At 62.5% G+C, this 57671-nt stretch carries 48 protein-coding genes and 5 pseudogenes (2 of these 53 cut by a window edge); 28 read left to right on the forward strand and 25 right to left on the reverse strand.

Features of this window, described 5'->3' with window-relative positions; all coding sequences use genetic code 11:
• From yacG to ACHMW6_RS04625, 7 genes are all read right to left on the reverse strand, one after another.
• Positions 1 to 68: the start of a DNA gyrase inhibitor YacG gene (gene yacG, locus ACHMW6_RS04595; protein ID WP_395405942.1), read on the reverse strand. Its footprint begins 115 nt before the window's first position; 68 of the gene's 183 nt are visible here — the first part of the coding sequence; its start codon is at positions 66 to 68; its stop codon lies beyond the left edge, outside the window.
• 3 nt (positions 69 to 71) lie between these two features.
• Positions 72 to 827, reverse strand: coding sequence for a cell division protein ZapD (gene zapD / locus ACHMW6_RS04600; protein WP_395405944.1), 756 nt, complete (start codon positions 825 to 827; stop codon positions 72 to 74).
• A gap of 71 nt (positions 828 to 898) precedes the next feature.
• A complete protein-coding gene (coaE, locus tag ACHMW6_RS04605) occupies positions 899 to 1522 on the reverse strand; it encodes a dephospho-CoA kinase (RefSeq protein WP_395405946.1) in 624 nt (207 codons plus the stop codon).
• A 1-nt stretch (position 1523) separates the two neighbouring features.
• A complete protein-coding gene (locus tag ACHMW6_RS04610; protein ID WP_395408530.1) occupies positions 1524 to 2396 on the reverse strand; it encodes a prepilin peptidase in 873 nt (290 codons plus the stop codon).
• Between the two features lie 81 nt (positions 2397 to 2477).
• Entirely contained in the window at positions 2478 to 3689 is a 1212-nt protein-coding gene (locus ACHMW6_RS04615; protein ID WP_395405948.1) for a type II secretion system F family protein, read from the reverse strand.
• 11 nt (positions 3690 to 3700) lie between these two features.
• Positions 3701 to 5395, reverse strand: a complete 1695-nt coding sequence (pilB, locus tag ACHMW6_RS04620) for a type IV-A pilus assembly ATPase PilB (RefSeq protein WP_395405950.1) — start codon at positions 5393 to 5395, stop codon at positions 3701 to 3703.
• Positions 5396 to 5541: 146 nt separating this feature from the next.
• Positions 5542 to 6819 carry an HlyC/CorC family transporter gene (locus ACHMW6_RS04625; RefSeq protein WP_395405952.1) on the reverse strand — a complete coding sequence of 426 codons (1278 nt, stop codon included), beginning with the start codon at positions 6817 to 6819 and terminating at the stop codon, positions 5542 to 5544.
• Positions 6820 to 7042: 223 nt separating this feature from the next.
• Here ACHMW6_RS04625 and ACHMW6_RS04630 point away from each other — a divergent pair, with 223 nt between their 5' ends.
• Genes ACHMW6_RS04630 through ACHMW6_RS04640 form a run of 3 tightly spaced genes read left to right on the forward strand, consistent with a single transcriptional unit; the run spans position 7043 to position 9590 of the window.
• A complete protein-coding gene (locus ACHMW6_RS04630) occupies positions 7043 to 7789 on the forward strand; it encodes a helix-turn-helix domain-containing protein (RefSeq protein WP_395405954.1) in 747 nt (248 codons plus the stop codon).
• Between the two features lie 51 nt (positions 7790 to 7840).
• On the forward strand, positions 7841 to 8332 hold the full coding sequence (locus ACHMW6_RS04635; RefSeq protein WP_395405956.1) for a NuoB/complex I 20 kDa subunit family protein: 492 nt from the start codon (positions 7841 to 7843) through the stop codon (positions 8330 to 8332).
• Between the two features lie 43 nt (positions 8333 to 8375).
• Complete coding sequence (locus ACHMW6_RS04640; protein ID WP_395405958.1) at positions 8376 to 9590, forward strand: glutamate carboxypeptidase; 1215 nt, start codon at positions 8376 to 8378, stop codon at positions 9588 to 9590.
• A gap of 102 nt (positions 9591 to 9692) precedes the next feature.
• Here ACHMW6_RS04640 and uraH read toward each other — a convergent pair whose 3' ends face one another.
• The gene (gene uraH / locus ACHMW6_RS04645; RefSeq protein ID WP_395405960.1) at positions 9693 to 10049 is read right to left on the reverse strand and encodes a hydroxyisourate hydrolase; all 357 of its coding nucleotides are present in this window, start codon (positions 10047 to 10049) and stop codon (positions 9693 to 9695) included.
• Positions 10050 to 10156: 107 nt separating this feature from the next.
• Between uraH and puuE the strand changes: the two genes are divergently transcribed.
• The 10 genes and pseudogenes from puuE (at position 10157) to ACHMW6_RS04695 (ending at position 26679) form a co-directional block, all read left to right on the forward strand.
• Complete coding sequence (puuE, locus tag ACHMW6_RS04650; RefSeq protein ID WP_395405962.1) at positions 10157 to 11104, forward strand: allantoinase PuuE; 948 nt, start codon at positions 10157 to 10159, stop codon at positions 11102 to 11104.
• A 79-nt stretch (positions 11105 to 11183) separates the two neighbouring features.
• Complete coding sequence (gene xdhA / locus ACHMW6_RS04655) at positions 11184 to 12653, forward strand: xanthine dehydrogenase small subunit (protein ID WP_395405964.1); 1470 nt, start codon at positions 11184 to 11186, stop codon at positions 12651 to 12653.
• 11 nt (positions 12654 to 12664) lie between these two features.
• Positions 12665 to 14989 (forward strand): xanthine dehydrogenase molybdopterin binding subunit, encoded by a 2325-nt coding sequence (xdhB, locus tag ACHMW6_RS04660; protein ID WP_395405966.1) that lies wholly within the window; start codon positions 12665 to 12667, stop codon positions 14987 to 14989.
• Positions 14986 to 15966, forward strand: coding sequence for a xanthine dehydrogenase accessory protein XdhC (gene xdhC / locus ACHMW6_RS04665; RefSeq protein WP_395405968.1), 981 nt, complete (start codon positions 14986 to 14988; stop codon positions 15964 to 15966). Before xdhB ends, xdhC begins: the two co-directional genes overlap by 4 nt.
• A 4-nt stretch (positions 15967 to 15970) precedes the next feature.
• Positions 15971 to 17288 (forward strand): annotated as a pseudogene (guaD, locus tag ACHMW6_RS04670) (guanine deaminase).
• 30 nt (positions 17289 to 17318) lie between these two features.
• Positions 17319 to 18746: an adenosine deaminase gene (locus ACHMW6_RS04675; protein WP_395405970.1), complete on the forward strand. Its 1428-nt coding sequence runs from the start codon at positions 17319 to 17321 to the stop codon at positions 18744 to 18746.
• A gap of 473 nt (positions 18747 to 19219) precedes the next feature.
• Entirely contained in the window at positions 19220 to 22630 is a 3411-nt protein-coding gene (locus ACHMW6_RS04680) for a TonB-dependent receptor domain-containing protein (protein ID WP_395405972.1), read from the forward strand.
• Positions 22631 to 22735: 105 nt separating this feature from the next.
• On the forward strand, positions 22736 to 24379 hold the full coding sequence (locus ACHMW6_RS04685) for a bifunctional metallophosphatase/5'-nucleotidase (RefSeq protein ID WP_395405974.1): 1644 nt from the start codon (positions 22736 to 22738) through the stop codon (positions 24377 to 24379).
• Between the two features lie 9 nt (positions 24380 to 24388).
• On the forward strand, positions 24389 to 25636 hold the full coding sequence (locus tag ACHMW6_RS04690) for a phospholipase D-like domain-containing protein (RefSeq protein ID WP_395405976.1): 1248 nt from the start codon (positions 24389 to 24391) through the stop codon (positions 25634 to 25636).
• Positions 25633 to 26679, forward strand: coding sequence for a S1/P1 nuclease (locus tag ACHMW6_RS04695; protein ID WP_395405978.1), 1047 nt, complete (start codon positions 25633 to 25635; stop codon positions 26677 to 26679). Before ACHMW6_RS04690 ends, ACHMW6_RS04695 begins: the two co-directional genes overlap by 4 nt.
• 203 nt (positions 26680 to 26882) lie before the next feature.
• Here the strand turns inward: ACHMW6_RS04695 and ACHMW6_RS04700 are convergent, their stop codons facing one another.
• The 5 genes and pseudogenes from ACHMW6_RS04700 to ACHMW6_RS04720 all read right to left on the reverse strand — a co-directional run.
• Positions 26883 to 27854: an ABC transporter permease gene (locus tag ACHMW6_RS04700; RefSeq protein WP_395405979.1), complete on the reverse strand. Its 972-nt coding sequence runs from the start codon at positions 27852 to 27854 to the stop codon at positions 26883 to 26885.
• A gap of 4 nt (positions 27855 to 27858) precedes the next feature.
• Positions 27859 to 28935: an ABC transporter permease gene (locus tag ACHMW6_RS04705; protein ID WP_395405981.1), complete on the reverse strand. Its 1077-nt coding sequence runs from the start codon at positions 28933 to 28935 to the stop codon at positions 27859 to 27861.
• Positions 28936 to 28937: 2 nt separating this feature from the next.
• A complete protein-coding gene (locus ACHMW6_RS04710) occupies positions 28938 to 30467 on the reverse strand; it encodes an ABC transporter ATP-binding protein (protein ID WP_395405983.1) in 1530 nt (509 codons plus the stop codon).
• An 81-nt stretch (positions 30468 to 30548) separates the two neighbouring features.
• Complete coding sequence (locus ACHMW6_RS04715; RefSeq protein WP_395405985.1) at positions 30549 to 30890, reverse strand: BMP family protein; 342 nt, start codon at positions 30888 to 30890, stop codon at positions 30549 to 30551.
• Between the two features lie 43 nt (positions 30891 to 30933).
• Positions 30934 to 31512 (reverse strand): annotated as a pseudogene (locus ACHMW6_RS04720) (BMP family protein); the annotation flags it as partial.
• 458 nt (positions 31513 to 31970) lie between these two features.
• Here ACHMW6_RS04720 and ACHMW6_RS04725 point away from each other — a divergent pair.
• The 4 genes and pseudogenes from ACHMW6_RS04725 (at position 31971) to pcp (ending at position 36604) form a co-directional block, all read left to right on the forward strand.
• A complete protein-coding gene (locus ACHMW6_RS04725) occupies positions 31971 to 34202 on the forward strand; it encodes a TonB-dependent receptor (protein ID WP_395405987.1) in 2232 nt (743 codons plus the stop codon).
• 137 nt (positions 34203 to 34339) lie between these two features.
• Positions 34340 to 35016, forward strand: a pseudogene (locus ACHMW6_RS04730) (DUF969 domain-containing protein).
• Positions 35013 to 35963, forward strand: coding sequence for a DUF979 domain-containing protein (locus ACHMW6_RS04735; RefSeq protein WP_395405989.1), 951 nt, complete (start codon positions 35013 to 35015; stop codon positions 35961 to 35963). The pseudogene ACHMW6_RS04730 and the gene ACHMW6_RS04735 overlap by 4 nt, the downstream one beginning before the upstream one ends.
• Positions 35960 to 36604: a pyroglutamyl-peptidase I gene (pcp, locus tag ACHMW6_RS04740; protein ID WP_395405991.1), complete on the forward strand. Its 645-nt coding sequence runs from the start codon at positions 35960 to 35962 to the stop codon at positions 36602 to 36604. Before ACHMW6_RS04735 ends, pcp begins: the two co-directional genes overlap by 4 nt.
• On the opposite strand, the gene ACHMW6_RS04745 is transcribed toward pcp, so the two are convergent.
• The 3 genes and pseudogenes from ACHMW6_RS04745 to ACHMW6_RS04755 form a co-directional block, all read right to left on the reverse strand.
• On the reverse strand, positions 36601 to 37497 hold the full coding sequence (locus ACHMW6_RS04745) for a LysR family transcriptional regulator (RefSeq protein WP_395408531.1): 897 nt from the start codon (positions 37495 to 37497) through the stop codon (positions 36601 to 36603). The genes pcp and ACHMW6_RS04745 overlap by 4 nt on opposite strands.
• A 63-nt stretch (positions 37498 to 37560) precedes the next feature.
• A pseudogene (locus ACHMW6_RS04750) lies at positions 37561 to 38471 on the reverse strand (pseudouridine-5'-phosphate glycosidase).
• Between the two features lie 3 nt (positions 38472 to 38474).
• Positions 38475 to 39581 (reverse strand): carbohydrate kinase, encoded by a 1107-nt coding sequence (locus ACHMW6_RS04755; protein WP_395405993.1) that lies wholly within the window; start codon positions 39579 to 39581, stop codon positions 38475 to 38477.
• Positions 39582 to 39838: 257 nt separating this feature from the next.
• Here ACHMW6_RS04755 and xapA point away from each other — a divergent pair, with 257 nt between their 5' ends.
• The 7 genes and pseudogenes from xapA (at position 39839) to ACHMW6_RS04790 (ending at position 48408) form a co-directional block, all read left to right on the forward strand.
• Complete coding sequence (gene xapA, locus ACHMW6_RS04760) at positions 39839 to 40630, forward strand: xanthosine phosphorylase (protein WP_395405995.1); 792 nt, start codon at positions 39839 to 39841, stop codon at positions 40628 to 40630.
• Between the two features lie 97 nt (positions 40631 to 40727).
• Positions 40728 to 41921 (forward strand): phosphopentomutase, encoded by a 1194-nt coding sequence (locus ACHMW6_RS04765; RefSeq protein ID WP_395405997.1) that lies wholly within the window; start codon positions 40728 to 40730, stop codon positions 41919 to 41921.
• A complete protein-coding gene (gene deoC, locus ACHMW6_RS04770) occupies positions 41918 to 42880 on the forward strand; it encodes a deoxyribose-phosphate aldolase (RefSeq protein WP_395405999.1) in 963 nt (320 codons plus the stop codon). The genes ACHMW6_RS04765 and deoC overlap by 4 nt, the downstream gene beginning before the upstream one ends.
• A 12-nt stretch (positions 42881 to 42892) precedes the next feature.
• Positions 42893 to 45281 (forward strand): annotated as a pseudogene (locus ACHMW6_RS04775) (aldehyde dehydrogenase family protein).
• 102 nt (positions 45282 to 45383) lie between these two features.
• Positions 45384 to 46706, forward strand: a complete 1323-nt coding sequence (gene deoA, locus ACHMW6_RS04780) for a thymidine phosphorylase (protein WP_395406001.1) — start codon at positions 45384 to 45386, stop codon at positions 46704 to 46706.
• A 79-nt stretch (positions 46707 to 46785) separates the two neighbouring features.
• Positions 46786 to 47190: a cytidine deaminase gene (locus tag ACHMW6_RS04785; RefSeq protein WP_395406003.1), complete on the forward strand. Its 405-nt coding sequence runs from the start codon at positions 46786 to 46788 to the stop codon at positions 47188 to 47190.
• Entirely contained in the window at positions 47191 to 48408 is a 1218-nt protein-coding gene (locus ACHMW6_RS04790; protein WP_395406005.1) for a nucleoside deaminase, read from the forward strand.
• 113 nt (positions 48409 to 48521) lie between these two features.
• On the opposite strand, the gene ACHMW6_RS04795 is transcribed toward ACHMW6_RS04790, so the two are convergent.
• The 6 genes from ACHMW6_RS04795 to ACHMW6_RS04820 all read right to left on the reverse strand — a co-directional run bounded on the left by ACHMW6_RS04795 (position 48522) and on the right by ACHMW6_RS04820 (position 52040).
• Entirely contained in the window at positions 48522 to 48923 is a 402-nt protein-coding gene (locus ACHMW6_RS04795) for a VOC family protein (protein ID WP_395406007.1), read from the reverse strand.
• A 3-nt stretch (positions 48924 to 48926) separates the two neighbouring features.
• The gene (locus ACHMW6_RS04800) at positions 48927 to 49355 is read right to left on the reverse strand and encodes a VOC family protein (protein ID WP_395406009.1); all 429 of its coding nucleotides are present in this window, start codon (positions 49353 to 49355) and stop codon (positions 48927 to 48929) included.
• Between the two features lie 88 nt (positions 49356 to 49443).
• A complete protein-coding gene (locus ACHMW6_RS04805) occupies positions 49444 to 50208 on the reverse strand; it encodes a LytR/AlgR family response regulator transcription factor (protein ID WP_395406011.1) in 765 nt (254 codons plus the stop codon).
• Positions 50205 to 51104, reverse strand: a complete 900-nt coding sequence (locus tag ACHMW6_RS04810) for a sensor histidine kinase (protein ID WP_395406013.1) — start codon at positions 51102 to 51104, stop codon at positions 50205 to 50207. Before ACHMW6_RS04810 ends, ACHMW6_RS04805 begins: the two co-directional genes overlap by 4 nt.
• Before the next feature lie 3 nt (positions 51105 to 51107).
• Positions 51108 to 51362, reverse strand: coding sequence for a hypothetical protein (locus tag ACHMW6_RS04815; RefSeq protein WP_395406016.1), 255 nt, complete (start codon positions 51360 to 51362; stop codon positions 51108 to 51110).
• A 132-nt stretch (positions 51363 to 51494) separates the two neighbouring features.
• Positions 51495 to 52040, reverse strand: coding sequence for a GNAT family N-acetyltransferase (locus ACHMW6_RS04820; protein WP_395406018.1), 546 nt, complete (start codon positions 52038 to 52040; stop codon positions 51495 to 51497).
• A 57-nt stretch (positions 52041 to 52097) separates the two neighbouring features.
• Here ACHMW6_RS04820 and ACHMW6_RS04825 point away from each other — a divergent pair, with 57 nt between their 5' ends.
• Positions 52098 to 52469, forward strand: coding sequence for a VOC family protein (locus ACHMW6_RS04825; RefSeq protein ID WP_395406019.1), 372 nt, complete (start codon positions 52098 to 52100; stop codon positions 52467 to 52469).
• Here the strand turns inward: ACHMW6_RS04825 and ACHMW6_RS04830 are convergent.
• The 3 genes from ACHMW6_RS04830 to ACHMW6_RS04840 are packed head-to-tail and all read right to left on the reverse strand — an operon-like array spanning position 52466 to position 54541.
• Positions 52466 to 52891, reverse strand: a complete 426-nt coding sequence (locus ACHMW6_RS04830; RefSeq protein ID WP_395406020.1) for a TetR family transcriptional regulator C-terminal domain-containing protein — start codon at positions 52889 to 52891, stop codon at positions 52466 to 52468. The two genes, ACHMW6_RS04825 and ACHMW6_RS04830, sit on opposite strands and share 4 nt — an antisense overlap.
• Positions 52867 to 53097, reverse strand: coding sequence for a TetR family transcriptional regulator (locus tag ACHMW6_RS04835; protein ID WP_395406021.1), 231 nt, complete (start codon positions 53095 to 53097; stop codon positions 52867 to 52869). The genes ACHMW6_RS04830 and ACHMW6_RS04835 overlap by 25 nt, the downstream gene beginning before the upstream one ends.
• Positions 53084 to 54541: a PLP-dependent aminotransferase family protein gene (locus tag ACHMW6_RS04840; protein ID WP_395406022.1), complete on the reverse strand. Its 1458-nt coding sequence runs from the start codon at positions 54539 to 54541 to the stop codon at positions 53084 to 53086. The genes ACHMW6_RS04835 and ACHMW6_RS04840 overlap by 14 nt, the downstream gene beginning before the upstream one ends.
• A gap of 269 nt (positions 54542 to 54810) precedes the next feature.
• Here ACHMW6_RS04840 and ACHMW6_RS04845 point away from each other — a divergent pair, with 269 nt between their 5' ends.
• The 3 genes in view from ACHMW6_RS04845 to ACHMW6_RS04855 are tightly spaced (at most 12 nt apart) and all read left to right on the forward strand, a layout consistent with a single transcriptional unit that may run on beyond the window.
• The gene (locus tag ACHMW6_RS04845) at positions 54811 to 56133 is read left to right on the forward strand and encodes an aspartate aminotransferase family protein (protein WP_395406024.1); all 1323 of its coding nucleotides are present in this window, start codon (positions 54811 to 54813) and stop codon (positions 56131 to 56133) included.
• A gap of 12 nt (positions 56134 to 56145) precedes the next feature.
• Positions 56146 to 57261 (forward strand): alanine dehydrogenase, encoded by a 1116-nt coding sequence (ald, locus tag ACHMW6_RS04850; RefSeq protein ID WP_395406026.1) that lies wholly within the window; start codon positions 56146 to 56148, stop codon positions 57259 to 57261.
• A 12-nt stretch (positions 57262 to 57273) separates the two neighbouring features.
• Positions 57274 to 57671, forward strand: the 5' end (the start) of a protein-coding gene (locus ACHMW6_RS04855) for a CoA-acylating methylmalonate-semialdehyde dehydrogenase (RefSeq protein ID WP_395406028.1). 1105 nt of this gene lie beyond the right edge of the window; only the first 398 of its 1503 coding nucleotides appear in the window; the start codon lies at positions 57274 to 57276; its stop codon lies off the right edge, out of view.

Raw genomic sequence — 57671 nt, forward strand, 5'->3', positions numbered from 1 at the left:
CGGAATTTATTGGCTTCGGTCCACTCGACCTTCTTGTGGCAGGTGGGGCATTCAACTACGGTAGGCATGGCTTAGAAATTACAGAGAGTCAGCTCGAAAGGTACGTCTTCTTCCAGGGGCTTTGGTTTCAGGTCGCCGCCCTGGCTGGTGAAGCGAACCCACAGCATATACTTGTTTGCCGAAATTTCGGGGATTGCGCCCAATGCCTCGTCCACGCTCAGGCGCAGCATCTGGTACACCTTACCTTGCAGCATCTGCTGATAACTTCCGGCATTTGCGATCATCTTCACCGGACCGCCCGAATCGCGCAGCAGGCGCAGCACCAGGGCCAGTGCGTCGAACAGGGGCGCCAGCGGCGCGAACCAGCCGACGATGTCATTGAAGCGCTGCTCGGCCGGGCGTTTCTGCCAGGCGTAATAAGAGGGCAGGTCGAACTCGCAGGCGCCGCCTGGGATGATGGTGCGGCCGCGGATGCTCATCAGCCATTCATTGTCGCGCACGTTCTGGCCGGTCTTGCCCTGGGCGGCGACGAGGGCGCTGGAAACGGCGTCCAGCTCATTCAGGATGGCGTCCAGCATTTCAGCCTGGACATTGGGATTGGAGCGGTAGCTCAGCAGGCTTTGGCGCTGGCGCTCCAGCTCCTGCAGCAGGTCGGATTTCAGGTCGGCGCGGCCGGCCACTTCCAGCATGTCGAAGATCGTCGCCAAAGCGACGTGGTGCTGCATCGGGTGTTCCTGATGCACAAAGAATTTGAATTTTTCGTACAGGTCCTCCAGGCGCAACAGCGTGCGTATGCGCTCGTTGAAAGGATACTCGTAGACGATCAAAGTGCCATCCCTTTATAAACCTGTAAGAATCCTGTGATTCTGAACCATGCGAAGCAAAAATACAAACGTTGCTAACGTATTGTTATCTTTCTTTTTGAAAAATCCAGATAAAGCTGATGCAAACGCTCGATCTGGGGTGGCAGATCCTCCAATTGGCCGCCGTTATTGACGATATCGTCGGCCGCGGCGAGGCGGGTGGTGCGCGGCACCTGGGCCGCCATGATGGCCCGCACCTGGTCCTCGGGCAGATTATTACGCGCCATCACGCGCGCCACCTGCACTTCTTCGGGGCAGTCCACTACGAGCACGCGGTCCACGCGGTCTTTCCAGCTGCCCGATTCCACCAGCAGCGGCACATCGAAAATGGTGTAGGGGCCGCTGGCGATGGCGGCAGCGGCGGCCACCGCCTCGCGGATGCGGGGATGGAGAATGGCTTCCAGGCGGCGCTTGGCGTCCGGCTCGCGGAACACGAGTTCCCGCATTTTGGCGCGGTCCATGGCGCCCTGGGCGTCGGCCATGTCGGCGCCGAATTCGGCAATGATGTCCGGCATGGCGGCGCCGCCGGGGATGGTGAGGCCGCGGGCGATCTGGTCGGTGTCGACAATGCTCACGCCCCGGTCGGCAAACAGGCGGGCGACAACGCTCTTGCCGCTGCCGATGCCGCCCGTCAGGCCGACGGTGAAACGCCCGGACATATCAGCCGCCGGTCACGCCGCGCAGTACGGCGCTGATTTGTTCGCCGAATAGCATGGCGAGCACGCCGGCGCCGGCCAGGTAAGGGCCGAAAGGAATCTGGGTATGGCGTCCGCTGCGCTGCACGATCATGATCGTGATGCCGACCACGGCGCCCACCACGGAAGACAGCAGGATGATGGCCGGCAGCATATGCCAGCCCATCCAGGCGCCAAGTGCGGCCAGCAGCTTGAAGTCGCCGTAGCCCATGCCTTCGCGGCCGGTGGGCAGTTTATAGGCCCAGTAGATCGTCCACAGCACCATATAGCCGGCAGCGGCGCCGATCACGGCGTCCTGCAGCGGCACGAAGGTGGCGTTGACGTTCATCAGCAAGCCGAGCCAGAGCAGGGGGTAGGTCAGGTCGTCCGGCAGCAGCTTCGTGTCGGCGTCGATGAAGGTCATGGCGATCAGCAGCCAGCCGAAGACCACGGCTGCCATGCCGGCATAGCCGGAGCCGAACTTCCACACGAAGACTGCCGACAGCAGGGCCGTGAAGGCTTCGATGACCGGATAGCGCGCGGACACGGGCGCCTTGCAATGGCTGCAGCGGCCGCGCAGCATCAGCCAGCTGATGACGGGGATGTTTTCCATCGCCGTGATCTGGTGGCCGCAGTGCGGACAGGCCGAGCGCGGCACGACCAGGTTGTAGCGGTCGGTATGCGGCAGGGGCTTGCCGGCTTCGTCCGCGATGTAATTGTCCATTTCACGCTGCATCATCCTGGGCAGGCGGTGGATCACCACGTTCAGGAAGCTGCCGACCATCAGGCCCAGGATGGCTGCGACGATGGCGGCTGCCGTTGTCGCAGGAGGGGAGAACAGCATGAATGTTTCTTGCATCATTTTCCTTTTTTGAAAAAACCAAGGCTTAAAACTAGTGTCTGCCACATCGTGGCAGACACTTGGGTTACGCCTTTGGTTTTAAACGACCGACCCGAGCTTGAAGATCGGCAGATACATCGCGACCACCAGGCCGCCGATCAGCACGCCGAGGATGACCATGATTGCCGGCTCCATCAGGCTGGAGAGCGAAGCCACCGCATCATCCACCTCTTCTTCATAAAAGTCAGCCACCTTGCCCAGCATCGAATCGAGCGCGCCGGATTCCTCGCCGATGGCCACCATCTGGGTCACCATGCTGGGGAAGACTTCCGCGTTCTGCATCGCCACCGTCAGGCTGGTACCGGTGGACACCTCGGTCTGGATCTTGCGCGTCGCGTCGAGGTAGACGGCATTGCCGGCCGCGCCGCCGACCGAGTCCAGCGATTCCACCAGCGGCACGCCGGCGGCGAACATGGTGGACAGGGTGCGCGTCCAGCGCGCCACAGTCGCCTTGCGAATCACATCGCCGAAAATGGGCAGGCGCAGCAGCAGGCGGTCCATGGACTGCTGCATCTTGAGCGAGCGACGCCAGGACTGGAAGAAGAAGTACAGCCCGGCGAACAGGCCGCCGAAGATCAGGTACCACCACTTCACGAAGAATTCGGACATATTCATCACGAACACGGTCGGCGCAGGCAGGTCGGCGCCGAAGCTGGTGAACACTTCCTTGAAGGCAGGCACCACCCAGATCATGATCACGGCGGTCACGATGAAGGCCACCGCCAGGATCGACACCGGATACATCAGCGCCGACTTGATCTTGGCCTTCATGGCCAGCGTCTTTTCCTTGTAGATCGCCAGGCGGGTCAGCAGGTCTTCCAGGATGCCGGCCTGTTCGCCGGCGGCCACCAGGTTGCAGAACAGCGGATCGAAGTAGAGCGGGAACTTGCGGAAAGCCTGGTTCAGCGAGGTACCGGTCTCGATGTCCGAGCGCAGGTCCAGGATCAGCTTGGACACGGAAGGATTCGCATGGCCCTTGCCCACGATGTCGAAAGCCTGCAGCAGCGGCACACCGGCTTTCATCATGGTTGCCAGCTGACGGGTGAACAGGGTGATGTCCTTGTCCGTGATCTTCTTGCCGGAGCGGTACACCTTCTTCTTCACCTTGGTGACCATGATGCCCTGGCGGCGCAGGGTCACATTGACCACGGCCTCGCCGCCGGCGCGCAGCTCGCCGCGCACGGTCTTGCCGGTCTTGTCCTTGCCTTCCCAGGCGAAGACTGATTCCTTCACATTTCCCGCAGTTGCCATATTCGTGATTCCTATTCGTTGGTGCAGCCCAGCACTTCCTCCAGGCTGGTCAAGCCTCCCTTCACCTTGACCAGGCCCGATTGCCGCAGCGATTTAACGCCTTCGGACTCGGACTGCGCGGCGATTTGCATCGCATTGCCATTGGCCAGGATCAATGCCTCGATCGCGGGGGTGATCGGCATGATCTGGTAGATACCGACCCGGCCCTTGTAGCCGGATCCGTTGCAGCGCTCACAGCCCACCGGGCCGTAAGGTTTCCAGCTGCCATCCAGGTCGTTCTCCTTGAAGCCGGCGTCCAGCAGCAGGTCGTTTGAAATATCGACCGGCTGCTTGCAGGTGCACAGGCGGCGCGCCAGGCGCTGCGCCGTGATCAGGATGACGGAGGAAGCGATATTGAAGGGCGCCACGCCCATATTCATCAGACGCGTCAGCGTCGATGGCGCATCGTTGGTGTGCAGGGTGGAGAACACCATGTGGCCGGTCTGGGCGGCCTTGATCGCGATGTCGGCGGTTTCCAGGTCGCGAATCTCACCGACCATGATGATGTCCGGGTCCTGGCGCAGGAAGGCTTTCAGCGCGACCGGAAAGGTCAGGCCCGCCTTGTCGTTCACGTTCACCTGGTTCACGCCAGGCAGGTTGATCTCGGCCGGGTCTTCCGCGGTGGAGATATTGATGCCGGGTTTGTTCAGGATGTTCAGGCAGGAGTACAAGGACACCGTCTTGCCCGAACCGGTGGGGCCGGTCACCAGCACCATGCCGTAGGGGCGCTGGATGGCGTCGACCAGCAATTCCTTCTGGTCCGGATCGTAGCCCAAGGAATCGATGCCCATCTGGGCCTGGGTCGCGTCCAGGATACGCATCACGCACTTTTCGCCGAACAGGGTAGGCAGGGTGGAGATACGCAGATCGATGGTCTTGGTGGCCGACACGATCAGGCGCATGCGGCCGTCCTGCGGCACGCGCTTTTCGGAGATGTCCAGCTTGGCCAGCACCTTGATGCGCGAGATCAGTTTGTCCTTGATGCCGGTCGGCGGCTGCGCGTGCTCGACCAGCACGCCGTCCACGCGGAAGCGGATGCGGTAGAACTTTTCGAATGGCTCGAAATGCAAGTCTGATGCACCCATGTTAACGGCGTCCATCAGCATCTTGTTCAGGAAGCGCACGATCGGCGCGTCTTCCACTTCAGTAGCGGCGTCGGCCTGCGCCTGGCTTGGCGCGGCTTCGTCATCCTCGGCGAACTGGATATCGCCTTCATCGCCGGACAGGTCCGACAGCGCCTGCTCCGAGGACTTGCTCAAGTCCGCCAGCAGCTTGACCAGGGTATCGTGCGGCACGATGACCGGTTCCACGGTGGACTCGGTCTGGAACTTGATCTGGTCCAGCGCCTGCGTATTGGTCGGATCGGAAATCGCCACCGACATCTTGTTGCCGCGTTTGGACAGTGCAATCACGCGCTGGCCGAACATCAGCTTGGGGTCGATGGTCTTCTGCGGCAGGATGTCGAGATTGAAAGCGGCCAGATCCAGCATGGGATAGGCGAAAGTCTCGGCGCAGAACATGGCCAGGTCGCGTGCATTGATGGCATTGCTTGCCAGGAGCACGTCAATGAAGGGCTGCTTTTCCGCCTGGGATTTCTTCTGCAGCGCGTCGGCCTGCGGGGCGCTGAGGCGCCCTGCCTGCAGCAATGCCCGAGCCAATCCCGACATAGGAGTGCCTGACGTCGAGTTGGGTTGGACTGCTGCCATAAGAGCGCGCTATCAAAAGACTACATTCGTGAAAGGGTGCATACGATCCCCGGATGATGCCTGTGGGCATCATTTTTGTAAAGCGCCACACTCTACAGTGTGTGCCCTCAGGCCGAGGGACGTCGCAATTTCACGACTTTGATGGCCTGATCATGGACCTGCACCACCTCAATGATGCACTGGCCGAACTTGACGCTGATGGGCGCTTCGGGAATATCCTGCAAAAGTTCGAGTAGCATCCCGTTAAGTGTTTTCGGCCCATCCAGCGGAAAGTTTAATCCCAAGCGCTTATTAATGTCACGCAGAGGCGTGCTGCCTTCCAGCAGGCATTCGCCCTTGGCATCCCAGCCGAAGCTGTCGGCGCGCGTGGCGCTCGGCGTGGACGTGGTGAACTCGCCAATCATCTCCTCGATGATATCGTCCAGCGTGACCAGGCCCTGCACCTCGCCGTACTCGTCGACGATGATGGCCAGGCGCTCCTTGTTTTCCTGGAAGTTCTGCAGGGCGGCAAAGGCCGCAGTATCTTGCGGCATGAAATACGGTTCGCTGAGGAGGGCGCGGAAATGGTCGACGGTGAGCTCGTCTTCCTCATTGAGCAGCGCCACGGCCTTGCGCACGTGGAGGATGCCGGCGATCTGGTTGATTTCGCCATCGTACACGGGCAGCTTGTTGTGGTAGCAGGTGGTGAGCTGGGCCTTGATGTCTTCCACCGGCACGGCCAGGTTGAGGGCTTCGATGTGGGCGCGCGGGGTCATGATGTCCTCGACCGAAATCGTATCGAGGTCGAACAGGTTCATCAGGATGCTCTTGTGCTTCTGCGGAATGAAGGAACCGTTCTCGATCAGCACCGAGCGCAGTTCATCGGGCGACAGGCGCGCCTCCTGCTCCGTGCCGGCAGGCTTCACGCGTACCAGGCGCAGCAGGGTATTGACGAACAGGTGCACAAACCAGATCAGCGGCTTGGCAGCCGAGAGCAGTGGACGTAGCACGAGCGAGGCGGGCAGCACGATCTTGTCCGCATAGCGCGCGCCAATGATCTTCGGCGAAATCTCCGCCAGCACAATCAATATAAATACGACCAGACCTGTTGAAATAAGGATCACGTGCTCTTCGAAGCCGAACTGCGTAATTGCAATCGCCGTGACGAGGGCGATGGCCATTGCATTGATCAGGGTATTGGCAATCAGGACCAGGGACAGCAACAGTTCCGTCCGTTGCAGCAGCCACAGCGTGGCGATCGCCTGTTTCGAACCCCGTTTAGCCTGGTGACGCAAGCGGAATCGATTGGCCGCCATCAGGGCGGTTTCGGCCATGGCGAAGAAGGCCGAGGCAAGGATCAGGAAGGCAAGGGCAGCGAATTGCGCCCACAAGGGAACAGTGTCCAAGGGTAAAAGGAAGCAGCCAAAGAAGCCCCCGATTCTACAGTATTTAATTTGGGGTCAGGCACGAAATGGATCATGAGGCCGCTTGCCAAGCGGCCTCATGATCCATTTCGTGCCTGACCCCTATAATCGAGGGATGGAGCGATTGGTTTTGTTGGCGCCGCCGCGCTTGGCGGGGATTGTGCGCTATTTCCATGTGGAACGGTCGAGCTCGGGGGCGGTGTTGGTGCCGTCTACGCCTTGCCCGGCGCTGACCGTTTTCATTTGCGGCGGCTCGCTGACGGAGGACACGCTGCTTGAGCGGCCCTTTATCGGCGGCCCGCTGACCGCGCCATATCCGGCGCTATGGCTGCCGGGGACAACATTCATCAGCGCCATCATCGAGCCAGGCCGGTTCGCTAGCCTTTTCGATATCGATCTTGACGAATTGACCAACGCCGTGCTGCCGCTGGATGAATTGCGCATCCCCAGCGCGCAGCTGGAAGAAACACTGCGCGCGAGCGATGATCCGCAAGCCTGGGTGAGGGCATTTGCCGACTGGCTACTCAAGCTGCTCGCAAGACGCGAGGGCGGGGCAGTGCCTTTCGTGCTGCCGGCAGGCCTGCTTTCCCTGCCCACCGGCGACATCGCCACCCGCTGCGGCATCAGCGTGCGCTCGCTCGAGCGGCGCTTCCTCGCCAGCTACGGCCAGAGCATCCGCGATGCGCGCAAGATGGAGCGCTATGTGCGCGCGCTGGGCAAGATGATGGCGCAGCCCGCGCGCCACGGCCTGCTCACGCGTGTCGCGATGGATGCGGGCTACCATGACCAGGCCCACATGATCCGCGATTTCATCCAGTACACCGGTCGCGCCCCGCGCAGCCTGATGCAGGGCCTTGCCGGCGATCAGCAGGGCGAGCTGCGCCTGCTGCATTACGACGATGCGGACGTGCCCATCGTCGCCGGCGATCTGTCGCATCCATACAATTCTTAGCCCCCGCATCCCGCTATCGTGGCGCTGATTGCACGCATAGGGGAAACGCATATGGAAACTTCGCTGGAGAAGGATGGCTTCGTCCTCACTTCGCTCGAATCGCTGCTCAACACGGCCCGCACCGACAGCCTCTGGTACCTGAGCTTCGGCCTGGCCTGCTGCGCGGTGGAGATGATGCAGGCCGCGTCCGCGCGCTTTGACCTGGACCGCTTCGGCATGTGCCCCCGTCCTTCGCCGCGCCATGCGGACCTGATGATCGTCGCCGGCACGCTGACCAACAAGATGGCGCGCGCCATGCGGAAGGTGTACGACCAGATGCCCGAGCCGCGCTATGTGGTGTCGATGGGCTCCTGCGCCAACGGCGGCGGCTACTATCACTACTCCTATTCCGTGGTGCGCGGCTGCGACCGCATCGTGCCGGTGGACGTGTACATTCCCGGCTGCCCGCCGACGCCGGAAGCCTTGCTGTATGGCCTGATGCAGCTGCAGCGCAAAGTGAAGCTGGAGAAGCCGAACAGGCATTACGCCGAAATCGCCCGCTGATAGGCTACTATTCTGCCCAGAACAATTCGAATGGAGTGGCAGAATGAAGAAAGTCGCCGCTGCCCTGGCAGCGCTGGTCCTGGCGCACGCAAGCCAGGCCGCTGAAGTGGATAAGCCCTTGCTGGCCAAGGCCGAAAAGCAAAAGCCCGAAGTCCTGAAACTGCTGGGACGCATGGTGAACATCGATTCCGGTACCTTCAACGGCAAGGGGCTGGACGCGGTCGGCGCCCTCGCCACGGCCGAACTGAAAAAGCTCGGCGGCCGCATCGAGACTTCGTCCGCGGCGCCGGCAGCGGGCCACAACATCGTTGCCACCTTCAGCGGCAAAGGCAAAGGCCGCATCCTTCTCGTGGCGCACATGGACACGGTCTTCGCCGACGGCACCGCCAAGGCGCGTCCCTTCCGCATTGAAGGCAGCCGCGCCTACGGCCCCGGCATCATGGACGACAAGGGCGGCATCGTCATGGCCATCGGCGCGCTGAAGATGCTGCAGGGCTTCAAGGATTATGCAAAGATCACCGTCCTGCTGAACACGAACGAGGAAACGGGTTCGCACGGCACGCGGGCGCTGATCGAAAAGCTGGCGAAGGAGCATGACGTGGCCTTCAACCTGGAGCCAGGCCGCTCGGCCGATGGCCTGGTTATCGCGCGCAAGGGCAGTGGCGAGATCGAGATGGACGTGAAGGGCAAGGCTGCGCACGCCGGCGTGGCCGCGAAGGAGGGCAGGAATGCCGCGCTCGAAGCGGCACATCAGGTGCTGCAGCTTTCGAAGCTGGGGGATGATGCGAAGCAGACCACGGTCAACTGGACTGTCATCAAATCCGGCGACCGCAGCAACGTGATTCCCGATCATGCGTCCGCGCAGGCGGATGTGCGCGTGGCCGTGGCCGAGGAGTTCGACCGCGTCGAGCATGATATCGAACGCATCTCTGCGCAGAGACTGATTCCGGAGACACAGGTCGCCATCCACCTGCGCCGCGGCTTCCCGCCCATGCCCGCCAGCCCGATCACGGACGCCATCGCGCAACGCGCCACTGATATCTACGCTGAATTAGGACGCAAGCTCACTTTGGAAAGCACAGGCGGTGCGGCGGACGCTAGCCTCATTTTCGCGGCGGGCGTGCCGACGCTGGATGGCCTGGGCATCGTCGGCGGCGGCATCCACACCGCAGAGGAATACGCGGAAGTTGACAGCATCGTGCCGCGTTTGTATTTGTTGGCGCGGTTGATGCAGGAGTACGGCCGGGGCGCGCAGTAGCGACGGCGCACGCACGGCGGATCGAATGATCCGCCCTACGCGCCTCGGGGCCAAATTCGATCTGCCGGGATGCGTAGGGCGGATCATTCGATCCGCCGTGCCTCAAGAGCCGCGGTAAGTCGAATAAGACCACGGCGACACAACCAGCGGCACATGATAATTCCCCGCCGGATCCGCAATGCCAAACGCAATCGTCACCTGATCGATAAACCGCGGCGACGGCAGCTCCACGCCGGCCGCCGCAAAATAATCGCCGGCCTCAAACACCAGCTCATACCGTCCCGACCGGACATCGGCGCCTTCCAGCAAAGGCGCATTGCACCGCCCATCGCTATTGGTGGTTTCCGTCTTCAGCAAGGTGCGTCCGCCCTCGTCCGCGATAGCGTAGAGCGAGACCCGAACGCCCGCGCCCGGCCGGCCATGAGCGGTATCAAGTACGTGAGTAGTCAGTTTTCCCATTGGATGGTCCTTATATCTGCGGCCTGATTTGCCTATTCCGCAAATCATATACCGATGCCAACACGGCAATATATGATTGAAGATATACCTTTCACTCGGACATCACCATGAGCTACCCGCGCGACATGATCGGCTACGGCCGCACGCCTCCCCATCCCAACTGGCCCGACAAAGCCCGCGTGGCCCTGCAATTCGTGCTGAATTACGAAGAGGGCGGCGAGAACAATGTGCTGCACGGCGACCCCGCGTCGGAAACCTTCCTGTCCGAGATCATTGGCGCGGCGGCGTTCACCAGCCGCCACATGAGCATGGAGTCGATCTACGAATACGGTTCGCGCGCCGGGCTGTGGCGCCTGCTGCGCATGTTCGAGGAGCGCAAGCTGCCGCTGACCATCTTCGGCGTGTCGATGGCGCTGCAGCGCAACCCCGAGGCGGTGGCTGCTTTCCAGCAGCTGGGCCACGAAATCGCCTGCCACGGCCTGCGCTGGATCACCTACCAGAATATGGACGAGGCCACGGAGCGCGCCCACATGAAGGAAGCGGTGGAAATCATTAAAGAGCTTACGGGCGCGCCACCGCTGGGCTGGTACACCGGCCGCGACTCCCCCAACACCCGCCGCCTGGTCGTCGAACATGGCGGTTTCCGCTACGATGCCGACTATTACGGCGACGATCTGCCATTCTGGCAGGAAGTTGCGCACACGGGCGCCGATGGCAAACCCGCCGTCACACCCCAGCTGATCGTCCCCTACACCCTGGATACGAACGATATGCGCTTTGCCGCCATGCAAGGCTTCAATAGCGGAACGCAATTTTTCGACTACCTGAAGGACGCTTTCGACGTACTCTATAAGGAAGGGGATCCGAATGGCCTGAACCAGCCGAAAATGCTGTCCATCGGCTTGCACTGCCGGCTGGTGGGGCGTCCGGCGCGGGCAGCGGCGCTGGCGCGCTTCCTCGACTATGTCCAGGGTCACGAAGGCGTGTGGATCACGCGCCGCATCGATATAGCGGAGCACTGGCACCAGCACCATCCGTATATGCCAAAGCGCTGATATCCGAAATCAGCGAATTCGTATAAACGAGGTGGGGCCCAGTGTTAATCTTGCAAGGTGGGACTAATGCGAGGCCAAGATGTCAGAACCGATCCGTTTTTATTACCGCGGCAGTGTGCATGAAGTGCGCGACGCCGCTCCGACGCAGACTGTGCTCCAGCATCTGCGCGAGGACTTGCACTGCACCGGTACCAAGGAGGGCTGCGCCGAAGGCGACTGCGGCGCCTGCACTGTCGTGCTGGGCGGATTGGACGCGAACGGCAAGCTTGAGCTGAAAGCCGTCAATTCCTGCATCCAGCTCACCCCTACGCTGGACGGCAAGGCCCTGTTCACCGTGGAAGACCTGCAGCAGCCGGACGGCGCGCTGCATCCCGTGCAGCAGGCGCTGGTCGAGTGCCACGGTTCGCAATGCGGCTTCTGCACGCCGGGGTTCGCGATGTCGCTGTGGGGCATGTACCTGAAGCAGGAAGGCAAACGCCCGGAGCGCAAGGAAATCGACGACTGCCTGTCCGGCAACCTGTGCCGCTGCACGGGCTACCGCCCCATCATCGACGCGGCCCAGCGCATGGTCGAACTGCCGAAAGTGGAATTCAACCGGGCCCGCCTGACCGAGCAACTGGCCGCGCTGAAGCGCGAACAGCTGGCGGTGTACTCGGCGCACGGCCAGACCTTCCTCGCCCCGCGCACCCTCGATGAACTGATCCAGCTGCGCGCAGCCAATCCGGACGCCGTGCTGCTCGCCGGCTCCACCGACGTGGGCCTGTGGATCACCAAGCAGATGCGCGAGCTGAACGACATCATCTATCTCGGCCACGTTGATGCGCTGAAGATGCAGCGCCAGATTGGCGACAAGCTGGAAATCGGTTCCGGCGTGTCGCTGGAGGATGCTTACAACGCCTTGTGCGAATACTATCCGTCCCAATTGGGCGAGATGCGCCAGCGCTTTGCTTCGCTGCCGATCCGCAACGCGGGCACGCTGGGCGGCAATGTCGCCAACGGTTCGCCGATCGGCGATTCCATGCCCTGGCTGATTGCGCTGGGCGCCGAGGTTGTGCTGTGCGGTGCGGCCGGCGAGCGCGTGCTGCCGCTGGAAGCCTTCTACCTCGACTATATGAAGAAGGACTTGCAGGCGGACGAATTCGTGCAGGCCGTGCGTGTGCCCCTGCCGCGGGCCGACGTGCAGTTCCGCACCTACAAGCTGGCCAAGCGCTTCGACCAGGATATCTCCGCCGTGTGTGCCGCCTTCGCCTTCCGCATGGCGGATGGCGCCATCGCCGAAGCCCGCATCGCTTTCGGCGGCATGGCTGCCACACCGAAGCGCGCAGTGCGCACCGAAGCGCTGCTGCAGGGACGCGCCTGGAGCGAAGCAGCCATGCGTGAAGCAATGGCGATGCTGGCCCAGGATTACGACCCGCTGACCGATATGCGCGCCAGCAGCGAGTACCGCATGAAGACGGCGCAGAACCTGCTGCGCCGCTTCTGGCTTGAAACGCGCAGTGAAGCACCGCTGGCCACCCAGGACGTCAATGCCTTTGCGTTCAGCGCGTGAAAGGAATCATCATGAATCATCCCGTCACTCCTGAACTGAAGGCCGCCGGCTGGACCGGCGTCCACGTTGCGCGCCCTCACGAATCGGCCGAACTGCATGTGCTGGGCCAGGCTGCCTATACGGACGATATTCCCGAGGTGCAGGGCACCTTGCACGCGGCGCTGGGCCTTTCGTCCAAAGCACATGCGCGCATCCTGTCGCTGGATCTGGACGCCGTGCGCGCCATGCCCGGCGTGAAAGCCGTCTACACGGTTGCCGATATCCCGGGGACCAATGACTGCGGGCCGATCATCCACGATGACCCCATCCTGGCCGATGGCGAAGTGTTCTACGTGGGACAGCCCATTTTCATCGTGGTGGCGGATACGCACACGAACGCCCGCCGTGCGGCAAAGCGCGGCAAGGTTGAATACGAAGACCTGCCTGCCATCCTGACGCCGCAGCAGGCCAAGGCGGCCAACTCCTATGTCCTGCCGCCGATGCACCTGACGCGCGGCGATTGCGCGGCAGCTTTCGAGCGCGCTCCACACAAGGTGCAGGGCCAGCTCTACGTCGGCGGGCAGGAACAGTTCTACCTCGAAGGCCAGATCGCTTACGCGGTCCCGAAAGAGAACAGGGGCATGCTGGTGCAGTGCTCCACCCAGCACCCGAGCGAGATGCAGCACGTGGTTGCGCATGCGCTGGGCCTGCACTCGCACCATGTGCAGGTCGAGTGCCGCCGCATGGGCGGGGGCTTCGGCGGCAAGGAATCGCAGTCCGCAATGTGGGCTTCGACGGCGGCGATTGCTGCCTCTCGCCTGGGCCGTCCGGTCAAGCTGCGCGCCGACCGCGACGACGACATGATGGTCACCGGCAAGCGCCACTGCTTCTACTACGAGTACGAAGTGGGCTATGACGATAACGGCCGCATCGTGGCGGCCAAGGTCGATATGACTTCGCGCGCCGGCTTCTCGGCGGATTTGTCCGGCCCTGTCGCCACGCGCGCCGTCTGCCACTTCGACAATACCTACTACCTGTCCGACGTCGATATCCGCGCTGCCTGCGGCAAGACCAATACCCAGTCGAACACGGCGTTCCGCGGTTTCGGCGGCCCGCAAGGCGCCATCGCCATCGAATACATCATCGACGAGATTGCGCGCAACCTGGGTCGCGATCCGCTGGATATCCGCTGCCTGAATTTCTACGGCAAGGAAGACCGCAACGTGGCGCCCTATGGCCAGGTGATCGTGGACAACGTGATCCATGAGCTGGTGGCGGAGTTGGAGGAAAGCAGCGAGTACCGCGCGCGCCGTGCAGCCGTTGCCGCCTTTAACGCGAGCAGCCCTGTGCTGAAGCGCGGCCTGGCGCTGACGCCGGTGAAATTCGGCATCGCCTTCAATGTGACGCACCTGAACCAGGCGGGCGCTCTCGTGCATGTGTATGTGGACGGTTCGGTGCTGGTCAATCACGGCGGCACGGAAATGGGGCAGGGCATCAACACCAAGGTAATGCAGTGCGTGGCGCATGAACTGGGCCTGGACCTGGAACGTGTGCGCATCACGGCAACCGATACGAGCAAAGTCGCCAACACGTCCGCCACCGCAGCGTCCACGGGCGCGGATCTGAACGGCAAGGCGGCGCAGGATGCAGCGCGCCAGATCCGCGAGCGTCTGGCGGCGTTCGCGGCGAAGCAGTATGGCGGCGAAGCGGCCGATGTCCGGTTCTATGGCAACGAGATCCATGTGGCTGGCCTGAGCCTGCCGTTTGCGGAACTGGTGCAGAAGGCTTACCTGGCGCGCGTTCAGCTCTGGTCGGACGGCTATTACGCCACGCCGAACCTGCACTGGGATCCGAAGACGATGAACGGCCATCCGTTCTCCTACTATGCCTACGGCGCGGCCGTATCCGAAGTGGTGGTCGATACGCTCACGGGCGAATGGAAGCTGCTGCGCGCCGATGCCCTGTACGACGCGGGCGCGTCGCTGAATCCGGCGATCGATATCGGCCAGGTGGAAGGCGCCTTCATTCAGGGCATGGGCTGGCTGACCACCGAGGAGCTGTGGTGGAACCCGCTGGGCAAGCTGATGACGCATGCGCCGTCCACCTACAAGATTCCCGGGATTTCGGACTGCCCGGCTGATTTCCGCGTGAAGCTGTTCGAGAACCGCAATGTGGAGGATTCGATTCACCGCTCCAAGGCGGTAGGCGAGCCGCCGCTGCTGCTGCCGTTCTCGGTGTTCTTCGCAATTCGCGACGCGGTTTCCGCGGTTGGCGATCATAAGGTCAATCCGCCGCTGAACGCGCCGGCTACCAGCGAAGAGATCCTGCGCGCGATTGCGGCGGTGGAAGCAGCATGAAGGACTGGCTCACTGTGCCGGACGCCCCGGCTGTCCTCGTGACGGTCGCCCGCGTCGAAGGCTCCGCTCCGCGCGAGGTTGGCGCCAAGATGCTGGTGACTGCGCATACGCAGTTCGATACCATCGGCGGCGGCCACCTCGAACATCGCGCGTTCGATATCGCGCGCTCCATGCTCGCCGGCGATGCCGCGTCGGGCGCCGCCGCGCTGCCGCACTATGAGCGGTTTCCCCTTGGCCCTCGCCTCGGCCAGTGCTGCGGCGGCGTCGTCTGGCTCACCTTCGAGCACGTCGCCGGCGAAGTCGCCGATGTGCTGCACGCCCTGCGAGGCCGGCGCACCGAGGATAGCTGGCGCTATACCGCGCTGGATGGCGCTCCCGCCTGCGGCGTCGTGGATGCTCATGGGCGCCACCTTGCCGGTGCGCAGCCGCCGGAAGGCCTGCCGCGCGAGCAGGCGGGCGTGGCAGCCGATGCAAGCGGCCGCCGCTGGCTGGTCGATCCCTGCCTGGCCCCGCGCGCGCACCTGGTGCTGTTCGGCGCCGGCCACGTTGGCGCGGCGATTGTGCGCGCGCTCGGCCCGCTGCCATGCACCGTCACCTGGGTCGATGAACGCGAGGACATGTTCCCGCAAGATGAACTGCCGCCAAACGTGCGCATCGAGGCGACGGACACGCCCGAGGCTTGCGTCGACGATGCCCCGCCGCACGCAAGCTACCTGGTCATGACCCACAGCCACGCGCTGGACCAGCGCCTGTCCGAAGCCATCCTGCGGCGCGAAGACGTCGGCTGGTTCGGCCTGATCGGCTCCAAGACCAAGCGCGCGCAATTCACATCCAGGCTGGAAGCGCGCGGACTCGATGCCTCGCGGATGGTATGCCCGGTCGGCGTCCCGGGTATCATCAACAAGGCGCCGGCGGTCATCGCCGCATCGGTTGCCGCACAATTACTGATGGTCTGGGAAGACCAGACGAAAGACTGAAACAATGAACACCAAGCACAATGTGCAAGCCTACCGCGCAGGCTTGCTGCATTTTCACGCCGATCCGGCCTTCATCGAGCACGCCCATGCCTGGCATGAGGATGGCCTGTTGATTGTGGAGGACGGCAGGATCAGTGCAGCCGGCGACTACGCCACCCTGCACGCCACGCTGCCGCCCGAAGCGGTAGTGCACGACTACCGCGGCAAGATCATCATGCCCGGCTTTATCGACGCCCACGTGCATTATCCGCAGACGGACATGATCGCGTCTCCCGCCCCCGGCCTGTTGCCCTGGCTGGAGCAGTACACCTTCCCCACCGAGCGCAAGTTCTCCGACCCGGAGCACGCCGCGCAGACGGCCGAATTCTTCCTCGACGAATTGCTCCGCAACGGCACCACCACGGCCATGGTCTACTGCACCGTCCACCCGCAATCGGTGGATGCCTTCTTCACCGCCAGCGAGAACCGCAACCTGCGCATGATCGCCGGCAAGGTGATGATGGACCGCCATTGCCCGGACTTCCTGTGCGACACGGCGGAAGGGGGCGCGCGCGAAACGGAGGAACTGATCCAGCGCTGGCACGAAATGCGGCCGCCAGCTGTATGCGATCACGCCGCGCTTCGCACCCACGTCGACCGAAGCGCAGCTGCAGTTGGCGGGCGAACTGGCGCAGAAATATCCGGACACCTTCCTGCAGACCCACGTTTCGGAAAACCAGGAAGAATGCCAGTGGGTGCAGCAGCTGTTCCCGCAAGCGCGCAGCTACCTGGACGTGTATGACCGCTACGGCATGATGCGTCCGCGCGCCGTATATGGCCATTGCATCTGGCTGAACGAACGCGATCGCGAGCGCATGGCGGAAACGAAGTCCGCAGCGGCGGTGTGCCCCACGTCCAACCTGTTCCTGGGCAGCGGCCTGTTCGACTTCGAGCAGGCGGACAAGCACCGCATGCTGATGTCCCTCGCCACGGACGTTGGCGGCGGCACTTCCTTCTCCATGTTGCAAACGATGAATGAAGCCTATAAAGTAGCGCGCTTGAAGGGCAGTTACCTGCCTGCCATGCGCATGTTCTACCTGGCGACCCTGGGGGCGGCGCGCAGCCTGCAGCTGGACGATACCATCGGCAGCTTCGCCGCCGGCTGCGAGGCGGATTTCATCGTCGTCGATCCGCAGGCCACGCCGCTGCTGGCGCGCCGCAGCGCCAACACGGAAAGCCTGGAAGAACAGCTGTTCGCACTGGCCCTGCTGGGCGATGACCGCGTGATCGCGGCCACGTATTCGGCGGGGCGCCTGGTGCACGAGCGCAGGCAGGAGGGCTGACCGATACGATCAACCTGAAAGAGACCGCCCATGAAAAAAACTCTCCCGAGCCTGCTGATCGCACTGGCTTTCGCCGCACCCGCAGTGAATGCCGCCAGCAACCAGGAAATCACCGCGCGACACTTTGCTTCGCTGGTGTCGGGAGAACCGAAGACGGCGGAACTGTCGCTGTTCTTCACCATGATGCCGAAGGGCGGCGACCTGCATAACCATTACTCGGGCTCCATCTACGCCGAGCAGTACCTTGAGTGGGTGGACAAGCAGGGCTATTGCATCGACAAGGAATCCTCACGAATTGTCACTGACAAGGCCCAGCGAACGCCGAACTGCGTGAGCGCCCAGGAGCTGGTGGTCGATAACGGCGCGCTGCGCAACCTGTTGCAGCGCTGGTCGGTGAAGGACTTCTACAATCACAGCGGCCTGCAAACGCCACCCGACCACACTTTCTTCGAAACCTTCGGCTACTTCAACGCCGTCGCCTCGACCAATACCAACGAAGGCCTGAAGACGCTGAAGCAGCGCGCCATCGATGAAAACCTGGGCTATATCGAAACCGTTTTCGAAATCGCCCCGATCACCGTCGATCCGGACTTCGACAAGTCGCTGAAGAATGACAGCACCCTGCCGCAGCAGCTGGATGGCTACCTGAAAAAGCTGGAAGCCAATCCTTCCTTCAACAAGGGTATCCAGGATTATGTCGCGAACGTCGAAGCCAGCAGCGCCGGCATCGACGATGAGAACTTCACGATGCGCTACCAGCCTTTCGTGCTGCGCTTCCTGACGCCGTCCATGGTGTTCTCGCAAATGGCGGCCGGCTTCAAGCTGGCCATGGCCAATCCGAAAATCGTGGCGGTGAACATCGTCGGCGCCGAGCACTTTTACGTCTCCATGCGCGACTACAGCCTGCACATGAAGATGTTTAACTACCTGAAGTCGAAATACCCGCAGGTAAAACTGTCGCTGCACGCGGGTGAACTGGCGCTGGGCATGGTGCCACCGGAAGGCCTCAAGTTCCACATCGGGGAAGCGATCGACGTGGCCGGCGCCCAGCGCATTGGCCACGGCATGGACATTGTCCACGAGCGTAATGCGGCTGCGCTGATGAAGAAGATGCGTGATCGCAAGATTCCCGTAGAAGTGAACCTGACCAGCAATGAATTCATCCTGGGCGTGAAAGGCGAGGCCCATCCGGTCACCGTGTACCGCAAATTCGGCGTGCCGTTTGTGCTCTCCACGGATGACGCGGGCGTTTCGCGCAACAATCTGTCGAATGAATATGTGCTGTTCGCAAGCCGCTACAAAACCAGCTATCCGGAAGTCAAAAAGCTGTCATATGACAGTATTCGTTACAGCTTCCTCGCCGATGGCGACAAGCAGCGCCTGCTGAAACAGCTGGATGAACGTTTTGCCAAGTTCGAAGCGGATGTTGCAACTTCGCTGCAGAAACCAGTGAAATAATGTCATTACACGCCAGGCGGCACGTCGCTGCCGGGTCTGCATGTGGCTGCTTTGCCACACTTTTCTTTTGTTACATCTTCCCTGTAATAAATTTTGCTTGAAGCAAATTCAAGCACTTGTGCCTGATCTATAATTCGGCCCCGCAGCCTTCCCCCTGAACAGCACCACTGATGACACATTCGTGTCGATCTAGACCTTTTGCGTATAAATCCGCAAGGGAAAACGAATTTGTCATCGTTTGGCTAGTTCATGCATAGTTGCTTGATAAATAAAACATTATGCACGTCGGGAAACAAATACGTGTCACAGAGTTGTCATAAAAGCGTCACGCTCCTGAAAAATGGGGCCGCTAGACTCGCTGGTTGGCTAATAATTAAGCAATATTAGTATTAGTAAAAGAGGGATGTAGACGGGAGAGTCACGAGCAATACCGTTCATGTCCGAATAACTGTGTCTTTTTTGGGGTTACTACAATGATGAAACAAAAACGGCTACGGCTGACGCAGATCGCGTTTAGCCTGTCTCTGGCGCTGGCGGCTCCCGCCTTTGCGCAGAACACCACCTCCGCGATCGGTGGCCGCATCTCCGCAGCCGACGGCAAACCTGCGGCTGGTGCTCAGATCAGCATCCTGCACGTTGAATCCGGATCCGTCTCCAATGTAGTAGCCGACGCAGAAGGCCGTTATGTCGCCCGCGGCCTGCGCGCTGGTGGTCCTTACACCATCACCATCACCAAGAACGGTATCACCGAGAAGCGCGAAGGCGTGTTCATCGAACTGGCGCAGACCGCCAACGTCGATGCCACCATCGGCGCTCCGATGCAGACCGTGACCATCGCCGGCGTGGCTGGCGGCCGTAGCGAAAAATTCTCCAAGACCTCGATGGGCTCCGGCACCAGCATCAGCTCCGCTGAACTGGCGATCCAGGCTTCCATCCAGCGTAATCTGCAGGACTACGCCCGTACCGACCCGCGCGTTTCGCAGACCGACAAGGAACGCGGCGAACTGTCCGTGGCCGGCCAGAACTCCCGCTACAACAGCCTGACCATCGACGGCGTGGCCGTGAACGATACCTTCGGCCTGGAAGCCAACGGCTCCCCGACCGCCAAGCAGCCGATCTCGATCGAAGCGATCCAGTCGGTGCAGGTGAACGTGGCCAACTACGACGTGACCCAGAAGGGCTACACCGGCGGTAACATCAACGCCGTGACCAAGTCCGGTACCAACCAGGTGAAAGGCTCCGTCTACTACGTCTTCCGTAACGACAAGCTGGCCGGCGACCGCTACAACTCGGCCAACGACACCTACTCCGCACCGGCTCCGTTCAAGGAAACCACCAAGGGCGCAACCGTTGGTGCTCCGCTGATCAAGGACAAGCTGTTCATCTTCGCCGGCTACGAAAAGCTGGAATCGACCCGTACCGCTCCGGCCTTCGGTCCATTGGGTTCGAACCTGACCAACGTGGGCGTGACCCCGTCGGCCATCGCCAGCGCGCAGACCATCGCCAAGAACACCTACGGCATCGATATCGGCAGTGACAAAGTGCCTGAAGGCCTGATGCTGAACGTGACCGACAAGCTGGTCAAGTTCGACTGGAACATCAACGATGACCACCGCCTGATGGTCCGCTGGTCCAAGACCGACCAGTCCGAGCCGCAGTTCTCCGGCCTGTCCGCTACCGGCCTGTCGCTGAACACCGAGTGGTACACCCAGAACAAGACCATCGAGACCAAAGTCGCCCAGCTGACCTCCGACTGGACCCCGACCTTCTCGACCGAAGTCAAGTTCTCCCAGCGTGACTATGACTCCCTGCCGGCCCTGAACTCCAACCTGCCGCTGGTCGGCCTCCAGTTCAGCGGCGCACTGCCAGCCGGTTCGCCAGCCGGCGTGTCGACCGGTAACCGCTTCCTGAACTTCGGTACCGACAACAGCCGTCAGCTGAACGTGCTGGGCACCAAGACCAAGGATGCCTACGTCGGCGCCAACTGGGCGCTGGGCGACCACGACATCAAGTTCGGCGGTGACCTGAACAAGAACGACGTGTACAACGCCTTCCTGCAGAACGTGTGGGGCAACTACACCTTCAACTGCGTGAACGGTGCATCGTACGAGTTCAAGGGCAACACCACCATCGCCAACTGCTCGACCCTGTCCAACGCGGACTACGAAGCAGCCGTGCTGGAAAACTTCCGCCGCGGCCGTCCAAGCTCCTACCTGGTCCAGGTGGCAGCGCCTGGCCGCACCCTGAATGACGCGATCTCCCAGTTCAGCTTCAAGAACTACGGCCTGTTCGTGCAGGACGTATGGTCCGTCAACAAGAACCTGACCGTGCAGGCAGGCGTACGTGTTGACTACGCGGACATCGGCGAGTCCCCGCTGAAGAACAATGCTGTTGCTGCTCCGGTTGGCGCGATCGTGAACGGCCGTGCAACCGGCGGCTTCGGTCTGGACAACACCAAGACCTTCGACGGCCAGAAACTGTGGCAGCCGCGCGTAGGCTTCAACTACAAGGTTGACGGCGAGCGCCAGACCCAGATCCGCGGTGGTGCAGGCCTGTTCCAGGGCGCTGCAATGACCGTGTGGCTGTCCAACCCGTTCTCCAACACCGGCGTTGCCACCAACGTGCTGGGTTGCGGCACCAGCGGCTTCTCCGCCTGCTCGACCACGGCCGGCATCTTCACTCCGGACATTACCAAGCAGCCGACCAACTTCAGCGGCGCGCAACCTGCTGCGAACGTGGACGCCCTGGCTCCTGGCCTGCGTCAGCCTTCGACCTGGAAGGCCAATATCGCGATCGACCACGAACTGCCGTGGTACAACATGGTCATCGGCGCGGAATTCCTGAAGCTTAAGACCCGCGACGCGATCTACTACCAGAACCTGAACCTGGGCGATCCGACCAAGATCGGTTCCGATGGCCGCGCTCTGTTCTACACCGCACAGGGCTACAACCCGGCTTGCTGGACCTCCACCGGCAACCTGAGCACCGGCGTCTGCTCCGGCTTCCGCGCCAAGTCCCAGTCGAACGCTTCGTTCAACAACGTGCTGGTAGCGACCCAGACCGACCAGGGCTACTCCAACCTGGCCACCGTGTCCCTGAGCCGTCCGCTGATCGGTGGCTTCGGCTGGTCGCTGTCCTACACCTACAGCGCCGCGAAGGAAGTGTCCCCGCTGACTTCCTCGACCTCCAGCTCGAACTTCCTGAGCCGCTCGATCTTCAACCCGAACGAAGAAGTATCGGCTAACTCGGCTTACCTGGTGAAAGACCGCGTCAACGCCATCGTGAACTTCCGCAAGGCGTTCTGGGGCTCCTACCGCACGACCTTCGGCCTGTTCTACGAAGGCCGTACCGGCAAGCCATACAGCTGGACCTTCAACAACGACATGAACGGCGACTCCTCCGCTGGTAACGACCTGATGTACATCCCGTCGAAACCAGGCTCGGGCGAAGTCGTCTTCGTCGGCGACACCGCAACCAACCACGCCAACGAAGACAAGTTCTGGAGCATCGTGAACTCCAACCGCGCACTGCGTAATGCAGCGGGCGGCGTGGTGCAGCGTAACAGCGCTTTCGCACCATGGACCAACAGCTTCGACGTGCGCATTGCACAGGAACTGCCGGGCTTCTTCACTGGCCACAAGGCTTCCTTCACCTTCGACATCCTGAACGTGGGTAACCTGCTGAACAAGAAGTGGGGCCGTATCAACGAAGTGGGCTTCCAGACCAACGGCGGCCAGGCTCGTTCCTTCGTGGACTTCGCTGGTATCGACCCATCCGGCAAGTACATCTACCGCCTGCGTGACAGCGTAGAGCCGTTCGATGTGCGCCAGGTGAAGGGCGAGTCCCAGTGGGCAATGCAGGCCACCTTCAAGTACGAGTTCTAAGAACTTCGCTTGATATAGTTTGATACACGGGGCCGGTGGAAACACCGGCCCTTTTGTTTGTACAATGGATTCTTTGCTTTTTTGTTTTCTGCCATGCGATCTTCCTTGCGGCCTTTGCTACTTGCGGCCCTGCTGAGCGGCTGCGCTGCGTTCCGGCCCGCCGACCAGGTCGAACTCAATCTCGTTGCCCTGAATGACCTGCACGGCCACCTCGAAGCTTCGCGCTTCAACGGCGGCAAGGCCGGCGGCATCGATACCATCGCCGCGGCGCTGCAGGACTGGCGCAAGGACGATCCGGAACTGGTGCTGGTGGGCGCCGGTGACATGATCGGCGCCAGCCCCGCCATGTCCGCCATGTGGGCGGACGAGCCGACCATCGCCGCGCTGAACATGCTGGGCATGCGCGTGACCTCGGTGGGTAATCACGAATTCGACCAGGGCCGCGTTGAGCTGATGCGCCAGGTGAAGGGCGGTTGCGCTTCGCCGCGCCCGGACAAGGCTTGCAAATATGCGCCCGTCTACGATGGCGCAAAGTTCGGCTACCTCGCCGCCAACGTCATCGACACGCGCAGCAACGCGCCATTGCTGCCTGGCTACAGCATCGAGGATGTGAAAGGCGTAAAGGTCGCCTTCATCGGCGCCGTGCTGAAGGATTTGCCGGAACTGGTTGCCGCCAGCGGGATCGGTGGCCTGCAGATCACGGACGAAGCGCAGGCCATCAACAAGCTGCTGCCGCAATTGCGCGAGCAGGGCGCCACCGTGTTCGTGGTGCTGATCCATCAGGGCGGTAAGCGCGCCCACGACAGCGAAGCCGGCGCGTATTGCGACGACCTGACTGGCGATATCGTGGACGTGGTCAAGCGCCTCGATCCGGCTATCCGCCTGGTGGTCAGCGGCCATTCCCATTTCGGGTATGTGTGCAAAGTCGATGGCCGTGTGGTGACGCAGGCGGAGATGGGCGGCCATATGCTGTCGCGCATCCGCATGATGGTGGACAAGCAGACCGGCGCGCTGGTCGATGTCAGCGCGCGCAACGTGGTGATGGAGCCAGGCCGTTTCGGCGACGAACCGAAAGCCCGTGAATTTGTCGCTGCCGTGCGTGAACGCAGCAAAGCCGCGCTGGCCACGCCGGTCGCCACACTGGGCGCCTCGACCATCGACAAGGAGCTGATGAAGGATTCCGAAGAATCCCCCATGGGGCAGGTGCTGGCGGACGCCACGCTGTATGCGGCCCGCCCTTGGGGCGCTCAGATCGCCTTCATGAATACGGGCGGCGTGCGCGCCAACCTGGAAACGAAGGCCGGCAATGTCGCCTCGATGGGCGATGTGCAGGCTGTGCTGCCGTTCGGGAATGAGCTGGTGGTGATGAATATGACAGGCGCCCAGATCCGCGCGCTGCTGGAGGAGCAGTGGATAGGCTCCCAGTGGGAAAAGCGCGGCCTGTTGCAAGTCTCCGAAGGCTTCACTTACCAGTACGACACGCGCAAACCCGTGGGCGAGCGCATCGTGCCGGACAGCGTGACGCTGAACGGCGTGCGTATCGAGGACAGCAACAGCTACCGCGTGGCGGCCAATGGCTTCATTGCCGCCGGTGGTGACGGCTTCACCACCTTCAAGCTGGGTACGAACCGCGTCAAGACGGGCGTGCGCGATGTGGACTCGCTGGCGCAGTACCTGGTGCGCCGCGAGAACGACCGCCGTCCCGTGGGCGAACATGCCGCAACACAGCGCTTCATGCACGTTAACTAAAGGATTACTATGCGCCGCTTTATTCTCGCCGCCGCACTGGCCGCCGCTTTCGGCAGCGCCCATGCGGACTTCCGCATCCCGGGCTTTGAACTGGTGCAGACCGTACCCGTCGAAACCACGCTGCACAGCGACGACCTGCGCGATCCGATCACCGTTTGGTCGGAGCTGTTCGACAATGCAAAGACCGAGATCGCCATCGGCCAGTTCTACGCAGCCAGCAAGCCGGGCGCGCCCTTCGAGCGCGTGATCGAGCGCCTGGAAGCGGCCGGCAAGCGCGGTGTGAAGATCCGCTTCCTGCTGGACCAGAAGGGCATCGGCCTGTCCGAAGCTTCTACGCTGGAGCGCATCAAGGCGATTCCGAATCTCGAATTCCGCGTGCTGGACTATAACAAGCTGACAGGCAACGGCATCATCCACGCCAAGTACTTGATCGTGGACCGCGCCAACGCCTTCGTCGGCAGCCAGAATTTCGACTGGCGCTCCTTCACTCACATCCACGAAACGGGACTGCGCATTACGGAGCCGAAGATCGTCGGCGAAGTCCAGGCGATTTTCGAGCAGGACTGGGCCGCGCAAGCCGCCCTCGCGCAGGGCAAGACTGTGGCGCCGCTGCAGGCGAAAGGCGCTGTGCTGGCGTCGGCCGCGCCACGCGCAGATGCAAGCGTCACCGGCGAAGCGGCCACGCTGCTCTCCAGCCCGGCCGCCTTCAATCCACCCGGCGTGCTGGACTCCGAACTCACCTTGCCGGCCCTGCTGGCCGATGCGAAGGAAGAGGTCCGCGTACAACTGCTCGACTACGCGCCCCTGAGCTATGGCCCGAAAGGCACGCGCCCTTACTACGCGGTGATCGACAACGCCGTGCGCGCCGCCGCCAACCGCGGCGTGAAAATCAAGCTGATGGTCTCCAACTGGAACCTTGAAACGCCTGCACAGGCTTACCTCAAGAGTCTGGCCCTGCTGCCGAACGTGGAAATCCGCGTGGTCACGCTGCCGAAAGCGTCCACCGGCTTCATCCCGTTCGCGCGCGTCATCCACAGCAAGACCATGGTCATCGACAACAAGCTGGCCTGGGTCGGCACCAGCAACTGGTCGGGCGGCTACTTCGACCTGTCGCGCAATATCGAAGTGGTGATGCGCAACGAGCAGATGGCGAAGCGCCTGGCAGCGCTGCATGAACAAACCTGGAGCTCGCAATACGCGCAGCCGCTGGACGTGAACAAGAACTACCCGAAACCAAGCAAAGGTAAAGAGGAATGAAAAAGCTTGCAGTCATCGCGGCCATCGGCGCCGCCTTCATCTCGACGAATGCAGCTGCCTGGGGCAATGCCGGCCACCGCGTGGTCGGCTCCATTGCCGATAAGCTGATCAAGGGCAGCAATGCGGAAAAGCAGGTGCAGGCCCTGCTGCAGCCGGGCGAGTCGCTGGAATCGATCGCCAACTGGGCCGACTGCGTGAAGGGCACTTACTGCGGCCCGCAATCGCCGGAGATGGTCGAGTATGTGAACGCGAACCCGCAGCACTCCGAGTACCACTACACGGACGTGCCGTTCCAGCTGAACGAATACCACGACCACGGCGTAGGCACGGCCGATGTCGATATCGTGCAGACGATGAAGCAGGCGGTGCTCGTCCTGCAGAACAAGGACACGCCGGAAACCAACCCGCACAAGTTCAGCAAGCGCCAGGCGCTGCTGATCCTGACCCACCTGGCCGGCGACATCCACCAGCCGCTCCATGTGGGCGCAGCTTTTGTCAGCAAGGACGGCAAATTCGTTGTGCCGAAGACGCATGAAGAAATCGATTCGCTGAACATCTTCGATTCGCGCGGCGGCAACAACCTGCAGATGGACGAAGCGGCGCTGGCAGTATCGAGCGCGAAGCTGATTCCGCCGGCCGATGTGCCGCCGGAAGCATCGAAATTCCCGACCAAGCCTTTCCACTCCTATTGGGACACCACCGTCGTCGATTACGCGATGCGCCGCACCAGCAAGCGCACGCCGGAACAGTTCGCGCAATGGGCCGTGGACAGCAAGCCGACGATCGCCGCCAGTACGGGCGAAGTGGCAAGCTGGCCCTACCAATGGGCCAATGATGCGCTGGTCGTTTCGAAGCAGGCTTACGCTGACGTGAGTGTCGGTGCGGCCAGCAAGCAGACCAGCCGCAGCACCGGCGAAAGCTATACCGTGTGGGCGATGACAGTGCCCGACAACTACCCCGTACCTTCCTCCGCAATTGCACGCGAACAGCTGGTCAAGGGCGGCTACCACCTTGCCGCCATGCTGCAGAAGATCTGGCCTTGACTGTGCAGCGGCCGTTGCGGCCGTGTGCAAAAGGGCGGAGGGGAGGGCGCGGTAACCGCCCAGGTCCGCGCGCTGGTCTTCTGTGCCAGCTCATCAATCTCCCCCCGCTTCCTTGCAATATAGTCCTCTGACTGACTGGATACAATGAAAAAACCCCGCCGCAGCGGGGTTTTTTTTGCCCTGTCGTCTTAGCGCGACTCGGCCTATCGGGACTTGACGAACGGGACGCCGATTGCTTTCGGCGCCACCGATTTCGCCATCAGGCCCGCCAGCACGATCACGGTCACGACATAAGGCACCATCTGAATCAGCGCGCCTGGAATGCGGCCGATCACCGGCAGGTCCACGCCCTCGAGCTGGATTTGCACGGCGCCGAAAAAGCCGAACATCAGGCAGCCGAGGAAGGTGTAGACGGGACGCCAGTTGCCGAACACCATGGCCGTCAGCGCCAGGTAGCCGGCGCCGGCCGACATATCGCGCAGGAAGAAGCCCGACTGCACGATGGCAAGATAGGCGCCGGAGAAGGAGCACAGCACGCCCGCGATCAGTGCGGCCGTGTAGCGGGTGCGTTCGACCGATACGCCGGCCGCATCCGCTGCATGCGGGTTTTCGCCGCAGGCGCGCAGGCGCAGGCCGAAGCGGGTGTGATACAGCACCCAGTGCACCAGTGGCACCAGCAGGAAGGCCAGGTAGACCAGTACAGAGTGGCCGCCGATCAGCTTGGTATAAATCCAGCCCAGGCCCGGCACATCGGCCACCGCATCGCTGCCCGGCAGCACTACGTCGAACAGGCGGGCCTCACCCAGGTCCGGCGTGCGGCCGCCTTGCTGGAAGAAGTATTGCGCCAGCACGAAGGTCAGGCCGCTCATCGCGATATTGATGGCGATACCAGCCACCAGCTGGTTACCCTTCTGTGTAACCGCCACGAAGCCCTGCAGCAATGCCAGCGCGACGGAGACGCCCATGCCGGCCAGGATGCCCAGCCAGGGGTTTTTCGTCGCGAAGGCGACGGCGGCGGAGACGAAGGCCGATGCCAGGATCTTGCCTTCCAGGCCGATGTCGATCACGCCGGAGCGTTCGGAGAACAGGCCGGCCATGGCGGCGAAAATCAGCACCGGCGCATTGCGCACGGTGGAAACTACGATGGAGCCGAGATGCAGATCGTCGAGAGTCATGGTATTAGCCCTTTTTCAGCAGCTTGATGAGAGCCGGTGCGTAGAGGTTTTCCATCGCGCCGCAGAACAGGATGATCAGGCCCTGGATGAAGATGAAGGTTTCGGTCGGGATGTTCGGCTTTTCCAGCGAGAGGTCGAAGCCGCCCTGGATCAGGGCGCCGAACAGCACGGCGGACAGCAGGATGCCCACCGGATGCTGACGGCCCATCAGCGCGATCGCGATACCCACGAAGCCTGCGCCGCCGACGAAGTTCAGCGACAGGTAATGGGTGGAGCCGAGGATGGAGTTGACCGAGCCCAGGCCAGCCAGCGCGCCGGAGATGGCCATGGTGGCGATGATCATGGCCGAAATCTTCACGCCCGCATAGTGGGCCGCGTGCTTGTTCAGGCCCGTGGCGCGCAGCTTGTAGCCCCAGGACGAACGCCATACGGCCACGCCGTAGATCACCAGCGCCACGATGGCAAACAGGAAGCTCACGTTCAGCGGCGTGTCGCCCAGCACGGGGAACCAGGTGTTCAGGCGCGGCATTTCGGCGGCGGCCGAGAACACGCGCGAGGCGGTGTTCTGCTCACCGGCCGGGATCAGGTATTTCACGATCACGAAGTTCATCAGCGAAGCGCAGATGAAGTTGAACATGATGGTGGTCACCACGATGTGCGAGCCGCGTTTGGCCTGCAAGTAGCCCGGAATGAACGCCCACAGCGCGCCGAACAGGGCGGCGCCGATGATGCCGGCCGGGATCAGCAGATACCAGGGCAGGGTGGCGTCGAAGGCCAGCATGGCCAGCGTCAGGCCCAGGCCGCCGAAATACATCTGGCCTTCCGCGCCGATATTGAACAGGCCCGCCTGCATCGCGACCGACACGGCCAGGCCGGTGAACACGAAGGTCGAAGCGTAGAACAGCGTGTAGGACAAGCCTTCCGGATTGACGATGGCGCTGTTGATCAGGATCTGCATGGATTCCAGCGGGTCCTCGCCCAGCAAATGAATCACCAGCGCGGCCACCAGCAGCGCGGAGAGCAGGTTCAGGATGGGCAGGACAAAGCCGGTTGCCCAGCGTGGCATATCGTTCGTGGTCATGGTCAGTGTTTATGCATGCCGCCCATCAGCAGGCCGATGCGGGTGGTGTCGAATTCGTCGATTTTCAGTTCGCCGGTGATAGCGCCGCCGCACATCACGAGGATGCGGTCGGCCAGGGCGCGCACTTCTTCCAGTTCCACCGACACCAGCAGGATGGCCACGCCTGCGTCGCGCAGGGCCAGCAGCTGGGTGTGGATGGATTCGATGGTGCCGATGTCCACGCCGCGGGTGGGCTGGCCGACCAGCATCAGCTTGGGCTGGGCCAGCACTTCGCGCGCAATTACGACCTTCTGCTGGTTGCCGCCGGAGAGCAGGCCGATGCGCAGGTCCGGATTGGGCGGACGCACGTCGAACTCCTTCAGCAGGCCGGCGCAACGCTGGGCGATGCCCTTGAAGTCGATCAGGCCCCATTTGTTCTTCACCTTGTCCTGGTAGCCGAAGAAGGTGTTCTGCATCACGGAGAAGTTCTTGATCACGCCGTCGCGCAGGCGGTCTTCCGGCACGTGGCCGATGCCCAGCTCGCGGAATTTGGTCGGCAGGCCGTCGGCGTCGTGGCGCCTGCCGTAGGGCAGGGGCTGGCCTTCGAAATCGACTTCGCCGGCAGTGGGTAGGCTCATGCCGGACAGAATTTCCATCAGCTCCGACTGGCCGTTGCCGGATACGCCCGCAATCGCCACGATTTCGCCGGCGCGCAGGGTGAAGTTGATGTTCTGCAGCAGCTTGACGCCGTTATCGTCCTCCAGCTGCAGGTTCTTCACTTCCAGCACCGGCTTGCCCGGGTTGTAGGGCGCGCGCGGCAGGTTGTTCTCGATGGGACGGCCCACCATCATGTTCGCCAGTTCTTCCTTGGACGTTTCCGCGGTCTGCACGGCGCCGACCACGCGGCCGCCGCGCATCACGGTCACGGTGTCCGTGATGTCCATGATTTCCTGCAGCTTGTGGGTGATCAGGATGATGGTCTTGCCCTGTTCCTTGAACAGCTTGAGGATCTCGAACAGCGATTCCGTTTCCTGCGCGGTCAGCACGGCGGTCGGCTCGTCCAGGATCAGGATGTTGGCCGAACGGTAGATCTGCTTCAGGATTTCCACGCGCTGCTGGGCGCCCACGGAAAGGTCGTGGATGGTCGCCAGCGGATCGACGTCCAGGCGATAGCGTTCGCAGATTTCGCGCAGCTTGCGTTCCGCTTCCGCGCGGTGGGCTTTCAGCTGGAAGCCGCCTTCGGTGCCCAGCATCACGTTGTCCAGCACGGTCATGTTTTCGACCAGCATGAAGTGCTGGTGCACCATGCCGATGCCCAGGCGAATCGCTTCCTGCGAGGTGCGGATATGCTGGACTTTGCCATCCAACAGGATCTCGCCACCATCTGCATGGTAGTACCCGTAAAGGATGCTCATCAGCGTCGATTTGCCTGCCCCGTTCTCGCCCACCAGGCCGTGGACGGCCCCCTTGGCGATGCTGAAGCTGACGTCCGTATTCGCCTTTACCGCTCCAAAGTGCTTGGAGATATTGCGGAATTCAACAGCTGGCTGCATAAGGATTTTCAGGTCGTATTTACTGAAAAACGCGCCGTACGGGTATCCCCGTCGGCGCGTTCTCGTTAAAGGGAAAGCGAATTAGGCCGGGCAGGCGGCGTTGGTAGCTCGGATGTCGATGACCTTGATCTTGCCATCGATGATGTCCTTGCGCGCGCCCAGCACTTTCTTTTCGATCTCTGGCGTGATCAGCTTGCGATTGTGCTCGTCCAGCGCCCAGTCCACGCCGCCTTCCTTGATGCCCTTGGCGGTCACTCCGGCCTTCCAGGTGCCGTTCTTCATCTGCATGAAGGAGTCGTACACGGCGTTGTCCACACGCTTGACCATCGAAGTCAGCACGGAGCCGGGATACAGGTTGTTCTGGTTGGAGTCGACGCCGATGGACAGCTTGCCTTTTTCCTTGGCGGTCTGCAGATACGCCAAGGCCGGAACCTCCGGCCACGGCAAACACCACGTCCACGCCACGGTCGAATTGCGAGCGGGCCAGTTCGCCGCCCTTGGCCGGGTCATTCCAGGCCGCCGAAGTCGTGCCTACCATATTGGAGAACACTTCCGATTTCTTGTCGGTGGCTTTCGCGCCTTGTGCATAGCCGCAGGCGAAGGTGCGGATCAGCGGGATATCGATGCCGCCGATGAAGCCGAGCTTCTTGGACTTGGATGCCAGCGCAGCCGCCACACCCGCCAGGTAGGAGCCTTCTTCTTCCTTGAACGTCACGGAATTGACGTTATTGCCCTGGGCAACGCCGTCGATCAGCACGAAACGCACTTTCGGGAATTCCTTCGCGACTTTCTGCACGGCTTGCGTCTGGGCAAAGCCGATAGACGCGATCAGGTCCAGGTTCTTGCGGGCCAGGCCGCGCAGCACTTGTTCGGCCTGCGTGTCGCTGGAAGCCTGCACTTCGATGAACTTGACGCCCGTATCCTTGGAGAAGCGCGACGCGCCTTCGAAGGCGGACTGGTTGAAGGACTTGTCGAACTTGCCGCCCGCATCGTAGACGATGCCCAGCTTCGGGTCGGCCCGCGGATGCGCTGGCTGCGACCGCAAAAGCGGCGATCATCATGCTAAGTTGTTTGATTTTCATGTAGACACTCCTGGAGGTTCGCTATTGTATAGTTTTTGCGGGCCCTTCATCCACCTTCCGCCAGTCTTTCTTATACTGCGGCGCAAAAAGAAATTTCCACTGGGAAATTCATTGTCTTACGTCCTGTCGCCTCGTAACAACGATTTATACAATTTTGCTTAAAGATTACCTGACCAATTTTTAAGCACGTATTGAAATGGCAATATTGATTTAATGGCTTTCGCCGGGGTAAATCTTCGTTCAGTACTATGCAGTACGGGTTATATGTATGGCAAATACGTTTTTTCTTGTTTATTTATATCGATATCATCTTAATAGGTGGTTGCTCCTGGTAATTTTCCGACAGTCTTACCCGTGCTAGGATTCGCCCTTAAAAATCAGAATTCCTTTACTTTTAAATAAAGATTGGACATATAAGTTAATGAACACCACCATTAAATGCACTTTGATGGCGCTGGCTGTGGCTAGCGCTTTCCCCGCCCTGGCCCAGGACACCACCGCTACCCAGCCAGAGCAAAAAGTGTCTGGACAGCTGGAAACCGTGATCGTTACCGCGAACCGCCGCGCCGAGAACATTAAAGAAGTGCCAATGTCGATCTCGACCATGAAGGGCGAGAAACTGGACGTGCTGACCGCCGGCGGCGACGACATCCGCTTCATGTCCGGCCGTACCCCGTCGCTGAACGTCGAATCCGACTTCGGCCGTTCCTTCCCGCGTTTCTATATCCGCGGCCTGGGCAACACTGACTTCGACCTGAACGCTTCCCAGCCGGTTGGCCTGGTGTACGACGGTGTGGTGCAGGAAAGCCCGATGCTGAAAGGCTTCCCGGTCTTCGACGTGGAACAGATTGAAGTGCTGCGCGGCCCGCAAGGCACCCTGTTCGGCCGTAACTCCCCAGCCGGCGTGATCAAGTTCGACTCCGTGAAGCCGACCAACAAGCAGGAAGGCTATGTATCCGCCGGTTTCGGTAAGGATGGTGTGTTCAACGCCGAAGGCGCGTTCAATATGCCGATCAACGAGATGATCTCCACCCGCGTCTCGCTGCAGTCCCAGTCCCGTGACGACCGCGTGCACAACCCGCGCATCACCGGCACCCAGGACTTCGAAGGCTACAAGGACAACGCCGCCCGCGTGCAGGTGCTGTTCAAGCCGACCAAGGAATTCAGCGCCCTGTTCAATATCCACCACCGCGATATGGACGGCAGCGCAACCCTGTTCCGCGCCGGCATCATCAAGAAGGGCACCAATGAGCTGGTCGACAATTTCGACTACGGCTCTTACCCGACCGACGGCTTCAATGTCCAGAAGCTGAAAGTGACCGGTTCCAGCCTGACCCTGCGCTACGACCTGCCGGGCTACACCCTGCACTCGATCACCGGCTACGAAAAGGCCAAGTTCTACAGCCGCGCCGACGTGGACGGCGGCTACGGCGTCGGCGCCACCTCCGGCCCGGCTCCAGCCTTCATCCCGTTCACTTCCGAGACCGCCGACGGCCTGCCGGACCACAAGCAGATTTCCCAGGAATTCCGCGTCGAGTCCAACACCAAGGACCGCCTGCAGTGGACCGCCGGTGTCTACTACTTCAAGGAAGACATCACCGTCGATTCCTTCAACTTTGACACCCTGGGCGGCGGCGTAATCAACGGCTATGCACAGCAGACCCAGAATTCGCGTTCCTACGCAGTGTTCGGTTCCGCCAACTACGCCATCACCGATGTATGGAAAGTGCGCGCCGGTATCCGCTACACCGACGACAAGAAGGACTTCGTTGCAGCCCGCACCCTGACCCCGTTCGGCGGCGCAAATGTCGGTCCGAAGACCGCCCATCCGCAAGACACCAATGTCAGCTGGGACCTGAGCACCACCTATGAGCTGAACAAGGACACCAACCTGTACGGCCGCGTAGCGACCGGCTACCGCGCTCCGTCCATCCAGGGCCGCGTGCTGTTCGGCGACGATATCTCGGTGGGTGCCTCCGAGAAGAACCTGTCCGGCGAATTCGGTGTCAAGCAGGACTTCCTGAACAAGCGTGCACGCCTGTCCGCGACCGTGTTCAAGTACCGCGTGAAGGATTTGCAGCTGACCGCAGGTTCGGGCTCCGTCAACCAGAACCGTCTGGTCAATGCGAACCGTGCTGAAGGCCAGGGCTTCGAACTGGATCTGCAGACCATCATCACCGAAGACCTGCGCATGACCGTGGGCGCCAGCTACAACGATACCGAAATCAAGGACCCGAACCTGTTCGTCGTCCCTTGCGGTAACGGCTGCACCGTGACCAACCCGCGCAACGCTTCCGGCGCCGCCCTGATCGACGGCAACCCGCTGCCACGCGCACCTAAGTGGGTGGGCAACTTCACCCTGCGCTACAGCCGTCCGGTTGGCAATGGCGAAGCTTACGCTTACACCGACTGGTCCTACCGCGACAAGTACAATATGTTCCTGTACGAAGCCAAGGAATACAAGGCCAAGTCCCTGCTGGAAGGTGGCCTGCGCGTAGGCTACAAGTGGGCAGACGGCAAGTACGAAATCGCCGCCTACGGCCGCAACATCACCGGCCGCGAGCAGCTGATCGCCGCGATCGACTTCAACAACCTGACCGGCATCGTGAACGAACCGCGCACTTACGGCGTGCAGTTCAAGGCGAACTTCTGATCGTTTCCTGATGCCGCATGAAAGCCGCCCGCCTAACCAGCCGGCGGCTTTTTTCAACCCACGGCAAAGAGCAGGTGTCTGCCACATCGTGGCAGACACCAGGGTTACGCCTCGGGTTTTAAGCGTAAGATAGCGCCATGCACCCAAACCTCTGGCCCCTGCTCGGCGTAGCCGTCATCGTTCTCGGATTCCTGCTGCGGCTGCACCCTGTGCTGGTCGTCGCCGCTGCCTGTTTCACGACAGGTTTCGCGGCCTTCATGCCGCTCGACCACCTGCTTGCCTCGCTCGGCACAGCCTTTATCAAGACGCGCAACCTGCCGATGATCTACCTGCTGCCGCTGGCCGCCATCGGCCTGCTGGAGCGCTTCGGCTTGCGCGAATATGCGCAGTCCGCGATCGCACGTGTGCATTCCGCGACGGCAGGGCGCCTTCTGATTGTCTATCTCGCCATCCGCGAAATCAGCGCCGCGCTGGGCCTCACTTCGCTGGGCGGTCATCCCTCGATGGTGCGCCCGCTGGTGGCGCCGATGGCGGAGGGCGCAGCCGAGCAGCGCCATCCGGAGCTGACGGAAGAGCAGCGCTACCGCATCCGCGCCATGGCCGCCGCCACCGATAACGTCGGCCTGTTCTTCGGCGAAGACATCTTCGTGGCCTTCGGCGCCATTGTGCTGATGCAGACCATCCTGCGCGCCGAGGGCATCGAGGTCAACCCGCTGCTCATGGCGATGTGGGCATTCCTACTGCGATCTCCGCCTTCATCATCCACGCCTGGCGCTTGTACCGGCTGGACCGCTACCTGGGCCGCAAGCCATGATTATCCGGGTCGAATATTTCTACTGGCTGCTGGGCGTGATGCTGGCGCTGGTGTCCGTGATGTCGGCGCTGGACCGCAGCAATCCGCGGCGCTGGACGACGTCCCTGTTCTGGGCCCTGTATGCCGTGATCTACCTGGCCGGCGACGTGTTGCCGCCGGCATTTGCGGGCGCAATGATGGTGGCGATGGCGCTGCTGGCCGGATTCGGCGGCGTCCGCAGCGGCAAGCCGGATGTGCTGCCCGAGGAAACGCGCCGCGCCAGCGCCGCGCGACTGCAGCACAAGCTGATCCTGCCGGCGCTGGTCATTCCGGCGGTGACCATGCTCGGCGCGACGCTGCTGAAGGATGTGAAGATAGACGGCAGCTTCCTGCTCGACCAGAAGCACCTGACGCTGGCCAGCCTTGGCTGCGCCTCCATCATCGCCGTCGCAGTCGCATGCTGGCTCACGCGTGCCACCCCGCTGCAGGCGGGCCGCGAATCGCGTCGCCTGGTGGACGCGATGAGCTGGGCGCTGGTGCTGCCGCATATGCTGGCCGTGCTTGGCCTGCTGTTTACCGAGGCTGGCGTCGGCAAGGCGGTCGCGCATGTGACCACGTCTTATATCGGCCTGCAATCGCCACTGGTGGCGGTGGCGGTGTACTGCATCGGCCTGGCGCTGTTCACCATCGTGATGGGCAATGGCTTTGCCGCTTTCCCCGTGATGGCGGGCGGCGTGGGCATTCCTGTGCTGGTTCACCAGTTCGGCGCCAATCCCGCCATGATGGCGGCAATCGGCATGTTCAGCGCTTACTGCGGCACGCTGATGACGCCCATGGCCGCCAACTTCAATATCATTCCCGCAGCGTTGCTTGATCTGCCGGACCGGAACGCCGTCATCAAGGCCCAGATTCCGACCGCGCTGCCGCTGCTGTTCGTGAACATCGTCCTGCTGTATGTATTGTTATGAAGACTGTCCTGCTTACCGGCTTCGAGCCGTTCAACCAAGAGATCATCAATCCCGCATGGGAAGCGGTGCGCGCGCTACAGGGCTGGCGCGAGGGCGATTTCGTTGTCGAAGTGCGCCAGCTTCCCTGCGTATTCGGCGCCGCGATTGCCGACATCCGCGCCGCCATTGCCGACCTGCGGCCCGACCTGGTCATCGCTGTCGGCCAGGCGGGTGGCCGTGTGGATATGTCGATTGAGCGCGTGGCGATCAATGTGGATGACGCGCCGATCCGCGACAACCGCCAGCAGCAGCTGGTGGACCAGCCCATCGTCGCTGATGGCCCGGCAGCCTACTTCTCCACGCTGCCGATCAAGGCGATCGTGCGCGAACTGCGCGCCGCCGGGCTGCCGGCGTCGGTATCGCAAACGGCGGGCACCTTCGTCTGCAATCACGTGTTTTATGGGCTGATGCATGCGCTGGCGGGACGGGGCGACGTGAGGGCGGGCTTTATTCACATACCGTTCCTGCCCGAACAGGCGGCCGCGCATCCGGGTGCGGCCAGCATGTCGCTGGCCAGCATGGTCGAGGGTTTGCGCATCGCCGTGCGCACCGGGCTTGCCACCGGGGCGGACATCGCCGCCGCCGGCGGTGCCACACACTAGGCGGCAGGGTTGATGATGTTGCGGAAGGCGCGCACCACGGGGGCGTCGTCCATCGTCGTGTAGGTGATATACAGGTTGGCCGAGGGCGGATTGCGGATCGGCAGGAAGACCACGCCCGGCCAGCCGATGCGGCTGGTCGTTTCCGGCATCAGGGTCACGCCCAGGCCGGCGCCGACCATGGCCAGCAGGGTTTGCGGCTCGTTCGCTTCCTGGAACACCGTCGGCTGGAAGCCGGCCTTCACGCAGCACTGGATCAGGTAGCGCGGGAAGGAAGACTTGTCGAGCGCCAGCGTCAGCATCGGTTCATCGGCAATGTCCTTCAGCTCGATCGATTCCTGCTTCGCCAGCGGGTGATGTTCGTTCACCGCCACGCAGACATTCTCGCGGAAGCACAGTTCCTGTTTGAGGTTGTCGCGCTTGAGTTCATCCTCGTCCAGCCTCGGCTCGCGCCAGAAGCCGACATCGATCTGCTTGGCGCGCAGTGCGTCGTACTGCACGGTGGGGCCGAGCTCGTGGATGGTCCAGGTCACGCGCGGATATTTGCTCTGGAATTCTTCCAGCATGCTGGGGATCGGCCCCCACATCGCCGAGCCCACGATGCCGACGCGCAGGCGGCCCACTTCGCCGCGGTCGATCTGGCGCACGGTGTCGATGGTCATGCGCATCTTGCCCAGCAACTCCGCAGCTTCCTGCATCAGCGCCTTGCCGGCCACGGTGAGTTCGAAGGTGCGGGTGGTGCGCGCGAACAGTTTCACGCCCAGTTCCGCTTCCAGCTTCATGATTTGCTGGCTGAGCGGGGGCTGGGATATGTGCAGGCGTTCGGCGGCGCGGCTGAAGCTTTTTTCTTCGGCGACGGCGAGGAAGTAGCGGAGCTGTTTGAGGTCGATGGACATGGTCTGCGATGGTGGTCGTTTCAGCACGGCGGATCAATGATCCGCCCTACGCGTTGCGGCGAGTCATACAGCCAAAGCGCGGGCGAGTTCGGCGCCGACGCGGGCATTGTTTTTCACCAGCGCGATGTTGGTCATCAGGCTGCGGCCTTCCGTCAGCGTCTTGATGCGCGCCAGCAGGAAGGGGGTGACGGCTTTGCCGGTCACGCCATTCTGCTCGGCTTCCTCCAGCGCCTGCACGGTGATGCGGTCGATTTCTTCTTTCGGCATCGCGTCCGCTTCAGGTACCGGGACGGAGATCACGGCGCCGCCTTTCAGGGCCAAGTTGCCGACTTGGTGCGCAGGAAGGATGCCTGGTCGGCAGCCGTGTCGAGGCGGAAGTCCGCATTGAAGCCGCTCTCGCGCGTGAAGAAGGCGGGGAAGCCCGGCTGGCCGACGCTGACCACCGGCACGCCCTGGGTTTCCAGGTATTCCAGCGTGAGGCCGATGTCCAGGATGGATTTCACGCCCGCGCACACCACCGCGACATTGGTCTGAGCCAGTTCCTGCAGATCGGCCGAGATATCGAAGCTCTTCTCGGCGCCGCGGTGCACGCCGCCGATGCCGCCGGTGACGAAAACGGGAATGCCGGCCAGCTGTGCGCAGATCATGGTCGCAGCCACCGTGGTGGCGCCAAGCTTGAACTGGGACAGCACATAAGCCAGATCGCGCCGGCTCACCTTCAATGCATCGGGCGAATTGCCCAGCATCTCAAGCTGTTCATCCGTCAGCCCCACGCAGATTTTGCCGCCGATGATGGCGATGGTGGCCGGCACCGCGCCGTGGTCGCGCACGATCTGTTCCACTTCGCGCGCCGTCTGCACATTCTGCGGGTAGGGCATGCCGTGCGAGATGATGGTCGATTCCAGCGCCACGACGGGCTTGCCCGTTGCGCGTGCGTTCGCGACTTCGGGAGAGAAGGAGAGGAATTGCTGCATGATTCAGTCCCTTTCGAGAGGAGTGTGCGCGCCCAGCTTTTCAGCGGACAGCGCGGGCGATACGGTGTGCGGGCTTTCCAGGGTGAGCGCAGCGGCCAGCAGGCCGCGTTCGCAGGCCAGGTGCAGGTCGCCGGCTTCCTGCACCAGCGACCAGCAGACGGCGGCGGAGAAAGCGTCGCCGGCGCCGGTCACGTCCACCACCTTGGCGTCATGCGCGGCAAGCCAGTGCAAGCCTTCCGGCATCGTGTGATAGACGCCTTGCGCGCCGCAGGTCACGATCACCTGCTGCGCGCCTTGCGATTGCACTTCGCGGCAGGCTTCCTGCACGTCAGCCTCGGTAGGCAGGGCGCGGCCCACGCGCGTTTCCAGTTCGCCGCGGTTCAATATTAAGAGCTTCAGGCCGCGCAGGTCGCGCGGCAGGCGCGCCATTTTGGGCTGCGACACCGCCACAATTACCAGCGGCACGCCGCTTTCGCGCGCGTCGGACAGCAGCATCGCCACCGAGTCCAGGGGCAGATTCAGGTCGGCGATCACCATCGCGGCGGCGGTGCGCTGCGGCTGGCGCGAAGCGAGGAAGGGCGGCGTCAGCATGTCGTACAGCGCCATGTCGGCCAGGGCCACCACCAGCTCACCTTTCGCATCCAGCACGGCGGTGTAGGTGCCGCTGCCCATGCCATTCAGCTGCAGGCTGCCCGCCATGTCGATGCCGGACGATTCCGCCTGGGCGCGCAGGGCGCGGCCGGAGGAGTCGTCGCCCAGGGCCGTCAGCAGGCCGCAGGGCAGGTCGAGGCGGGCCAGGTTCTCCGCGATATTGCGCGCCACGCCGCCAAAACTTTCCTCCGCGCTGGCGGGATTCGAGGTGCCCATCTGCAGCGGTTGCAGGGGCCGCAGCTTGCGATCGAGGTTGGCGGCGCCAATGCACAGCACGGGGCGGCGGTCGGGGAAGACGTAGGCGCGGCCCAGCAGGCGGCGCTCGCGGATCAGGGTCGCGATATGGCCGGCCACCGCCGAGCGGGACATGGCCAGCTGCTCCGCCAGTTCCTGCTGGGAAATGAAGGGATTGGCCCGGATCAGGTCCAGCAGCTGTTCTTTACGGGAAGGTTCGCTCACGGAAATTCGCAGTAAACATTTGTTTGTGATGCTAAACATTTGTCCGCGCGGTGTCAATTGGGGCGCCTCCCTATAATAGGAACTAATTTATATGGTAACCGTATAAATGGCAAAGAAAAATGGTATTTGCCATACATATAGACGATGATGCATAGTGTCGCAGTACGTTCGTACGCCCGCCGAATTCATCCAATAAAAGAACGAGGAATACATGTCTAATACCCCATTTTCAGGCAGCCGCCATCATTCGCGCGCGTATGCCGGCGAACTTCCAGCCGCGCGCTGCACTGATCCTGGGCTCCGGCCTGGGCGTGCTGGCCGAGCAGATGACCGATTCCGTCGCCATCGGCTTCGATGAGCTGCCGGGCTTCCCGATCAGCACCGTGCACGGCCACGCCGGCCAGCTGGTCATGGGCACGCTGGCAGGCGTGCCGGTGGTGTGCCTGAAGGGCCGCGGCCACTTCTACGAGGGCTATGGCATGGGCGTGATGACCAGCGCTGTGCGTACCCTGAAGCTGCTGGGCTGCGAATTCCTGTTCGTAACCAATGCCGCCGGTTCGCTGCGTCCCGAAGTGGATGCGGGTTCCCTGGTGGCGCTGAACGACCATATCAACTACCTGCCGGGCACCCCGATGATCGGCCCGAACGACGAGCGTTTCGGCCCGCGCTTCTTCTCGATGGCGAATGCTTACGATGCTGATCTGCGTTCCCTGCTGCAGTCCACCGCGGCCGAGCAGGGCATCACGCTGCACGAAGGCGTGTACATTGCTTATCCGGGCCCCAACTTCGAGACTCCTGCTGAAATCCGCGCGTTCAAGACGCTGGGTGCGGATGTGGTGGGCATGTCCGTGGTGCCGGAAGTCGTTTCGGCCCGCCACTGCGGCCTGAAGGTGGTTGGCGTTTCCGTGGTCACCAACCTGGCCGAAGGCCTGTCGCCGTTCCCGCTGTCGCACGAGCAGACCCTGAAGTATGCCGCCATCGGCGCGGAAAGCCTGATCAAGCTAATCTTGGCTTATCTGGCGAATGTAGCTCAAACGCCAAAAGCATAATGCATCCATTAGAACCCACGGCTTAAACCTGGTGGCTGCCACATCGTGGCAGCCACCTGTTTCAGGCCTTGGGTTTTGAATCTTATCGAGGCTTACCATGTCCCGCGCCTTCATCCTTCTGTTAGATTCCTTCGGCATCGGCGCCACGCCGGATGCCGAGCAGTATGGCGACGCCGCCACCAACACATTCGGCCACATCGCAGCCTGGGCTGCGAAAGAGGGCAAGCCGATGAGCCTTCCGACCATGGAGGGCCTGGGCCTGGCCGCCGCCGCGCAAGCCGCCAGCGGCGAATGGGCCGCCGGCTTCGCTCAGCGCGAAGGCTTCAAGGGCGCCTACGGTGCGGCGCGCGAGCAATCGACCGGCAAGGATACGCAGAGCGGACACTGGGAAATCGCGGGTGTGCCCGTCACTTACGACTGGGGCTACTTCCCCAAGACCGTGCCTTCCTTCCCGAAGGAGCTGACGGACAATCTGCAGGAGCTGACCGGCGTGCCGGGCTTCCTCGGCAACTGCCACGCCTCCGGCACCACCATCATCAATGAGCTGGGCGACGAGAGCGTCGCCAGCGGCAAGCCCATCCTCTACACCTCCGCCGACTCCGTGCTGCAGATCGCCGCGCACGAAGAGCACTTCGGCCTGGACCGCCTCTACGATATGTGCGAGAAGGCTTATGAGCTGGTGAAGCCCTACAACATCGGCCGCATCATCGCCCGTCCCTTCGTTGGCGCCAACGGCGATTACAAGCGCACCGCCAACCGCCACGACTACGCCGTGCCGCCGCACGCGCCGACCCTGCTGGACCACGTGAAGAACGAAGGCGGCGAGGTCATCGCGCTGGGCAAGATCAGCGATATCTACGCCGCCCAGGGCGTGAGCCGCGTGGTGAAGGGCGCCGACAATATGGCCCTGTTCGACGCGTTGCTGAAGGCGGAGGAGGAAGCGGGCGACAAGTCCCTGACCTTCGTGAACTTCGTGGACTTCGACCAGGCCTTCGGCCACCGCCGCGACGTGGCCGGCTACTCGAACGCCCTGCATGAAATGGATGCGCGCCTGCCTGAATTCATCGCCAGGCTGAAGGACGGCGACCTGTGCGTGATTACCGCCGACCATGGCTGTGATCCGACCTCGCCAGGCTCGGACCACACGCGCGAACACATTCCGGTGATCTTCTTCGGCCCGAACGTGAAGCCGCAGGCGCTCGGCATTTCCGAGACCTTCTCCGACATCGGCCAGACCATTGCCCACCACCTTGGCGTGAAACCTCTTTCCAACGGAACCAACCTTCTATGAGCAATATCACTGACTTCAAGCGCAACGAGCCGCAAGGCCTCGACCTGGGCTGGCTCAATCACATCCACGTGAACAAGGCCGCCGCGGACCGCCGCGCCGCATCGCTGGCGAACCGCCGCACCGTCAAGAAAGAGTACCAGGCCGCCTGGCTGGTGAAAGCCATTGAACTGATCGACCTGACCACGCTGTCTGGCGACGATACCCCGGGCCGCGTCGAGCGCCTGTGCATGAAGGCCATGCGCCCGCTGCGCCAGGACCTGGTGGAAGCGCTGGGCCTGCAGGAGCGCAACGTGATGACGGGCGCCGTCTGCGTCTATCACGAGATGATCCAGCACGCGGACAAGGTGCTGAAAGGCCGCCTGCCTATTGCTGCCGTGTCCACCGGCTTCCCGGCCGGCCTGACGAATATGGAAACCAAGGTGCGCGAAGTGGAACTGAGCGTGGCTGCAGGCGCCCAGGAAATCGACATCGTCATCACCCGCCAGCACGTCCTCACCGGCAACTGGCAGGCCCTGTACGATGAAATGCTGGCCTACCGCAAGGCCTGTGGCGACGCCCACGTGAAAGCCATCCTGGCGACCGGCGACCTGGTTACCCTGGAAAACGTGGCGAAAGCCTCCTGGGTCTGCATGATGGCGGGCGCGGACTTCATCAAGACTTCGACCGGCAAGGAAGGCGTGAACGCCACCATCCCCGTGTCGCTGGTGATGGTGCGCGCGATCCGCGAATACTACGAGCGCACCGGCTTCAAGGTAGGCTACAAGCCGGCCGGCGGCGTGAGCTCCGCCAAGGCCGCGCTGCAATACATGACCGTGATGAAGGAAGAACTGGGCAACGAATGGCTGGAGCCGCACCTGTTCCGCATCGGTGCATCGAGCCTGCTGACCGACATCGAGCGCCAGCTGGAGCACCATGTGACCGGCGCCTACTCCGCCGCCCACCGCCACGCGCAACCTTAAGAAGACATCGCCATGCCAACTATTAACGAGATCCTCAACACCATGGACTACGGCCCCGCACCAGAAAGCCAGAAAGAAGCGCAAGCGTGGCTGGACCAGCGTTCCCGCAAATTCGGCCTGTTCATCGACAACGCGTGGACCGAGCCGGGCGAAACCTTCCCGTCCTATAACCCGGCCGATGGTTCCCAGCTGGCCGAACTGACCCCAGGGCACGGCTGCCGACGTGGACCGCGCCGTGCAGGCCGCACGTGCCGCGCTGCCGGGCTGGCAGGCGCTGGGTGGCCATGGCCGCGCAAAGATCCTGTACGCGCTGGCGCGCCTGATGCAGAAGCATTCCCGCCTGTTCGCCGTGCTGGAAACCCTGGACAACGGCAAGACCATCCGCGAAACCCGCGATGCCGACCTGCCGCTGGTGGCCCGTCACTTCTACTACCACGCCGGCTGGGCCCAGCTGCTGGACGAAGAATTCCCGGCGCACCGCGCCGTGGGCGTGGTTGGCCAGATCGTACCGTGGAACTTCCCGCTGCTGATGCTGGCGTGGAAGATCGCTCCGCCCTGGCGGCCGGTAACACCATCGTCTTCAAGCCGGCCGAATTCACGCCGCTGAGCGCCATGCTGTTCGCGGACATCTGCGTGCAGGCCGGCGTGCCGGCAGGCGTCGTGAACATCGTGACCGGCGACGGCCGCACCGGCGAAGCCATCGTCAAGCACGAAGGCATCGACAAGCTGGCCTTCACCGGCTCCACCGAAGTTGGCCGCATCATCCGCGAAGCGACCGCCGGCACCGGCAAGAAGCTGTCGCTGGAACTGGGCGGCAAGTCGCCCTTCATCGTCTTCGAAGATGCGGACCTGGACGCCGCTGTCGAAGGCCTGGTCGATTCGATCTGGTTCAACCAGGGCCAGGTTTGCTGCGCAGGTTCCCGCCTGCTGGTGCAGGAATCCGTGGAAGAACGCTTCCTGGCCAAGCTGAAGACGCGCATGGATAATCTGCGCCTCGGCTCCCCGCTGGACAAGTCGATGGATATCGGCGCCCTGGTCGATCCTATCCAGCGCCAGCGCATCGCGGGCCTGGTGGAGTCGGCGCGCAGCGAAGGCTGCGAGGTTTACCAGCCGGCCGGCTGCGAGCTGCCTGCTTCGGGCTCCTGGTTCCCGCCGACCCTGATCACCGGCGCCTCCACGTCGGCCGCCGTGGCGCAGGCCGAGATCTTCGGCCCGGTGCTGGTGGCGATGAGCTTCCGCACCCCGGCTGAAGCCGTGCAGCTGGCGAACAATACCGTGTACGGCCTGGCCTCCTGCGTGTGGACCGAGAACATCTCGCTGGCGCTGGACGTGGCGCCTGCCATCAAGGCCGGCGTGGTGTGGGTCAACACCGCCAACCAGTTCGACGCTTCGTGCGGCTTCGGCGGCTACAAGGAATCCGGCTATGGCCGTGAAGGCGGCCGCGAAGGCATGTTCGAGTACCTGGTGCCTGTGTCGGAAGACGCGCGTCCTGCCGCGCCGGTATTCGAGAAGCCGGTCAAGGCCAAGGCAACACAGACCATCGCTGCCGATCCGTTCGCGATCGACCGCACCGCCAAGCTGTACATCGGCGGCAAGCAGGCCCGCCCGGACGGCGCCTACTCCCGCGCCATCCATGGCGTGGACGGCAAGTTCATCGCCGAAGTGGGCGAGGGCAACCGCGAAGACATCCGCAACGCCGTGGAAGCTGCCCACAAGGCAACCGGCTGGACCAAGGCGACCGCGCATAACCGTGCGCAGGTGCTGTATTACATCGCCGAGAATCTGGCCGCCCGTGGCGAGGAATTCGCAGCCCGCATCGCGGCCCAAACCGGCACCAAGAATGCCGAAAAAGAAGTGCAGGCATCCATCGAACGCCTGTTCTACTGGGCCGCATGGGCGGACAAATATGACGGCCTGGCGCACCAGCCGCCGATGCACGGCATCACCGTGGCGCTGAACGAAGCGATCGGCGTGATCGGCATCGTGTGCCCGAACGAGAATCCGCTGCTGGGCTTTATCTCGCTGGTGGCTCCGGCCATCGCCGTGGGCAACCGCGTGGTGGCTGTGCCTTCGGAAGCGCATCCGCTGTCGGCAACCGATATGTACCAGGTGTTCGATACGTCGGACCTGCCGGGTGGCGTGGTCAATATCGTCACCGGTTCGGCCGATGAACTGGCGCGCACGCTGGCTGCTCACTCGGACGTGGACGCCGTGTGGCGCCACGACGGTTCGGCCGAAGGCTGCGCCGAGGTGGAGAAGCTGTCCCGCAGGTTCGCTGAAGCGCACCTGGACCGGCGGGGCCAAGGGCCGCGACTGGTTCAGCACCGCACAAGCGGGCGGCCGCACTGTGCTGGCGCATGCTTCGCAGGTTAAAAACATCTGGATTCCGTACGGCGTTTAAAACCCACGGCGTAAAGCAGGTGGCTGCCACATCGTGGCAGCCACCAGTTCAGCCTTGGGTTTAATAAGCAGCCAACGACAAGTAGACCGAGAGAAAAACAATATGTACCTCCCCCAGGAAATCATCCGCAAAAAACGCGACGGCGGCGCCCTGAGCGCTGAAGAAATCCAGTTCTTCGTCAAAGGCATCACGGACAACAGCGTCAGCGAAGGGCAGATTGCCGCGCTGGCGATGGCCGTCTTCTTCAACGACATGAACATGGACGAGCGCGTAGCCTTCACGCTGGCCATGCGCGACTCCGGTGAAGTGCTGAACTGGAAGGACCTGAACCTGCCAGGCCCCGTGATGGACAAGCACTCCACCGGCGGCGTGGGCGACGTGGTCAGCCTGATGCTCGGCCCGATGATCGCCGCCTGTGGCGGTTTCGTGCCGATGATTTCCGGCCGTGGCCTGGGCCACACCGGCGGCACGCTGGACAAGTTCGACTCCATCCCCGGCTACTCCACCGTTCCAACCAACGAGAAGTTCCGTGAAGTGGTCAAGGACGTGGGCGTGGCCATCATCGGCCAGACCGCGAGCCTGGCCCCATCCGACAAGCGCTTCTACTCGATCCGCGATGTCACGGCGACGGTGGAATCGGTGGCCATGATTACCGGTTCCATCCTGTCCAAGAAACTGGCGGCGGGCCTGGACGTGCTGGCGATGGACGTAAAAGCGGGTTCCGGCGCCTTCATGCCGACTTATGAGAAATCCGTTGAACTGGCCGAGTCCATCGTCAAGGTGGGCAATGGTGCGGGCACGCTGACGTCGGCCCTGCTGACGGACATGAACGAATCCCTGTCCCCATGGGCAGGCAATGCGCTGGAAGTACGCGGCGCGATCGACTACCTGACCGGCAAGTTCCGTCCGGCGCGCCTGCACGAAGTGACGATGGCGCTGTGCGCCGAGATGCTGGTGCTGGGCAAGCTGGCCGCGAACGAGGCGGACGCCCGCGCGAAGCTGCAGCATGCGCTGGATTCCGGCGAGGCGGCCGAGCGCTTTGCGCGCATGGTGCGCGCGCTGGGCGGTCCTGCTGACCTGGTGGAGAACATGGACAAGCATCTGGAGAAGGCGCCTATCGTGGTACCGGCTCCGGCGCTGCGTTCCGGCTACGCTGCGCAAACCGTGTGCCGCGATATCGGCCTGGCCGTGGTCTCGCTGGGCGGCGGCCGCAAGCGCCCGACCGATGCGATCGACTTTGCGGTTGGACTTACTGATCTGGTGGAACTGGGGCAGCCGGTGCAGGCCGGCCAGCCGCTGGCCATGGTGCACGCGCGCACGCAGGCCGCGGCCGAGCAGGCGGTGCGCGAGATCCAAGCTGCGTATACGATCGCCGATGCGGCGCCTGCTGCCAACCCTATCGTCTACCGTACGATCCGTCCTTAGAACCCACGGCAAGGACAGGTGTCTGACACGATGTGTCGGACACCAGGGTTACGCCGTTGGTTTTAAAAGGAGCAAGCAAATGAATAACGAACAGCTGATAGAAGAAGCCAAGGCCGCGCGCCTGAAGGCCTACACGCCATACTCCAACTTCAAGGTTGGCGCCGCGCTGCTGACCAGGGACGGCAAGGTTTTCCACGGCTGTAACGTGGAAAACGCCTCCTATGGCCTGTGCAACTGCGCCGAGCGCACTGCCTTCTTCAGCGCCGTCGCGCATGGTTATAAGCCGGGCGATTTCGACAAGCTGGTCGTCGTCGGTGAAACGGATAAGCCGATCGCTCCTTGCGGCGCCTGCCGCCAGGTCACGCTGGAGATGGGCGGCAACGACCTGCCCGTGGTGCTGACCAACCTGAAAGGCGATATCCGCGAAACGACGGCGGCCGAGCTGCTGCCGGAAGCCTTCGGTGGCTGGGACTTGAAGAAGTAAATGAAGCGTACGATCGACGTTCAGGCGGCGGTGGCCATTGCGGCCTCCGAAGCCATCGCAGCCAAAACGCAGGGCACCTTTGGTGTCGGCGGCGTGATGCTGGACCAGCACGGCAACGTGTTGAAGTCGCTGCACAACAACGTCATCAAGCATGGCCTGATCTATGACCCGACCGCGCACGGCGAACGCCAGCTGATCGACTGGTACTACGCCGAACGCGCCAAGGGCCGCGAGCTGCCGCCGCCGGAAGAGATCACCATCGTGACCTCGCTCGATCCTTGCGCGATGTGCACGGGCGCGATCCTGTCCGGCGGTTTCAACGTGGTCGTCGCCGCGCCGGACCAGAAGGCAGGCATCAACTACAACGGCTCCGCCTTCTTCCCCTCGCTGCCGTCGACACTGCAACCGCAGGCGGAAGCGACATTCTCCTATCCGGCCGTGCTGGGGACTTCGTCCTACGCGCGGCGTGGGGCGGGGGCTTCGCCCAAGCCCTTCTTCATCGGCAAGACCATCGCCGAGCCGACGCAGGCGCTGTGCTCACTGGTGTTCGAGGCCACGTCCACCGGCGTGATGGATCTGTTCAACATCGACCCGCCGCAGCAAGAACTGAAGGACCCGTCCACGCTGCCGGAAGACCATCCCATCGTACGCGCGCTGAAGCGCACCTTCCCGGATGCGCTGACCTACAAGTGCGAGCCGCGCCGTCCCGATGCGGGCCTCGCGCCCTACCTGCAGGCGGCGCGCACGCGCGACAAGGGCATGGCAGGGCGCGGCGATGCCGTGGCCCTGCTGGATTCCTTCGGCAACCTGATCCTGTGCAGCCACGGCCGCCACACGCATTCGGGCATCCGTACAGCGTTCATGGAGTGCACGCGCGCTTATGCGCAGCTGCGCTACAAGCTGATGGAGGGGGCGGATGCGCAAACCCAGGCCGAGGTACGCCAGTATCTTGGCCACCCGAAGGATGGCACCTTCGTGTTCGCGCTGGGGCCGGACGAAAGCGCCCTGAGTTTCATGAACCTGGGCGCTTATGGGTCGACCATGGAGGGGGCGCTGCCGGGCAATAATCCGGATCAGTTCCAGTATGTGGTGCCGGGGATGGCCGAGGAGCAGCTGCACGCGCTGTGCGGACGCATGCCGCCCTTGTATCGGAATCTGATCAGGATTCGCCCGGTGCAGGTGGCCGACCGGGCGTTGATCGAGGCATTGGACGCGTAGTCGGTCCGCATGCACGGCGGATCAATGATCCGCCCTACGCCGTGTTGGCCCGTCGACGCCACGTAATTCCGCCAATATTGCGTAGGGCGGATCGTTTGATCCGCCGTGCGTGATTATTGGTGGCTTTCGAACGAGGCCGCGGTATCCATCTGCATCATGCCGAAGATATTCCCGTCCGGGTCCTTGGCATAAGCCAGCCAGCCCACGCCCGGCACCGGCATCTTGGGCACGGCGATCACGCCGTTGAGTGACTTCAGCTGCTCCAGCGTCTTGTCGAGATCCTCGACATCCACCGTGCAGACAAACGCATTCACGCTCGCTCCTTCTTCCGGGCGTGGTCCGCGGCGCGGCAGCAGGCCGCCATTGATGCCGGGCTGGCCCACCTCGCCGGTGCCGACCAGCCAGTAATCGCCGCCTTCCCATTTGCTGAAGCTCCAGCCGAACATGCCGGCGTAGAAATCGATCAGCTGCTGCGGGTCCGATGCCTGGATCTCGAAGTGAACGGTGCGTCCCATTATTTAGTTCTCCCAAGGGTCATAAGTGCCGATGCTCCACACGTGGCCTTCCGGGTCGCGGCAAGTGAAACCGCGTCCGCCGTAGTCCTCATCTTTCAGCTCCATCACGATAGGTGCACCCGCCTTCACGCAGCGTGCATGCACTTCATCCGCATCGCGCACCACGAGGTAGGCGCTCTGGGTGACGAAGCCGCCGATCTGGGCCGGCTGTTTCATCAGCTGGCCATATTCCGTATCGAAAATAGAGCTTAGCATGACCATGCCGTTGCCGTAGGAAAGCTGGGCGTGGGCGATGGTGCCGTCTTCATTGGGGACTACTAGGGTGGGTTCAAATCCCAGCGTTTTGCACAGCCACTCGATGGCTGCCGGCGCATCGCGATAGCGCAGGCAAGGCATGATGGTCGCGCGTGTTTGCTTTGGAATATTCGTCATGATTCTCTCCCTGATGTTGGTGTTCGGGACGCGGCTGTCAAAACAATATAGTCCAGCACAGGAGAGGGAGCAAGCGGGCGCGAGTAGTCTACATTTGCTGGAATAAATGAGTGTTTCCGCGGCTGACTTCCAGCTCCTCAGGGAAGTTGCGTACCCTGACCATTTGCCGCCCGCGCAGGTCGCGCGTGACCTCGGCAATCGCGTCCACGCGCACCAGCGTAGAGCGGTGGATGCGCCAGAATTCATTCGGATCGAGTTCTTCTGCAAGTTCTTTCAAGGTCTTGCGGATCAGGACTTCGCCCTGCAGCGTTTGTACACGCGTGTACTTTTCATCGGCGCGGAAAAACAGGATTTCGCGCGTGCTGATCATGCGCAGGCTGTTGCCCACCTGGGCCTGGACCCAGTGCAGGTATTCACGGTCCGGCTTGCCCGTGGTCTGGCGAATCAGCTGGCTTAGCTGTTTCTCGATATTGTTCGGTTGCTTGCCGAGCCGGGTCTGCAGGCGGCCGCAGGCCAGCTTCAGGCGATCGGCGTTGACGGGCTTCAGCAGATAGTCCAGCGCCCCCTGTTCGAAAGCTTCGATCGCGTACTGGTCGTAGGCTGTGATGAAGACGATGTGGCAGCGGTTGAACAGCATGCGCGCCGCTTCGATGCCGGACAGGCCGGGCATGCGGATGTCGAGGAAAACGATATCCGGCTGGTGCTTGCCGGCCAAGGCGATGGCTTCGATGCCGTTCGCCGCTTCGGCTACGATGGTCAGCTCGGGCCAGACTTCGGACAGCCGCTTGCGCAGCATGTCGCGCATGGGTTCTTCATCGTCGGCGATGATGGCGGTGGCGGCAGGCTGGCTCATAGCGGCTTGGCGAAGATATCGGGGGCGAACGGCAGGCGGATGATGGCGCGGCAGCCGCCCTCCAGCGGAGTTTCGATGGCCAGCGAGGCGCGGTTGCCGTACAGGAGCTTCAGGCGTTCGCGCACATTGGTCAGGCCCACGCCATCGCCTGCATAGAGATTGAAGCCGACGCCGTCATCCTGCACTTCGACCTGCAGGACGTTGTTATCCATGCTGGCGCGGATGTCGATGCGGCCGCCCTCGATCTTCGGCTCGAGGCCATGCTTGATCGAGTTCTCGATCAGGATCTGCAGCGTCATGGCGGGGAAGGTGGCGCTTTCCAGTTCCGGCGGCACGTCGATGGAGACGGCCAGGCGCGATTTCATGCGCGCCTGCATGATGGCCAGGTAGGAGCGCGACATCTGGATCTGCCGTCCCAGCGTGCCATTGCCGCGCGAGCGCATCTGCGGCAGGGTGGAACGCAGGTATTCGATCAGGTGGGTGTGGATCTTGGCCGCTTCGGGCGGATCGGTTTCGATCAGCTGTCCGATCAGGGCCAGGGTGTTGAACAGGAAGTGCGGTTCCACCTGGGCCTGCAGCGCGGCCATCTGGGCTTCCACCAGGCGGCGCTCCAGCGTTTCCGTGCCCGCCTGGGCGGAAGCCTTACGTGCCTCGATTTCCGCCTTGCGCTTGCCGCCGGCCAGGATTTTCAGGCCCAGCGAAATGAAGATGAAGAAGCCCGCCTGGCGCGGATGAAGCAGCGGCGTGGCGGACAGCAGCAGGGCCAGCACCCACGTGACGACCAGCTGGCGCATCGGCACCTGTGCCAGCCAGTCGAAGAAGCTCCACCACATCAGGCTGGCGGTTTCGCCAACCTCGCGGACAAAGCTCAGCGCATTGCGGGTACGGCCTCCCATTGCTTACCCCTCGGTGTGATTCTTGGAGACGTGCTTGGCCGCGAACAGGCCGATGGCCAGCTTCACGATCAGGATAGCCACGAACAGTGTGAGCGCCAGTGGCAGGATGGTCAGGAACAGCGCGACCACGACGCACATCGCCAGCAGCGCCGGCCAGGACATGCACTCCAGCGTGCGCACGATATGGCGGCCGATGGCCAGGAAAGCATCCGTCACTTCGTTGACGGTTTGCTTGAAGGTCTTATTGATCGTTTTCATCGTTTGCTCCATGTTAAGCGATGGTGCAACTCTACCCCCGGCGCCTTTCCGCGCCTACGGCTTTCCGATGAAGCGTTGACTGGAGGGGTTGACCTGCGGCGAAACGGGGATGAACGGTGATGGCCCCACGCACTACTCTTGCATCCACGGTAACTTCTTCCAGTCGCTGCGCAGCAGGCCATAGATGTCGCTGTGGCAGATTTCCCCGTTCACTATCCAGCGTTCGCGCAGGTGGCCTTCCTTGATGAAGTGCAGGCTTTGCAGCAGCCTGGCCGAGGCGTGGTTGCGCGGGTCGATATCGGCCTCGATGCGGTGCAGGTCCAGTTCCTCGAAGGCGTATTCGATCAGCGCGGCCAGCGCTTCCTGCATCACGCCCTTGCCCCAGCTGGCGCGCGCCAGCATGTAGCCGATATCGCAACGGCGGTTTTGCTTGTCGAATTTGTACATGTTCGCAACGCCGGCCAGGGCGCCGTCCAGCTCGATTCCCATGCGCAGCATGCTGCCGTCCGCGTCGCCCGCCTGGCCGGCGGCCACATAGGCTTCGCCCTGTGCAGGATCGGTCCATGGACCCGAGCTCCAGTAGCGCATGGCTTCGGGATCGGCGAACATGGCGTACAGCGCCGGAGCGTCGGCGGAGGCGAGTGGGCGCAGCGTGAGGCGCGGCGTAAAGATCAGCATAGACGGGCAAAACAAATGTGATAGATTTCACAAGTCTAAACCAACCCGGGAGTGATCATGCAGCTTGGCGCTTTTTCCGTGAGTTTGAATGTCAGCGACATCAAGGCTTCGCGCGAGTTCTATGCGAAATTCGGCTTCAGGGATTTCGGCGGCAATATCGAGCAGAACTGGCTGATCATGAAGAATGGCGACACCATCATCGGCCTGTTCCAGGGCATGGTCGAGAAAAACACGCTGACCTTCAATCCCGGCTGGGACAGCAACGCCCAGAACGTGCCAGGCTTCACCGACGTGCGCCAGTTGCAGCGCGAACTGGAAGGTCAGGGCGTGCAGCTTTCCGCGCGCGCCGATGAATCGACCACCGGCCCGGCCTACTTCATCGCCATCGACCCGGACGGCAATCCCATCCTGGTCGACCAGCACGTCTAAGGCTTGATGCCCAGCGCGGAAAGCACGAGTTTGAGCAGGGTGTCTTCCGCATCCTGGTAGTCTTGGGGCTGCAACTGCTCGCGGCCGAGGACCAGCGCCATCTGGGCGGCAAAGTCGGCGTAGGACTGGGTCATAGCCCAGATGGCGAACAGCAGGTGGGTGGCGTTGATCGGCGCAATCTTGCCGGCCGCGATCCAGCGCTCGAACAGTTCGATATCCTTGCGCACGATGGGCACCACGCGCTCGCGGATCTTGTCGCCGTAGAGCTGAGCGCCGCCAATGACTTCCATCGCATACACGCGCGAAGCGCAGGGCTGCTCGCGCGAGAAAGCCAGCTTGGCCTGGATGTAGGCGCGCAGCACATCCTGCGGTTCCTTGTCCGGATCGGCGAGGTGGCTCATGCGCTCCAGCCAGTCATCCAATACATCGTCCAGCACGCGGCGGTACAGGGCCTGCTTGCTGGGTAGTAGTACATCAGGTTCTGCTTGGAGAGTCCCGCGTTTTCCGCAATCGTAGCGATGGACGTGCCCTCGTAGCCGCATTCGGCAAACACGCGCACCGCTTCGGCGGCGATGTCCGCCTCCAGCCGGTCGCGGTTCATCACGCGGCGCAATTTAGCTGATGCCATGGGCACTCCTTACCGTTGCGAGGAAATTGAGCAGCTGCGGATCGTCACTGTACGCCACATTGAAGCGGAACCAGATCGACGGGCTTTCGCGCAGCATGAAGAATTCGCTGGGCGCCAGCAGGATGCCGGCCTTCAGCGCCAGGTCGGCCACCAGCTTGCCGTTCCAATCGGGGCTGGGCGCGTCCGGCCAGCCGGCGCTGACGAACATGCCGCCGCGCGGGCGGGCAATCGGCGCCATGCCCACGCCGCGCAACACTTCGATGGTGCGCTCGCGTCCTGCTTCGAGCTGGCCGATCAGCTTGTCCACCGTGCGCTTGTAGGGCCGCGCCGTGATCGCATGGTAGACGGCGCGCTCGTTCACTTCCGAAGTCGTGAGCCCGGCCAGCATCTTCACGCGCACCAGCTCGGGCAGCAGGGAGTGCGAGGCGCAGATGGAGCCTACACGCAGCACCGGCGACAGTGTCTTGGAGAAGCTGCCGACGCGGATTACGCGGCGCAAGCCATCCATCGCCGCCAGCGAGGCTTCTCCGCGCGCCGTGAGCTCGCGGTAGATATCGTCCTCCACCAGCCAGAAGTCGAACTGCTCGGCAAAGCCCAGCAGGCGGTGGGCCTGGGCCTGCGTCAGCGAGGTGCCAAGGGGATTCTGCAGCACCGTGTTCACGAACATCAGCTTGGGCTGGGCGATCTTCGCCTGGGCGGCGAGATAGTCCATGTCCAGCCCTTGCTCGCCGCGCGGGATGCCGACCACATTGCAGCCGTGGTGGCGGATCAGCGACAGCAGGTTGCTGTACACGGGATCTTCGACGAAGACCGTGTCGCCGGGCCGCGTCAGCGTGCGCAGGATCAGGTCGAACGCATGGGTGGCCCCGTGCGTGAGCAGCACCTGTTCGGCTTCCAGCGGGAACAGGTCTTCGGACAGGGTCGCCGCCATGTACTGGCGCAGGCTGGGGAAGCCGAGCGGATGGCCGTAGCCGCGCAGGCGCGTGGAGGGAATGCGCATGGCGTGGCGCACGGCGTCCAGGATCGTGTCTTCGCCATACCACTCGGGCGGTAGCCAGCCGGCGCCGACGGGCAGGGCTTCGGACGCGCCGGAATAGAGTTCGGGCGTGAGCGCATCGACCGCGGCGGGACTGGCGGCCAGCGCGGCCGGCGCCAACAGGGCGGGGAGATCCTGGCGCGCAACAAAATATCCGGAACCGCGGCGCGAGGAAAGCAGGCCCAGCGTGACGAGGCGGTCATAGGCTTCGACCACTGTAAAGGTGCTGATGCCATTACACTTCGCGAACTGCCGCACCGACGGCATTTTCGTGCCAACGCGCAACTCGCGGCTGCCGACCATGGCGCTGATGGCGTCAACGATCTGGTCCACAAGGCTGCCCTTGCGTGCCCTCTCGATTGCCAGCACCGGCCAGCCGGGCTGTTCAACGCTATCGCCTTGCATCATGGATTCTCCGCAACGGCCAACTGTACTGATTATGTCACCTGTACGGTTGGATGGTTTCCGCGTATGTGTATATGTGCCATAGTTATCTTGCTGTCTATTATTGCATCATGATTTTGCCAGTTGGTAAAGTTTTTTGAGCATCGTAAAAACCAAATGCGAAACCTGGTGGCTGCCACCGCGTGGCAGCCACCCAGCCCGCGCCGCCGACCAGGTGGCTGCCACATCGTGGCTGCCACCAGGGGTTAATGGTTCAAAAGGAGAATAGACAAATGAACGAGTCCAGGCCCGAGTCAATGGCATCCTTCTGGATGCCCTTCACGAACAACCGAGACTTCAAAGCCAGCCCGCGTTTGCTGGCCTCCGCCGAAGGCGTGTACTACAAGGATGTGGACGGCCGCCCTATCCTGGACGGTACGGCAGGCCTGTGGTGCGTCCCCTGCGGCCACTCCCATCCGAAGGTCGTGGCCGCTGTACGAGAAATGGTCGGCCAGCTCGATTTCGCCCCAACTTTCCAGATGGGCCACCCGGCAGCCTTCGACCTCGCCGAAAAGCTGATGGACTACACGAATCACAAGTTCGGCCACGTTTTCTACACCAACTCCGGCTCCGAATCCGTGGACACCGCGCTGAAGATCGCACTGGCCTACCACCGCGCGCGCGGCGAAGGCAGCCGCACGCGCCTGATCGGCCGCGAGCGCGCCTATCACGGCGTCGGCTTCGGCGGCATCTCAGTGGGTGGTATCGCCGGCAACCGCAAGCCCTATGGCGCCATGCTGCCGGGCGTGGACCACCTGCCGCACACGCACAATATCGAAAAGAACGCCTTCTCGCGCGGCGAGCCTGAACATGGCGCCAACCTGGCCGATGAACTGGAGCGCATCGTCACCCTGCACGACGCCTCGACCATCGCCGCCGTCATTGTGGAACCGGTGGCCGGCTCCACCGGTGTGCTGATACCACCGAAGGGCTACCTGAAGCGCCTGCGCGAAATCTGCAGCAAGCATGGCATCCTGCTGATCTTCGATGAAGTGATCACGGGCTTCGGCCGCCTCACCACGCCGTTCGCCGCCGACTACTTCGACGTCGAGCCGGACATGATGACCACGGCGAAAGGCCTGACCAACGGCACGATCCCGATGGGCGCCGTGTTCACCAAGAAGTTCATCCACGACGCGTTCATGGATGCGCCGGCCGGCATTGAACTCTTCCACGGCTACACCTATTCCGGCCACCCGGTTGCCTGCGCGGCCTCGCTGGCCACGCTGGATGTATTCAACACCGAAGGCATCCTCGATCACGCAAAGGAAATCCAACCCTACTGGGAAGACGCCGTCCACTCGCTGAAAGGCTCGCCCAACGTGATCGACATCCGCAGCATCGGCCTGGTGGCAGGCATTGAACTGGCGCCGGCGCCCGGCAAACCGGTAGGAGCGCGCGCCTATGCCGCGTTCAAGAAGGCATTCGCGGAAGAGGGCATCCTGATCCGCACCACCGGCGACATCATTGCGCTGTCGCCACCGCTGATCTTCGAGAAGAAGCACATCGACGAACTGTTTGGAAAGCTCGCGAAGGTCTTGAAAGATCTAGATTAGAGGAGACTAACCATGTTGGTAGGCGTACCGAAGGAAATCAAGAATCAGGAATCGCGCGTTGGCCTTACCCCGGCCAGCGTAAAAGAACTGACACTCCGCGGGCACCAGGTGCTGGTGCAACACAACGCGGGCGCAGCCATCGGACTGACTGACGAAATGTATGTGGGCTCCGGCGCAACCATAGTTGATAAGGCGGAGGAAATCTTCGCGCGCGCCGAGATGATCGTGAAGGTGAAGGAGCCGCAGGCGCAGGAATGCGCGATGCTGCGCCCCAACCAGATTCTCTACACTTACCTGCATCTCGCCCCCGATCCTGAACAAACCAGAGCGCTGGTGCAATCCGGCGCCGTGTGCATCGCTTACGAAACCATCACTGGCGCGAGCGGCGGCCTGCCGCTGCTGGCGCCGATGAGCGAAGTGGCGGGGCGCATGTCCATCCAGGCGGGTGCTGCCCACCTGGAGAAATCCAAGGGCGGCATGGGCCTGTTGCTGGGCGGCGTGCCCGGCGTAGCGCCCGGTCATGTGGTCATCATCGGCGCCGGCGTGGTCGGCACCAATGCCCTGCAGATTGCAGTCGGCATGGGTGCGCGCGTGACGGTGCTGGACAAGAACGTGGACCGCCTGCGCCAGCTGGATCTGATCTTCGGCAACCGCATCCAGACCATGTTCTCCAACGCGCACACCATCGACGATGCCGTGACCGATGCTGACCTGGTGATAGGCGGCGTGCTGGTGCCCGGCGCTGCGGCGCCCAAGCTGGTCACACGCAGCATGATTTCGCGCATGAAGCCTGGCTCGGTGGTGGTGGATGTAGCGATCGACCAGGGCGGCTGCTTCGAGACTTCGCGTCCCACCACGCATGAAGACCCGACCTTCGTGATCGATGGCGTGATTCACTACTGCGTGGCGAATATGCCGGGCGCCGTGGCGCGCACTTCGACCTTCGCGCTGAACAACGCCACCATCGGCCATGCGCTGGCGCTGGCGGACAAAGGCTGGGGCAAGGCCATGAAGGCCAATCCCCACCTGAAGAATGGACTGAATGTATGCCAGGGTCATGTCACCTATGAAGCGGTGGCGCACGCCCTTGGCTATCCCTATGTGCCGGCAGATTCCCTGCTGGGCTGACTGGAAGAGAAAATGAGAGACATCGACACCATTACCCATTTCATCAACGGCGCCAAGGTCGATACGGCCGGCGGCCGCTATGGCGACGTGTTCAACCCCGCGCTGGGCGAGCCCGTCGCGCGCGTGGCGCTGGGCACGTCGGAGGAAGTCGATGCGGCTGTGCAGGCGGCCGAAGCGGCTTTCCCGGCATGGGCAGCCACGCCGCCGCTGACCCGTGCGCGCGTGCTGTTCAAGTATCTGCAGCTGTGCCATGAGCACACGGAGGAATTCGCGGCCATGCTGACCCGCGAGCACGGCAAGACCTTTGCCGATGCCAAGGGCGAAGTGGGGCGCGGCATCGAGATGGTGGAATTCGCCGTCGGTATCCCGCAGATGCTGAAGGGCGAGTTCACCGACCAGATCGCGCGGGG

This window comes from Pseudoduganella sp. UC29_106, assembly GCF_044055365.1.
Classification (GTDB): domain Bacteria; phylum Pseudomonadota; class Gammaproteobacteria; order Burkholderiales; family Burkholderiaceae_D; genus Rugamonas.

Bases quoted from the DNA above. Each gene is read 5' to 3' on its own strand.
- ACHMW6_RS04810 (WP_395406013.1), bottom strand. From the start codon at position 51,104: ATGGGAGGCCGTACCCGCAATGCGCTGAGCTTTGTCCGCGAGGTTGGC.
- ACHMW6_RS04725 (WP_395405987.1), top strand. From the start codon at position 31,971: ATGAACACCACCATTAAATGCACTTTGATGGCGCTGGCTGTGGCTAGC.
- ACHMW6_RS04765 (WP_395405997.1), top strand. From the start codon at position 40,728: ATGTCCCGCGCCTTCATCCTTCTGTTAGATTCCTTCGGCATCGGCGCC.
- xapA (WP_395405995.1), top strand. From the start codon at position 39,839: ATGCCGGCGAACTTCCAGCCGCGCGCTGCACTGATCCTGGGCTCCGGC.
- ACHMW6_RS04805 (WP_395406011.1), bottom strand. From the start codon at position 50,208: ATGAGCCAGCCTGCCGCCACCGCCATCATCGCCGACGATGAAGAACCC.
- ACHMW6_RS04825 (WP_395406019.1), top strand. From the start codon at position 52,098: ATGCAGCTTGGCGCTTTTTCCGTGAGTTTGAATGTCAGCGACATCAAG.
- coaE (WP_395405946.1), bottom strand. From the start codon at position 1,522: ATGTCCGGGCGTTTCACCGTCGGCCTGACGGGCGGCATCGGCAGCGGC.
- ACHMW6_RS04700 (WP_395405979.1), bottom strand. From the start codon at position 27,854: ATGACTCTCGACGATCTGCATCTCGGCTCCATCGTAGTTTCCACCGTG.
- pcp (WP_395405991.1), top strand. From the start codon at position 35,960: ATGAAGACTGTCCTGCTTACCGGCTTCGAGCCGTTCAACCAAGAGATC.
- xdhB (WP_395405966.1), top strand. From the start codon at position 12,665: ATGAATCATCCCGTCACTCCTGAACTGAAGGCCGCCGGCTGGACCGGC.
- deoC (WP_395405999.1), top strand. From the start codon at position 41,918: ATGAGCAATATCACTGACTTCAAGCGCAACGAGCCGCAAGGCCTCGAC.
- ACHMW6_RS04690 (WP_395405976.1), top strand. From the start codon at position 24,389: ATGCGCCGCTTTATTCTCGCCGCCGCACTGGCCGCCGCTTTCGGCAGC.
- ACHMW6_RS04695 (WP_395405978.1), top strand. From the start codon at position 25,633: ATGAAAAAGCTTGCAGTCATCGCGGCCATCGGCGCCGCCTTCATCTCG.
- ACHMW6_RS04680 (WP_395405972.1), top strand. From the start codon at position 19,220: ATGATGAAACAAAAACGGCTACGGCTGACGCAGATCGCGTTTAGCCTG.
- ACHMW6_RS04705 (WP_395405981.1), bottom strand. From the start codon at position 28,935: ATGACCACGAACGATATGCCACGCTGGGCAACCGGCTTTGTCCTGCCC.
- ACHMW6_RS04845 (WP_395406024.1), top strand. From the start codon at position 54,811: ATGAACGAGTCCAGGCCCGAGTCAATGGCATCCTTCTGGATGCCCTTC.
- pilB (WP_395405950.1), bottom strand. From the start codon at position 5,395: ATGTCGGGATTGGCTCGGGCATTGCTGCAGGCAGGGCGCCTCAGCGCC.
- deoA (WP_395406001.1), top strand. From the start codon at position 45,384: ATGTACCTCCCCCAGGAAATCATCCGCAAAAAACGCGACGGCGGCGCC.
- uraH (WP_395405960.1), bottom strand. From the start codon at position 10,049: ATGGGAAAACTGACTACTCACGTACTTGATACCGCTCATGGCCGGCCG.
- ACHMW6_RS04790 (WP_395406005.1), top strand. From the start codon at position 47,191: ATGAAGCGTACGATCGACGTTCAGGCGGCGGTGGCCATTGCGGCCTCC.
- xdhC (WP_395405968.1), top strand. From the start codon at position 14,986: ATGAAGGACTGGCTCACTGTGCCGGACGCCCCGGCTGTCCTCGTGACG.
- ACHMW6_RS04800 (WP_395406009.1), bottom strand. From the start codon at position 49,355: ATGACGAATATTCCAAAGCAAACACGCGCGACCATCATGCCTTGCCTG.
- ACHMW6_RS04840 (WP_395406022.1), bottom strand. From the start codon at position 54,541: ATGATGCAAGGCGATAGCGTTGAACAGCCCGGCTGGCCGGTGCTGGCA.
- ACHMW6_RS04735 (WP_395405989.1), top strand. From the start codon at position 35,013: ATGATTATCCGGGTCGAATATTTCTACTGGCTGCTGGGCGTGATGCTG.
- ACHMW6_RS04820 (WP_395406018.1), bottom strand. From the start codon at position 52,040: ATGCTGATCTTTACGCCGCGCCTCACGCTGCGCCCACTCGCCTCCGCC.
- ACHMW6_RS04615 (WP_395405948.1), bottom strand. From the start codon at position 3,689: ATGGCAACTGCGGGAAATGTGAAGGAATCAGTCTTCGCCTGGGAAGGC.
- ACHMW6_RS04815 (WP_395406016.1), bottom strand. From the start codon at position 51,362: ATGAAAACGATCAATAAGACCTTCAAGCAAACCGTCAACGAAGTGACG.
- xdhA (WP_395405964.1), top strand. From the start codon at position 11,184: ATGTCAGAACCGATCCGTTTTTATTACCGCGGCAGTGTGCATGAAGTG.
- ACHMW6_RS04635 (WP_395405956.1), top strand. From the start codon at position 7,841: ATGGAAACTTCGCTGGAGAAGGATGGCTTCGTCCTCACTTCGCTCGAA.
- ACHMW6_RS04640 (WP_395405958.1), top strand. From the start codon at position 8,376: ATGAAGAAAGTCGCCGCTGCCCTGGCAGCGCTGGTCCTGGCGCACGCA.
- ACHMW6_RS04745 (WP_395408531.1), bottom strand. From the start codon at position 37,497: ATGTCCATCGACCTCAAACAGCTCCGCTACTTCCTCGCCGTCGCCGAA.
- ACHMW6_RS04710 (WP_395405983.1), bottom strand. From the start codon at position 30,467: ATGCAGCCAGCTGTTGAATTCCGCAATATCTCCAAGCACTTTGGAGCG.
- ACHMW6_RS04835 (WP_395406021.1), bottom strand. From the start codon at position 53,097: ATGGCATCAGCTAAATTGCGCCGCGTGATGAACCGCGACCGGCTGGAG.
- ACHMW6_RS04785 (WP_395406003.1), top strand. From the start codon at position 46,786: ATGAATAACGAACAGCTGATAGAAGAAGCCAAGGCCGCGCGCCTGAAG.
- puuE (WP_395405962.1), top strand. From the start codon at position 10,157: ATGAGCTACCCGCGCGACATGATCGGCTACGGCCGCACGCCTCCCCAT.
- ACHMW6_RS04610 (WP_395408530.1), bottom strand. From the start codon at position 2,396: ATGCAAGAAACATTCATGCTGTTCTCCCCTCCTGCGACAACGGCAGCC.
- ACHMW6_RS04675 (WP_395405970.1), top strand. From the start codon at position 17,319: ATGAAAAAAACTCTCCCGAGCCTGCTGATCGCACTGGCTTTCGCCGCA.
- ACHMW6_RS04795 (WP_395406007.1), bottom strand. From the start codon at position 48,923: ATGGGACGCACCGTTCACTTCGAGATCCAGGCATCGGACCCGCAGCAG.
- ald (WP_395406026.1), top strand. From the start codon at position 56,146: ATGTTGGTAGGCGTACCGAAGGAAATCAAGAATCAGGAATCGCGCGTT.